This window comes from Pseudomonas sp. NCCP-436 (genome assembly GCF_019656335.1).
Taxonomy (GTDB): Bacteria; Pseudomonadota; Gammaproteobacteria; order Pseudomonadales; family Pseudomonadaceae; genus Aquipseudomonas.
Genome location: NZ_BPLZ01000011.1, coordinates 57,672 through 115,342, shown reverse-complemented (window position 1 = coordinate 115,342; position 57,671 = coordinate 57,672). Strand labels below are relative to the sequence as shown.

Annotated in this window: 51 protein-coding genes (2 of these 51 cut by a window edge); 13 read left to right on the top strand and 38 right to left on the bottom strand. The window is 58.8% G+C overall.

From position 1 onward, the window contains the following. Both NCCP436_RS12745 and NCCP436_RS12740 read left to right on the top strand, forming a co-directional pair. On the top strand, nt 1-265 hold the 3' portion of the coding sequence (locus NCCP436_RS12745; protein WP_220804377.1) for a TusE/DsrC/DsvC family sulfur relay protein. It extends 71 nt beyond the left edge of the window; the window shows 265 of its 336 coding nt (coding positions 72-336); its start codon lies beyond the left edge, outside the window; the stop codon is at nt 263-265. Further along, the gene (locus NCCP436_RS12740; protein ID WP_220804376.1) at nt 262-1,248 is read left to right on the top strand and encodes a glycosyl transferase family protein; all 987 of its coding nucleotides are present in this window, start codon (nt 262-264) and stop codon (nt 1,246-1,248) included. The genes NCCP436_RS12745 and NCCP436_RS12740 overlap by 4 nt, the downstream gene beginning before the upstream one ends. Nucleotides 1,249-1,310: 62 nt before the next feature. Here NCCP436_RS12740 and cysG read toward each other — a convergent pair whose 3' ends face one another. From cysG to ftsK, 6 genes are all read right to left on the bottom strand, one after another. Beyond that, on the bottom strand, nt 1,311-2,702 hold the full coding sequence (gene cysG, locus NCCP436_RS12735) for a siroheme synthase CysG (protein WP_220804375.1): 1,392 nt from the start codon (nt 2,700-2,702) through the stop codon (nt 1,311-1,313). A gap of 78 nt (nt 2,703-2,780) precedes the next feature. Further along, on the bottom strand, nt 2,781-4,061 hold the full coding sequence (serS, locus tag NCCP436_RS12730; protein WP_220804374.1) for a serine--tRNA ligase: 1,281 nt from the start codon (nt 4,059-4,061) through the stop codon (nt 2,781-2,783). Nucleotides 4,062-4,139: 78 nt separating this feature from the next. Then, entirely contained in the window at nt 4,140-4,520 is a 381-nt protein-coding gene (gene crcB, locus NCCP436_RS12725) for a fluoride efflux transporter CrcB (protein WP_220804373.1), read from the bottom strand. Then, on the bottom strand, nt 4,517-5,842 hold the full coding sequence (locus tag NCCP436_RS12720; RefSeq protein ID WP_220804372.1) for a replication-associated recombination protein A: 1,326 nt from the start codon (nt 5,840-5,842) through the stop codon (nt 4,517-4,519). The genes crcB and NCCP436_RS12720 overlap by 4 nt, the downstream gene beginning before the upstream one ends. A gap of 3 nt (nt 5,843-5,845) precedes the next feature. Continuing rightward, a complete protein-coding gene (gene lolA / locus NCCP436_RS12715; RefSeq protein ID WP_220804371.1) occupies nt 5,846-6,472 on the bottom strand; it encodes an outer membrane lipoprotein chaperone LolA in 627 nt (208 codons plus the stop codon). Between the two features lie 116 nt (nt 6,473-6,588). Continuing rightward, nucleotides 6,589-8,988, bottom strand: coding sequence for a DNA translocase FtsK (gene ftsK, locus NCCP436_RS12710; protein WP_220804370.1), 2,400 nt, complete (start codon nt 8,986-8,988; stop codon nt 6,589-6,591). A 214-nt stretch (nt 8,989-9,202) separates the two neighbouring features. On the opposite strand from ftsK, the gene trxB reads away from it, so the two are divergent. From trxB to infA, 4 genes are all read left to right on the top strand, one after another. Continuing rightward, nucleotides 9,203-10,153, top strand: coding sequence for a thioredoxin-disulfide reductase (gene trxB / locus NCCP436_RS12705; protein ID WP_220804369.1), 951 nt, complete (start codon nt 9,203-9,205; stop codon nt 10,151-10,153). Nucleotides 10,154-10,206: 53 nt separating this feature from the next. Next, nucleotides 10,207-10,887 (top strand): leucyl/phenylalanyl-tRNA--protein transferase, encoded by a 681-nt coding sequence (aat, locus tag NCCP436_RS12700; protein WP_220804368.1) that lies wholly within the window; start codon nt 10,207-10,209, stop codon nt 10,885-10,887. Between the two features lie 53 nt (nt 10,888-10,940). Continuing rightward, on the top strand, nt 10,941-11,648 hold the full coding sequence (locus NCCP436_RS12695; protein ID WP_220804367.1) for an arginyltransferase: 708 nt from the start codon (nt 10,941-10,943) through the stop codon (nt 11,646-11,648). A 124-nt stretch (nt 11,649-11,772) separates the two neighbouring features. Further along, nucleotides 11,773-11,991, top strand: a complete 219-nt coding sequence (gene infA, locus NCCP436_RS12690; RefSeq protein WP_002553999.1) for a translation initiation factor IF-1 — start codon at nt 11,773-11,775, stop codon at nt 11,989-11,991. 93 nt (nt 11,992-12,084) lie between these two features. Here the strand turns inward: infA and clpA are convergent, their stop codons facing one another. Both clpA and clpS read right to left on the bottom strand, forming a co-directional pair. After that, the gene (gene clpA, locus NCCP436_RS12685; protein WP_220804366.1) at nt 12,085-14,355 is read right to left on the bottom strand and encodes an ATP-dependent Clp protease ATP-binding subunit ClpA; all 2,271 of its coding nucleotides are present in this window, start codon (nt 14,353-14,355) and stop codon (nt 12,085-12,087) included. A gap of 29 nt (nt 14,356-14,384) precedes the next feature. Next, nucleotides 14,385-14,747 (bottom strand): ATP-dependent Clp protease adapter ClpS, encoded by a 363-nt coding sequence (gene clpS / locus NCCP436_RS12680; RefSeq protein WP_220804365.1) that lies wholly within the window; start codon nt 14,745-14,747, stop codon nt 14,385-14,387. Between the two features lie 228 nt (nt 14,748-14,975). On the opposite strand from clpS, the gene cspD reads away from it, so the two are divergent. Beyond that, nucleotides 14,976-15,251, top strand: coding sequence for a cold shock domain-containing protein CspD (gene cspD / locus NCCP436_RS12675; protein ID WP_220804364.1), 276 nt, complete (start codon nt 14,976-14,978; stop codon nt 15,249-15,251). A gap of 189 nt (nt 15,252-15,440) precedes the next feature. On the opposite strand, the gene efp is transcribed toward cspD, so the two are convergent. The 10 genes from efp to ppsA form a co-directional block, all read right to left on the bottom strand. Then, complete coding sequence (gene efp / locus NCCP436_RS12670; protein ID WP_220804363.1) at nt 15,441-16,016, bottom strand: elongation factor P; 576 nt, start codon at nt 16,014-16,016, stop codon at nt 15,441-15,443. A gap of 42 nt (nt 16,017-16,058) precedes the next feature. Further along, nucleotides 16,059-17,192: an elongation factor P maturation arginine rhamnosyltransferase EarP gene (gene earP / locus NCCP436_RS12665; protein WP_259651490.1), complete on the bottom strand. Its 1,134-nt coding sequence runs from the start codon at nt 17,190-17,192 to the stop codon at nt 16,059-16,061. A 280-nt stretch (nt 17,193-17,472) separates the two neighbouring features. Further along, nucleotides 17,473-18,453, bottom strand: coding sequence for an OmpA family protein (locus NCCP436_RS12660; RefSeq protein ID WP_220804361.1), 981 nt, complete (start codon nt 18,451-18,453; stop codon nt 17,473-17,475). Nucleotides 18,454-18,561: 108 nt separating this feature from the next. Next, nucleotides 18,562-19,152, bottom strand: a complete 591-nt coding sequence (gene sigX / locus NCCP436_RS12655) for an RNA polymerase sigma factor SigX (protein ID WP_220804360.1) — start codon at nt 19,150-19,152, stop codon at nt 18,562-18,564. A gap of 82 nt (nt 19,153-19,234) precedes the next feature. Further along, complete coding sequence (locus tag NCCP436_RS12650) at nt 19,235-20,059, bottom strand: mechanosensitive ion channel domain-containing protein (protein ID WP_220804359.1); 825 nt, start codon at nt 20,057-20,059, stop codon at nt 19,235-19,237. Between the two features lies 1 nt (nt 20,060). Further along, nucleotides 20,061-20,303: a CrfX protein gene (locus tag NCCP436_RS12645; RefSeq protein ID WP_220804358.1), complete on the bottom strand. Its 243-nt coding sequence runs from the start codon at nt 20,301-20,303 to the stop codon at nt 20,061-20,063. 48 nt (nt 20,304-20,351) lie between these two features. Further along, nucleotides 20,352-21,344: a zinc transporter ZntB gene (locus tag NCCP436_RS12640; RefSeq protein ID WP_220804357.1), complete on the bottom strand. Its 993-nt coding sequence runs from the start codon at nt 21,342-21,344 to the stop codon at nt 20,352-20,354. 4 nt (nt 21,345-21,348) lie between these two features. Beyond that, on the bottom strand, nt 21,349-21,837 hold the full coding sequence (rraA, locus tag NCCP436_RS12635) for a ribonuclease E activity regulator RraA (RefSeq protein ID WP_220804356.1): 489 nt from the start codon (nt 21,835-21,837) through the stop codon (nt 21,349-21,351). 175 nt (nt 21,838-22,012) lie between these two features. Continuing rightward, entirely contained in the window at nt 22,013-23,002 is a 990-nt protein-coding gene (locus tag NCCP436_RS12630; RefSeq protein ID WP_220804355.1) for an alpha/beta fold hydrolase, read from the bottom strand. A gap of 198 nt (nt 23,003-23,200) precedes the next feature. After that, nucleotides 23,201-25,570, bottom strand: coding sequence for a phosphoenolpyruvate synthase (gene ppsA / locus NCCP436_RS12625; protein WP_220804354.1), 2,370 nt, complete (start codon nt 25,568-25,570; stop codon nt 23,201-23,203). Nucleotides 25,571-25,746: 176 nt separating this feature from the next. Between ppsA and NCCP436_RS12620 the strand changes: the two genes are divergently transcribed. Then, nucleotides 25,747-26,565 carry a pyruvate, water dikinase regulatory protein gene (locus tag NCCP436_RS12620; RefSeq protein ID WP_220804353.1) on the top strand — a complete coding sequence of 273 codons (819 nt, stop codon included), beginning with the start codon at nt 25,747-25,749 and terminating at the stop codon, nt 26,563-26,565. Nucleotides 26,566-26,630: 65 nt separating this feature from the next. Here NCCP436_RS12620 and prpF read toward each other — a convergent pair whose 3' ends face one another. The 5 genes from prpF to NCCP436_RS12595 all read right to left on the bottom strand — a co-directional run bounded on the left by prpF (nt 26,631) and on the right by NCCP436_RS12595 (nt 33,348). Beyond that, nucleotides 26,631-27,818, bottom strand: coding sequence for a 2-methylaconitate cis-trans isomerase PrpF (gene prpF, locus NCCP436_RS12615; protein WP_220804352.1), 1,188 nt, complete (start codon nt 27,816-27,818; stop codon nt 26,631-26,633). A 107-nt stretch (nt 27,819-27,925) separates the two neighbouring features. Further along, nucleotides 27,926-30,538: a Fe/S-dependent 2-methylisocitrate dehydratase AcnD gene (gene acnD, locus NCCP436_RS12610; protein ID WP_220804386.1), complete on the bottom strand. Its 2,613-nt coding sequence runs from the start codon at nt 30,536-30,538 to the stop codon at nt 27,926-27,928. A gap of 13 nt (nt 30,539-30,551) precedes the next feature. After that, a complete protein-coding gene (gene prpC, locus NCCP436_RS12605) occupies nt 30,552-31,709 on the bottom strand; it encodes a 2-methylcitrate synthase (protein WP_220804351.1) in 1,158 nt (385 codons plus the stop codon). A 32-nt stretch (nt 31,710-31,741) separates the two neighbouring features. Beyond that, nucleotides 31,742-32,629, bottom strand: coding sequence for a methylisocitrate lyase (gene prpB, locus NCCP436_RS12600; RefSeq protein ID WP_220804350.1), 888 nt, complete (start codon nt 32,627-32,629; stop codon nt 31,742-31,744). Next, entirely contained in the window at nt 32,626-33,348 is a 723-nt protein-coding gene (locus NCCP436_RS12595; RefSeq protein ID WP_220804349.1) for a GntR family transcriptional regulator, read from the bottom strand. The genes prpB and NCCP436_RS12595 overlap by 4 nt, the downstream gene beginning before the upstream one ends. Before the next feature lie 302 nt (nt 33,349-33,650). Between NCCP436_RS12595 and NCCP436_RS12590 the strand changes: the two genes are divergently transcribed. Genes NCCP436_RS12590 through NCCP436_RS12580 form a run of 3 tightly spaced genes read left to right on the top strand, consistent with a single transcriptional unit; the run spans nt 33,651 to nt 36,710 of the window. Next, the gene (locus NCCP436_RS12590; protein ID WP_220804348.1) at nt 33,651-34,187 is read left to right on the top strand and encodes an ATP-dependent zinc protease; all 537 of its coding nucleotides are present in this window, start codon (nt 33,651-33,653) and stop codon (nt 34,185-34,187) included. Between the two features lie 5 nt (nt 34,188-34,192). Next, the gene (locus NCCP436_RS12585) at nt 34,193-35,719 is read left to right on the top strand and encodes an inactive transglutaminase family protein (RefSeq protein ID WP_220804347.1); all 1,527 of its coding nucleotides are present in this window, start codon (nt 34,193-34,195) and stop codon (nt 35,717-35,719) included. A gap of 4 nt (nt 35,720-35,723) precedes the next feature. Further along, nucleotides 35,724-36,710, top strand: coding sequence for an alpha-L-glutamate ligase-like protein (locus tag NCCP436_RS12580; RefSeq protein ID WP_220804346.1), 987 nt, complete (start codon nt 35,724-35,726; stop codon nt 36,708-36,710). Between the two features lie 443 nt (nt 36,711-37,153). Here NCCP436_RS12580 and NCCP436_RS12575 read toward each other — a convergent pair whose 3' ends face one another. From NCCP436_RS12575 to NCCP436_RS12560, 4 genes are all read right to left on the bottom strand, one after another. Next, the gene (locus NCCP436_RS12575; RefSeq protein ID WP_220804345.1) at nt 37,154-37,984 is read right to left on the bottom strand and encodes an EcsC family protein; all 831 of its coding nucleotides are present in this window, start codon (nt 37,982-37,984) and stop codon (nt 37,154-37,156) included. Nucleotides 37,985-38,461: 477 nt separating this feature from the next. Then, complete coding sequence (locus tag NCCP436_RS12570; protein ID WP_220804344.1) at nt 38,462-39,184, bottom strand: hypothetical protein; 723 nt, start codon at nt 39,182-39,184, stop codon at nt 38,462-38,464. A gap of 176 nt (nt 39,185-39,360) precedes the next feature. After that, nucleotides 39,361-40,227, bottom strand: coding sequence for a DinB family protein (locus NCCP436_RS12565; RefSeq protein ID WP_220804343.1), 867 nt, complete (start codon nt 40,225-40,227; stop codon nt 39,361-39,363). Between the two features lie 359 nt (nt 40,228-40,586). Then, on the bottom strand, nt 40,587-40,925 hold the full coding sequence (locus NCCP436_RS12560; protein WP_220804342.1) for a hypothetical protein: 339 nt from the start codon (nt 40,923-40,925) through the stop codon (nt 40,587-40,589). A gap of 557 nt (nt 40,926-41,482) precedes the next feature. On the opposite strand from NCCP436_RS12560, the gene pabB reads away from it, so the two are divergent. Next, a complete protein-coding gene (gene pabB, locus NCCP436_RS12555) occupies nt 41,483-42,826 on the top strand; it encodes an aminodeoxychorismate synthase component I (RefSeq protein WP_220804341.1) in 1,344 nt (447 codons plus the stop codon). 71 nt (nt 42,827-42,897) lie between these two features. Here pabB and thrH read toward each other — a convergent pair whose 3' ends face one another. Further along, nucleotides 42,898-43,515, bottom strand: a complete 618-nt coding sequence (gene thrH, locus NCCP436_RS12550; protein ID WP_220804340.1) for a bifunctional phosphoserine phosphatase/homoserine phosphotransferase ThrH — start codon at nt 43,513-43,515, stop codon at nt 42,898-42,900. 173 nt (nt 43,516-43,688) lie between these two features. Between thrH and NCCP436_RS12545 the strand changes: the two genes are divergently transcribed. Further along, nucleotides 43,689-44,309, top strand: coding sequence for a phosphoadenosine phosphosulfate reductase family protein (locus NCCP436_RS12545; protein ID WP_220804339.1), 621 nt, complete (start codon nt 43,689-43,691; stop codon nt 44,307-44,309). Between the two features lie 40 nt (nt 44,310-44,349). On the opposite strand, the gene NCCP436_RS12540 is transcribed toward NCCP436_RS12545, so the two are convergent. The 10 genes from NCCP436_RS12540 to sdhA all read right to left on the bottom strand — a co-directional run. Next, the gene (locus tag NCCP436_RS12540; protein WP_220804338.1) at nt 44,350-44,742 is read right to left on the bottom strand and encodes an MAPEG family protein; all 393 of its coding nucleotides are present in this window, start codon (nt 44,740-44,742) and stop codon (nt 44,350-44,352) included. Further along, nucleotides 44,739-45,473, bottom strand: a complete 735-nt coding sequence (locus NCCP436_RS12535; RefSeq protein WP_220804337.1) for a DUF599 domain-containing protein — start codon at nt 45,471-45,473, stop codon at nt 44,739-44,741. The genes NCCP436_RS12540 and NCCP436_RS12535 overlap by 4 nt, the downstream gene beginning before the upstream one ends. A 191-nt stretch (nt 45,474-45,664) precedes the next feature. Then, nucleotides 45,665-46,987: a branched-chain amino acid transport system II carrier protein gene (gene brnQ, locus NCCP436_RS12530; RefSeq protein WP_220804336.1), complete on the bottom strand. Its 1,323-nt coding sequence runs from the start codon at nt 46,985-46,987 to the stop codon at nt 45,665-45,667. A gap of 352 nt (nt 46,988-47,339) precedes the next feature. Beyond that, nucleotides 47,340-48,227, bottom strand: a complete 888-nt coding sequence (sucD, locus tag NCCP436_RS12525; RefSeq protein ID WP_220804335.1) for a succinate--CoA ligase subunit alpha — start codon at nt 48,225-48,227, stop codon at nt 47,340-47,342. After that, nucleotides 48,227-49,393, bottom strand: a complete 1,167-nt coding sequence (gene sucC, locus NCCP436_RS12520; RefSeq protein WP_220804334.1) for an ADP-forming succinate--CoA ligase subunit beta — start codon at nt 49,391-49,393, stop codon at nt 48,227-48,229. The genes sucD and sucC overlap by 1 nt, the downstream gene beginning before the upstream one ends. A 308-nt stretch (nt 49,394-49,701) precedes the next feature. Beyond that, nucleotides 49,702-51,138: a dihydrolipoyl dehydrogenase gene (lpdA, locus tag NCCP436_RS12515; protein ID WP_220804333.1), complete on the bottom strand. Its 1,437-nt coding sequence runs from the start codon at nt 51,136-51,138 to the stop codon at nt 49,702-49,704. Between the two features lie 66 nt (nt 51,139-51,204). Further along, complete coding sequence (gene odhB / locus NCCP436_RS12510; protein ID WP_220804332.1) at nt 51,205-52,425, bottom strand: 2-oxoglutarate dehydrogenase complex dihydrolipoyllysine-residue succinyltransferase; 1,221 nt, start codon at nt 52,423-52,425, stop codon at nt 51,205-51,207. Between the two features lie 63 nt (nt 52,426-52,488). Then, nucleotides 52,489-55,320 (bottom strand): 2-oxoglutarate dehydrogenase E1 component, encoded by a 2,832-nt coding sequence (locus NCCP436_RS12505; RefSeq protein WP_220804331.1) that lies wholly within the window; start codon nt 55,318-55,320, stop codon nt 52,489-52,491. 249 nt (nt 55,321-55,569) lie between these two features. Next, complete coding sequence (locus tag NCCP436_RS12500; protein ID WP_220804330.1) at nt 55,570-56,277, bottom strand: succinate dehydrogenase iron-sulfur subunit; 708 nt, start codon at nt 56,275-56,277, stop codon at nt 55,570-55,572. Nucleotides 56,278-56,288: 11 nt separating this feature from the next. Further along, nucleotides 56,289-57,671, bottom strand: partial view of a succinate dehydrogenase flavoprotein subunit gene (gene sdhA / locus NCCP436_RS12495; RefSeq protein WP_220804329.1) — the 3' portion only. It continues 390 nt past the right edge of the window; only the last 1,383 of its 1,773 coding nucleotides appear in the window; its start codon lies off the right edge, out of view — the gene reads right to left on this strand; the stop codon is at nt 56,289-56,291.

The window sequence follows — 57,671 nt, the reverse complement described above, 5'->3', positions numbered from 1 at the left end:
CTGGTCACAGACAGTCGCCGAGGCGCTGGCCAGTGCCGAGGATCTGCATCTGAGCGATGAACACTGGGAAATCCTCGAACTGCTGCGCGCCTTCTACGCGGAGTTCCAGCTTTCGCCAGCCAATCGCCCGCTAATCAAGTACGTGGCGCAAAAACTGGGGCCGGACAAGGGTAACAGCCTGTATCTCAACCGCCTGTTCAAGGGCACGCCAGCCAAGCTCGCGGCCAAGCTCGCCGGCCTGCCGAAGCCGACCAACTGCCTATGAATCTCACCACTCCCGCCGAACATCCCTTTGCCCAATACGTACGCATACTCGGCAAGGGCAAGCACGGTGCGCGCGGACTGAGCCGCGAAGAAGCCCGCAACGCCATGGGCATGTTGCTGGATGGGAAGGTAGAGGACACCCAACTTGGCGCTCTTCTGATGTTGTTGCGACACAAAGAGGAAAGCGCCGAAGAGCTGGCCGGCTTTACCGAGGCAATTCGCCCGCGTCTGACAGCACCGGCCATCCCTGTAGATCTGGACTGGCCCAGCTATGCCGGGAAGAAACGCCATCTGCCTTGGTATCTGCTGGCCGCCAAAGCTCTGGCAGTCAGCGGCATACGCGTGTTCATGCATGGTGCCGGAGCCCATACCGCAGGCCGGCTCTATAGCGAACAATTGCTGACAGCACTGGAGATTCCCCGCTGCCGCAATTGGCTGGCTGTGAGAAAGGCTCTCGACCGGCACAACTTGGCCTACGCCTATCTGGGCGACTGGATGCCGGCGCTGCAACGGATGATCGACCTACGCAATACGCTAGGCCTGCGTTCGCCCATTCACTCTCTGGCCCGAGTGATCAATCCGCTGGGCGCACGCTGCAGCCTGCAGAGCATCTTCCACCCGGGCTATCAGACTGTACACCGTGAAGCCAGTCGTCTGCTGGGTGACACCGCCTTGGTAATCAAGGGCGAAGGTGGTGAGATCGAAGTCAACCCGGACGTACCCTGCCACCTTTATGGCTGCGCCGATGGCCAGGCCTGGGAAGAAGAGTGGCCTGCCCTTTCAGCCAGGCGCCAGGTCAAGCCAGAGCGCCTCGACCCGCAGTTGCTGGAAGCGTTCTGGCGTGGTGAACATGATGACAACTACGGCCAGCAGGCCGTGATCGCCACCATGGCCGTAGCGCTTCGCGGCCTGGGAATGCCCCGCAATGAGGCCTTTAGCGAGGCGCAACGACGCTGGGCCACTCGCCTCGGATCAAGGAGTTAGCTTCTCTCTTCAGCAACTCTTCGAGCCCTGGAAGCGAGCTCGGCAAATCTGCCACAGATTGGCTAAGCCTCAGAACCCCGGCAATCCTCGAACCAGGCCAGCTTATCCCGCAGGCTGACTACCTCACCGACAATCACCAGGGTAGGTGCATGCACCTCGTGCTCGGCTACCAATTGCGGCAGCGACTCCAGAGTACCGGTGAACACCCGCTGGTTCTGCGTGGTTCCCTGCTGTACCAATGCAGCCGGAGTTACACCCGGACGGCCATGAGCCACCAGTTGCCGACAGATTTCCGGCAAACCGACCAGCCCCATGTAGAACACCAGCGTCTGCCCGGGCGACACCAGGTCATGCCATGGCAGGTTGATACTGCCGTCTTTCAAATGTCCGGTGACGAAGCGTACGGACTGGGCGTAATCGCGATGAGTCAGCGGAATCCCCGCGTAAGCGGCACAACCCGAAGCAGCCGTGATACCCGGCACCACTTGAAAAGGAATGCCCTCGGCGGCCAGTTGTTCGATCTCCTCTCCGCCACGACCAAAAATGAATGGATCTCCGCCCTTAAGGCGCAGTACGCGCTTGCCCTGCCGCGCCAGGCTAATCAGCTGCTGATTGATTTGCTCCTGCGGCAGCACATGCTCGGCACGGCGCTTGCCGACGTAAATACGCTCGGCATCACGTCGACACAGCTCGATAATGGCCGGCGCCACCAGCCGGTCGTAGAGCACCACATCGGCTTGCTGCATCAGGCGCAGCGCACGGAAAGTCAGTAGATCCGGATCACCCGGACCGGCACCGACCAGATAGACTTCGCCCAGTTCCCGTGGCCCAGCACCTGCCAGATGCTCTTCCAGCAGCCGCTCGGCCTCCTCTGGTTTGCCGGCGAAAACGCTTTCGGCGACCTGTCCCTGGAATATCTCCTCCCAAAACACTCGGCGCTGCTGCACATCCGGAAGCGACTGTTTGACCCGCTGACGAAATTTCTTCGCCAGGCTAGCCAACTGACCATAGGTAGCCGGAATCCAGGTTTCTATCCTGGCTCGAATCAACCGGGCCAGCACCGGCGCATCGCCGCCACTGCTAACCGCCACCATCAGCGGCGAACGGTCGACAATTGCCGGGAAGATCACGCTGCATAGCGCCGGAGCGTCGACCACGTTGACCGGAATACCCAACGCCTGGGCCTCGGCGGAGACCCGCGCATTGAGCGATTCGTCATCAGTGGCGGCGATGACCAGCAGCACACCCTGCAGATCACTGCCGGTATAGCCACGCAGGAAGCAGCCATCAGGGCCGGCCAGTTCCTGCAACTCCTCACGGATCTGCGGGGCGACAACGCGCAGGCAGGCGCCGGCCTGGTGCAACAGACGCGCCTTGCGCAGCGCCACCTCGCCGCCGCCGATCACCAGCACCGGGCGATCCTGCAATTTGTGGAACAGCGGAAGGAATTGCATGGGTCATTCTCGCAGGAAATAAAAATACGGGGCGGCCGCAGCCACCCCGTATTATGCGCATTGTGCGTTCTAATCAGCTCAGCCGATCACTTCGATACCGCCCATGTAGGGCTTGAGCACCTCGGGCACACGAATGCTGCCATCTGCCTGCTGATAGTTCTCCAGCACCGCCACCAGGGTACGGCCTACGGCCAGGCCGGAGCCGTTGAGAGTGTGTACCAGCTCCGGCTTGCCAGTTTCTGGATTGCGATAGCGTGCCTGCATGCGCCGGGCTTGGAAATCGCCGCAGTTGGAGCAGGAAGAAATTTCGCGGTACTTGTCCTGGCTCGGAATCCAGACCTCCAGGTCGTAGGTCTTGGTCGCAGAGAAGCCCATGTCGCCCGTGCACAACGCCAGCTTGCGATATGGCAGCTCCAGAAGCTGCAACACACGCTCGGCGTTGGTAGTCATGCTTTCCAGCGCCTCGAAGGACTTCGACGGCTCGACAATCTGCACCATTTCCACCTTGTCGAACTGGTGCTGGCGGATCATGCCGCGAGTATCACGGCCGGAGGCCCCCGCCTCGCTGCGGAAGCACGGGGTATGGGCGACGAACTTCAGCGGCAACTGTTTGGCATCGAGAATTTCGCCAGCGACGATGTTGGTCAGCGAGACTTCGGCAGTGGGAATCAGGTACAAGTCGGCCTGATCTTCGCGGCCGATCCGGAACAGATCCTCCTCGAACTTCGGCAGTTGACCGGTGCCCTGCAGGGCTGGCGCCTGCACCAGGTACGGGGTGTATGCCTCCTCGTAGCCGTGCTCGCCAGTATGCAGGTTGATCATGAACTGGGCCAGGGCACGATGCAGGCGCGCGATCGGCCCACGCAGCAGCGCAAAACGGGCGCCAGACAGCTTGGCTGCAGTTTCAAAGTCCAGCCAGCCATGCTGTTCGCCGAGCGCCACATGATCCTTGATCTCAAAATCGAAGCTGCGCGGCGTGCCCCAGCGTGATACTTCGACGTTCTGCTCCTCATCTGCTCCAACCGGCACAGAATCGTGCGGCAGGTTGGGAATATTCAGCAGCAGGTTGTCAAGTTCGCTCTGGATGCTATCCAGCTCGCGCTTGCCGGCCTCGAGGTCACTGCCCAGTTGATCCACCTCAGCCAGCAGCGGGGCAATATCCTCACCACGGGCCTTGGCCTGACCGATAGCCTTGGAACGGCTGTTACGCTCGGCCTGCAGTTGCTCGGTGCGCACCTGCACCGACTTGCGCTGACTCTCCAGAGCCTCGATACGGGCCACATCGAGGACAAAGCCGCGGCTGGCCAGACGCTCGGCGATTTCGGTGAGTTGCGTGCGGACGAGTTTGGAGTCGAGCATGTTCGGGTCTCAATACATCGGCAAAAAAGGTGGCGTCCACCAGCGTGACGCGGGGGATGAGTGTAAAGCCTTAGCGGGTCATGATGCCAATCTGGCCAACAATAATCCGCACCAGGCGGCCAGCAGACCGCCCAGCACACTGCATAGCAGATAGCCCAGGCCTTCGGCCAGGCGCCCACCCTCAAGCAGCCGGAGAATCTCCAGACTGAACGAGGAGAAAGTGGTGAAGCCGCCCAGCACCCCGCTGATCAGCCCCAGACGCAGTTCTGCCGGCAGGTCGCTGCGGGCAAGGAACAAACCGGACAAAAGACCGATCAGCAGACAACCAAGCAGATTGACGACCAGGGTTCCGAGATAGATATGCCGGGACCACTGCGCTGCAGCCCAGCTGGAGACCAGAAAGCGCACCAGCGAACCGATGGCCCCCCCCATGGCAACAGCAAGAGCCACCCTGATCATGGCTGTCTCCGCCGGCGGGGACTACTGGCGTCGAGCTGGCGCAGGTGCCGAAGCTTCTCGCGAATCTTCAGCTCCAGTCCGCGCGGCACAGGATCGTAGTACTGACGTGGCTCGACGGCTTCAGGGAAATAGTCCTCGCCTGCCGCATAGGCATCTGGCTCATCATGGGCATAGCGATATTCCTCGCCGTAGCCGAGTTGCTGCATAAGCTTGGTCGGCGCATTGCGCAGGTGCAGTGGCACTTCCTGCGAGCCCAGCTCGGCGGCATCACGTTTCGCAGCCTTGAAAGCGGTGTAGACGGCATTGCTCTTCGGCGCACAGGCCAGGTAGACAATGGCCTGTGCTACGGCCAGCTCACCCTCAGGGCTGCCCAGACGTTCCTGCACGTCCCATGCGTTGAGGCACAGAGTCAGCGCCCGCGGATCCGCATTACCGATATCCTCGCTAGCCATACGCACCACTCGGCGGGCGATGTACAGTGGATCACAGCCGCCATCGAGCATGCGCGCATACCAGTACAGCGCGCCGTCCGGACTGGAGCCGCGTACCGACTTGTGCAGCGCGGAAATCTGGTCGTAGAATGCCTCGCCACCCTTGTCGAAACGCCGGCGACTATCGCCCAGCAGGTTCTGCAACAACTCCACGCCGATCTCACCGCCGTCTTCGGCCAGGTCGGCGGCATTCTCCAAGAAATTGAGCAGGCGTCGGCCGTCCCCATCGGCTGCGGCAAGCAGAATCCGGAAGCTCTCTTCAGGCAGGCTCAGCTTGCGTGCGCCCAGCCCCTTATCCTCGTTGAGTGCGCGAGCCACGAGCTTGCGCATCGCTGCCTCGTCAAGACTCTTGAGCACATATACCCGGGCTCGCGACAGCAGCGCGTTGTTCAGCTCGAAGGATGGATTCTCGGTGGTGGCACCGATAAAGATCAGCGTGCCGTCTTCCACGTATGGCAGGAAGGCATCCTGCTGACTCTTGTTGAAGCGATGCACCTCGTCAACAAAGAGGATGGTGCGACGTCCGTACTGCGTCGCATGCTGCTGGGCCACCTCCACAGCCTGGCGGATTTCCTTCACCCCCGAAAGCACGGCGGAAATGGTCTCGAAATGCGCATCGGTCACCTTGGCCAGCAGCTTTGCCAAAGTGGTCTTGCCCACTCCGGGCGGCCCCCAAAAGATCATCGAGTGCAGCGTGCCCTGCTCCAGCGCCTCGCGCAGCGGCTTGCCCGGGCCCAATACGTGCTCCTGCCCGACGTATTCCTCCAGCGTTGTGGCGCGCAAACGCGCTGCCAAAGGTTGGGCGACGGGCTGGCGGCCGAACAGATCCACGGCTTACTCCTGGATAACGTCCACGCCTTCGGGAATGTCAAAGTTGAACACCCCGTCATCGACCGGCTCGTTCATCTTCACATTGAGAAACAGGATATTGGTGCGCTGGCCAATGCTGTCGATCAGTTGCATGTCGTTAAGTACACGGCTGCGAAAGGACAGGCGCAGGCTGTCAAACAGGCTGTCACTGGCCTTGGGCCTGAGGATGAAATCCACCACGCTGCCGCCTTCCTTGTATTCGATGGAAAAGTTCTCGCGAATTTGCGAGACATCACCGGACAGCAGCAGCGCCGGCGTATGGGTCAGACGCTGGTCGAGCGACTGAATGGTGACCTGCTCCAGATCGGGATCGTACAGCCAGACCTTCTCGCCGTTGGACACCAGCAACTGCTCCATCGGCTGATCCGTGTGCCAGCGAAACAGCCCAGGTCGCTTGAGCACCAGTTGACCGGCCGTTTCCTGCAGCTGAGTGCCGCTGGCGTCGAGGCTCAATTGGGAAAAACGCGCGCTAATCGTCTCGGCCTGGCTGAGCAACTCGGTCAGGCGCATGGCCGCGGCCTCTTCTCCAGCCTGAACGGCCGGTAGGGTAAAACTCAGAACAGCCAGCATCAGCAGGCGAATGAAACGCATAGAAAACCCTCGGTTCGGCTAGGAATGGCGAGCTGCCCGGGGCAACCCGACCGACGGCGGCCGTCTGGCCGTCATGAATAGCTTTGACCACAAAAGCCCGACCTTGTCCGGCACGCTCAGTCCCGCGCCGGTCCGGGTGCGAGCACCTCGCGCGAGCCATTGGTGTTCATCGAACTGACCACGCCAGCCATTTCCATCGCTTCGATCATGCGCGCGGCACGGTTGTAGCCGATCTTCAGCTTGCGCTGCACGGCGGAAATGGACGCCCGGCGACTTTCCAGAACGAAGGCCACCGCCTCGTCGTAGAGCGGATCTTCCTCACTGCCCTCACCGCCTTCGCCACCCGAGCCCTCGAAGCTACCGCCACCGCCTTCTTCGACACCCGCGAGGATGTCCTCGATGTAGTCCGGCGCACCACGCTGCTTCCAGGCCTCCACTACACGATGCACTTCGTCATCGGAAACGAAAGCGCCATGGACGCGGATTGGCAGCCCTGTTCCTGGAGGAAGGTAGAGCATGTCACCGTGCCCCAGCAACTGCTCGGCACCTCCCTGGTCGAGAATGGTGCGAGAGTCGATCTTGCTCGATACCTGGAACGCCATACGGGTCGGGATGTTGGCCTTGATCAGACCGGTAATCACGTCCACCGAGGGGCGCTGGGTGGCAAGGATCAGATGGATACCGGCAGCCCGGGCCTTCTGCGCGATACGGGCGATCAGCTCTTCGACCTTCTTGCCGACGATCATCATCATGTCGGCAAATTCGTCGACTATCACCACGATGGTCGGCAACGGCTTGAGTAGCGGCGGCTCGTCATCCATGGACTCGCGCTTGTACAGCGGGTCGCTCAATGGAGTGCCGGCCTCGATGGCATCCTTCACCTTGCGGTTGAAACCGGCAAGGTTGCGCACCCCCATGGCTGCCATCAGCTTGTAGCGGCGCTCCATCTCGGCGACGGACCAGCGCAGTGCATTGGCGGCTTCCTTCATGTCGGTAACCACCGGGCAAAGCAGGTGCGGAATGCCCTCATAGATGGACAATTCCAGCATCTTCGGGTCGATCATGATCATCCTCGCCTCTTCCGGCGTGGACTTGAACAGAATCGACAGGATCATGGCGTTGACCCCTACCGACTTACCCGAACCGGTGGTACCGGCCACCAGCAGGTGAGGCATCTTGGCCAGGTCCGCGATCACCGGCCGGCCGCCGATATCGTGCCCAAGGGCCAGGGTGACCGGCGACCTGGCCTCATCGTACTCACTGGACGAAAGTACTTCGGAGAAGCGTACTATCTGCCGGTCCTCGTTGGGCACCTCGATGCCTACCGTGGTCTTACCCGGAATTACCTCCACTACACGCACGCTGACCATGGCCATCGAGCGCGCCAGATCCTTGGCCAGGTTGGAAATACGGCTGACCTTGACACCGGGTGCTGGCTGAATTTCAAAACGTGTGATCACCGGACCGGGATGTACAGACTCCACGACCACTTCGACGCCAAACTCCTTGAGTTTGATCTCCAACAGCCGGGACATGGCCTCAAGAGACTCGGGCGAAAACTGCTTCTGCTTCTTTTCAGCCACATCGAGCAGAGAGATTGGCGGCAGACTGCCTTCAATGGCAGTGTCGACGAACAATGGCGCCTGCTTTTCCTTGAGCACGCGCTTGCTGGGCTCGGCAGCCTTGGGAGGCGGTGGAGGTGCGATGACCGGCGCCGGGCGATTCTCCCGCTCGCTCATGTGTTTACTGAGGGACTCCTCGCGCTCAAGCAGACGCTCCTTGACTTTGGCCTGCTCACGGCGATCCGCGACCACGGGAGCGGCCACTTCGATCACACGCTCATCAAGCTCACGCAACTGGGCAGCCATTTGCCTGCGCTCGACCCGCGCATTCCACCAGTTGGTGATAAGACTCTGAATCAGCTCAACCAGATCAAGGGTGATCTTGCCGGTGAGATCCATCACGCGGAACCACGAAAGATCAGTGAACACCGTCAGGCCGAAAAGAAACAGCGCCAGAAACAGCAACGTGCTGCCCTGCACATTCAGCGCATGAATCGCCAGTTCGCCTAGGCCGGCACCCAGCATGCCGCCACCGGAGTCCTGCATGCCAGCCGCCGGAGCGAAATGAATGTCGCTCAGCGCGGCGCCGGAAAGAATCAGAAAGATCAGGCCGATGCTATGCCAGGAAAACAGCCAGCCGTTCCACTGCCAGGGCTGGTTACGGGTACGGAACACCTGCCAGGTCTTGACGCCCAGCAGCAGCGGGAAGATATAGGCAAAGTAGCCCAGCGCACCGAACAGCGCACTGGACAGCCAGGCGCCGATGCTGCCGCCGGCATTGAGTACCCGGTCGACACGCACACTGTTGTCCCAAGCCGGATCCGCGACGTTGTAAGTCAACAGGGCCATCAGCAGATACAGGCACAGTGCACCCAGGGCGATCAACGCACCTTCTTTAAGTCGGTACTGAAGCTTCTGACGCCAGTCAGGCGTCTGGGCGGTGGAATTTTTCAAAACAGCCGTTTCCTGCGCCTAGGGCGCATCCATCCAAAGGTTAACTGCAGCGTGCGGGCATTGTAGGGGGTGCAGGCGACTTCTTGCCAGTTCGCAACTGCCGCATGGTTCCCGCACGCCCCTTGCTTCGGTGTAGCATAGCTGCCAGCAGCTTCCGTGCGCTTCAATTGGAGCACGCATTCTCTTTTGTGACAAAGGCTTATGAGGTTTTTTTATGAGTGAAGTCAAGCATTCGCGCCTGATCATCCTGGGCTCCGGCCCCGCCGGATACAGCGCCGCCGTCTATGCGGCCCGAGCCAATCTCAAGCCTGTGGTCATTACCGGAATCCAGCCAGGCGGCCAACTCACTACCACCACCGAAGTGGACAACTGGCCCGGCGATGTTGAGGGACTGACCGGCCCGGCGCTGATGGAACGCATGCAGAAGCACGCTGAACGCTTTGACACCGAGATCATCTACGACCACATTCACACTGCAGAGTTGCAGACTCGCCCGTTCGTCCTCAAGGGCGACAGCGGCACCTACAGCTGCGACGCACTGATTATTGCCACCGGCGCCAGTGCCCAGTATCTCGGCCTGCCTTCTGAAGAAGCCTTTTCCGGCAAGGGCGTCTCGGCCTGCGCCACCTGCGACGGTTTCTTCTATCGCAATCAGGTAGTGGCTGTAATCGGTGGAGGTAATACTGCCGTAGAAGAGGCTCTATACCTTTCCAACATTGCCAAGGAAGTGCATCTGGTTCATCGCCGCGACAAACTGCGCGCCGAGAAAATCCTGCAGGACAAGCTCTTCGACAAGGTGGCCAACGGCAATATGCGCCTGCACTGGAACCATACGCTGGACGAAGTGCTGGGCGACCAGAGCGGTGTCACCGGTGTCCGCCTGCGCAGCACCGAAGATGGCTCAACCAAGGAGTTGGCGCTGGCCGGAGTATTTATCGCCATCGGCCACAAACCCAACACCGAGCTGTTCGTCGGGCAGTTGGACATGCATGACGGCTATCTGAAAGTCAAAGGCGGCGGCGACGGCAATGCCACCGCTACCAATATCGAGGGGGTATTCGCTGCCGGCGACGTGGCTGACCACATCTACCGCCAGGCCATCACCTCGGCCGGCGCGGGCTGCATGGCTGCACTGGACGCTGAAAAATACCTCGACGGCCAGTGATCTGAACAGGCGGGCCTTGAGCCCGCCCCTCCCCTTCTACGCAGGAACCGTCCATGCTGACCTGGCTGTCACGCGACGCTACCGACTTCCCGCCACTACACCAAGCTCTGCGCCAGCCCGAAGGGCTGCTTGCCGCCGGTGGTGACCTCAGTCCCGCAAGACTGATCCAGGCCTATCGCCACGGCTGTTTCCCCTGGTTCGAGGATGGCCAGCCAATTCTCTGGTGGTCGCCAGATCCACGCACCGTACTATTCCCGGATGAACTGCACGTCTCTCGCAGCCTGCGCAAATTCCTTAAACAGCAGCGCTTTCGCGTTACCTTCGACCAGGATTTTCCGGCGGTGATTGCCGCCTGTGCAGCACCGCGCACATACGCACCGGGCACCTGGATCACAGATACGATGCAGAACGCCTATTTGGAGCTACATCGGCGCGGGATTGCCCACTCTGTTGAAGTCTGGGACAACAGCGAACTGGTTGGCGGTCTCTACGGCCTGGCCATGGGGCAACTGTTTTTTGGCGAATCCATGTTCTGTCGTCGCGACAACGCCTCCAAGGTAGGCTTCGTCACCCTGGTGGAGAAACTTCAGGCCTGGAGATTTGTGCTCATTGATTGCCAGATGCCCACTCGCCATCTGCATAGTTTCGGGGCTCGCCCGATTCCCCGCGACACATTCGCCAACTACCTGCGCAATCATCTGGATAGCCCGAGCAGCGCCAACTGGGCCGCCTAGTCGAGCGAGCAAGGCTGGCTTACACTCACATCAGGCTTCCCAGAGAGAGTGACATGACTGAACTGGCCCGCCTGAAGTTCTACGCCACCCAGCCACATCCATGCAGCTATCTGCCGGAGGAACAGGCGACCACCCTGTTTCTGGATCCCAGCCAGCCCATGGACGTTAGAGTGTATGCCGAGCTTTCTGAAATGGGCTTTCGCCGCAGTGGAGAGCATCTTTACCGGCCTCACTGCCAGCAATGTTCGGCCTGTATTCCCGCACGGATCCCGGCTCGCGACTTCCAGCCGAATCGCCAGCAGCGGCGTATCCTCAAACGCAACGAAGATCTGCAGGTTCAAGCCGTTCGACCGGTATTTTCCGAAGAGTACTACGCACTCTATGCACGCTACATCGAGCGCCGCCATGCCGATGGAGACATGTACCCGCCAAGCCGGGAGCAGTTCTCCACCTTTCTCGTGCGCGAACTGCCTTTCTCACTTTTCTACGAATTCCGCCTGGCTGGCCGACTTCTGGCTCTGGCCGTCACCGACGTACTACCCAATGGCCTGTCAGCCATTTATACCTTCTATGATCCGGACGAGGAGCGGCGCAGCCTGGGGCGTTTTGCGATTCTTTGGCAAATTGGCGAAACTACACGGCGGAATCTGGATGCCGTCTATCTCGGCTACTGGATCAAGAGCTGTCGCAAGATGAACTACAAGACCCAATACCGCCCAATCGAGCTGTTCGTCAACCAGCACTGGACACTGCTTACCTAGCCAGCCATTGCCCCAAGTCTCCAAGACTCTTGGCGCAGCCCACTGTTTTCGGGCACAATGCACGCCGCTTTTGCCTGGAGCCAGTTGCACCAGGCCATTTCCTGGACACCGAGGGCTTTACTGCATGTCGAAAGAAGACAGCTTCGAAATGGAAGGTACTGTCGTCGACACCCTGCCCAACACCATGTTCCGCGTGGAGTTGGAAAATGGGCACGTCGTTACCGCGCACATCTCCGGAAAGATGCGCAAGAACTACATCCGCATTCTCACTGGTGACAAGGTTCGCGTCGAGCTGACGCCTTACGACCTGAGCAAAGGCCGTATTACCTACCGCGCCCGCTGATCAACGCACCAGACGAAAACGCCCGGCCATGCCGGGCGTTTTCGTTGCTGGGGTCACTTGTAATGGTGTATCGGCCCTCTTGTGGAGGCCGGCTCAGGCCATCTCGGCGGCAGTCTCGAACTCAAAGCTGGGCTCACCATCCTTGATGTCGACGTGCACTACGCCGCCATGCTCGGCCAACTCGCCAAAGAGAATTTCCTCAGCCAGGGGACGCTTGATCTTATCCTGAATCAGGCGCGCCATCGGTCGCGCGCCCATGGCTACATCGTAACCATGTTCGGCCAGCCAGCCCCGAGCCGCATCACTAACCTCCAGTGTGACACGCTTGTCTTCCAGCTGAGCCTGAAGCTCCGTGAGAAACTTGTCGACGATGCTCTTGATCGTCTCATGGCTGAGCCTGCCGAACTGGATGATGGTGTCGAGACGGTTACGGAACTCGGGCGTGAAGCTCTTCTTGATCACCTCCATAGCATCACTTGAGTGATCCTGCGGGGTGAAGCCGATGGAAGCTCGCGCCGCGGTCTCTGCCCCGGCGTTGGTGGTCATGATCAGGATAACGTTGCGGAAATCTGCCTTGCGCCCGTTGTTGTCGGTCAGGGTGCCGTGATCCATCACCTGCAGCAGCAGGTTGAAGACTTCCGGATGAGCCTTCTCGATCTCGTCGAGCAGCAGAACGCAATGCGGCTGCTTGGTAATCGCCTCTGTGAGCAGCCCCCCCTGGTCAAAACCGACATAACCGGGTGGCGCGCCAATCAGGCGCGACACGGTATGGCGCTCCATGTACTCGGACATATCGAAACGCACCAGCTCCACTCCCAGAGCCTTGGCCAACTGCCTTGCCGCCTCGGTCTTGCCCACCCCGGTAGGCCCGGCAAAAAGGAACGAACCAACCGGCTTGTCTGGCGCCTTCAACCCCGCACGCGACAACTTGATCGCCGTAGACAGCGAGTCGATCGCTGCATCCTGACCGAACACAGTGAGCTTGAGATCACGCTCCAGGTTGCGCAGCAGCTCCTTGTCTGAGCTGGACACATGCTTGGGCGGGATCCGTGCGATCTTGGCCACGATGTCCTCGACCTGAGCGACATCAATGAGTGTCACGCGCTTGTCCTCTGGCTGCAAACGCTGGTAGGCGCCTGCTTCGTCAATCACGTCGATGGCCTTGTCAGGCATGTGACGATCATTGATGTAACGAGCAGCCAGCTCCGCCGCCGCACGCAGCGCCTCGTCGCTGTAGGTGATCTGATGGTGCTGCTCGAAGCGTGTTTTGAGCCCTTTGAGGATGCCATAGGTATCATCCACCGATGGCTCGACCACATCGACCTTCTGGAAACGTCTCGCTAGTGCACGATCCTTCTCGAAGATGCCGCGGAACTCCTGAAAAGTGGTGGAACCAATGCAGCGGATCTCGCCCGAGGAAAGCAGCGGCTTGAGCAGGTTGGAGGCATCCATCACCCCGCCTGATGCGGCACCGGCACCAATGATGGTATGGATCTCGTCGATAAACAGAATGGCCTGCGGGCGCTTACGCAACTCATTGAGCAATGCTTTGAAACGCTTCTCGAAATCGCCCCGGTACTTGGTTCCGGCCAGCAGAGCACCAAGATCCAAAGAATAAACCACACTGTCAGCCAGCAGATCCGGCACCTGCTCGTCGACGATGCGCTTTGCCAGTCCCTCGGCGATGGCGGTCTTGCCTACTCCGGCCTCACCGACCAGCAGAGGATTATTTTTGCGCCGCCGGGCAAGGATCTGCGCTACTCGTTCGACCTCATGCTCACGTCCCACCAACGGGTCAATGCGGCCAAGCCTAGCCATTTCGTTAAGGTTACTGGCATAGGCATCAAGCGGATTGCTTGAGGTGGCGGACTCACCGCCCTCCTCGTCCTGCAACTCCCGCTCATGCTCACTCTGCTCGTTATGGCCCGGCACTTTAGAAATACCGTGAGCGATGAAGTTGACCACATCGATACGAGCCACACTCTGTTGCTTAAGGAGGAATACGGCCTGGCTTTCCTGCTCACTGAAGATTGCCACCAGTACATTGGCGCCCGTGACTTCACGCTTGCCGGAGCTCTGGACGTGGAACACGGCGCGCTGCAACACACGCTGGAAGCCCAAGGTCGGCTGGGTCTCACGATCCTCGTCATGCTGGGGAATCAACGGAGTGGTGGAATCGATGAACTCCTGCAGGTCATGACGCAGCTTGTCGAGACTGGCCCCACAGGCACGCAGAACGCTGGCAGCTGCCTCGTTGTCCAGCAGGGCCAGCAACAGATGTTCAACCGTCATGAACTCATGACGCTTGGCACGAGCCTCCTTGAAAGCCAGATTGAGGGTGACTTCGAGCTCTCGATTCAACATAGCTTCACCTCATACCCAAGTGGCCGGCGTTAACCGTCCTTCTCTATTTCACAGAGTAGCGGATGCTGGCATTCACGTGCGTATTGGTTGACCTGCATAGCTTTGGTCTCAGCAATATCGCGCGGGTAGAGGCCGCAAACCGCACGCCCTTCCGTATGGACGGTCAGCATGATCCTGGTCGCCAACTCCCGGTTCATGCCGAAGAACATCTCAAGCACTTCGACCACGAAGTCCATCGGCGTGTAGTCATCATTGAGTAAGACCACCTTGTATAGCGGTGGTGCCTGTAATGCCGGCTTGGATTCCTGAACGGCTACGCCGGTAGCGCCATCCTCATGCCCTGCAGGATGATTCTGATTGAATGTTAGTTGAGTCTGGTCAATTGCATGCATGCTGAAATCAGAGGCTCAGAGCCGGACGAACCGGAATGCTAGGGAGTTTGACTGAATTCTCAGCCATCCGCCGTATAGCCTTGACTATCGGCAAAAGGGTGTTACAAACAGTGAATACCCGCCAGCGGGTATCGAGGTTTCGTGCGGCAGCCCTGGCTCGCCAGTCTCCGCGCGGAGTCGAAGTGGATGATACTCCAGAGATGGGGTTCTTTGCAGAGGGATATCAGCATGCTCAGCGGTAAGGTCAAGTGGTTCAACAACGCCAAGGGCTATGGATTCATCCTGGCCGACGGCCGAGATGAGGACCTATTCGCCCACTATTCGGCCATCCAGATGGACGGCTACAAGACCCTTAAAGCAGGCCAGCAGGTTTGCTTCGAGATCGTGCAAGGCCCCAAGGGACTGCATGCCGTCAATATCACCACTGCGCTGGCCGGACAAGATCTAGCAGCTGGAGCCTCCCAGGCTCGACAGCAGGACACTGCCATTCCCGTTCAGGCCTGACCGGCCTTTTGCTTCACTCAAGACACTCCGAGCTCCGGAGTGTCTTTGTCATGTCCGTAATACACGAGAAGCAGGCCCGGCAGCTTGGATAGCAGCTGAAAACAAAAGCCCGGCGTCAGAATCTGATGCCGGGCTTTCTGCTGGATCCTATAGCTCCCTGCCGACTTGCAGCAGGAATACGGTTAAGGATCAGGCCTGTGGGGCCTGGGTACGACCTTTGTAGGAGCCGTCACGGGTGTCGATTTCGATCCAGTCGTCGATTTCAACGAACTCGGCGACCTTGATCTCGGTACCGTTACGCAGCTTGGCCGGCTTCATGACCTTGCCAGAGGTGTCACCGCGAACGGCAGTCTCGGTATAGACGACTTGACGCACGATAGTGGTCGGCAGGTCGACGGAGATCACCTTCCCTTCGAAGAACACCGCCTCGCACACATCTGTCATGCCTTCTTCGATAAACGGCAGAACGCTTTCCAGATCTTCGGCACGCAGTTCGTAGGAGTTGTATTCGGTATCCATGAACACATAGTCCTCACCATTGATATAGGAGAGGGTCACTTCCTTGCGCTCGAGAATCACCGGTTCCATCTTGTCGTCTGCCTTGTAGACGGTCTCGGTTTTAGAGCCGTTGAGCAGATTCTTCAGCTTCATCTTGACGATGGCGCTGTTACGGCCGGACTTGGTGAACTCGGCCTTCTGGATCAGCCACGGCTGGCCGTCAATCAGGGCCACGCTGTTGACTCTCATTTCTTGTGCAGTTTTCATGCGAATATCCGAAATATGCGGGAGGTACGAAATATAGGTCGGCTATGATAGCCAATTTCGGTAAAACTGTTCCAGCGCTGCTGCCAGATCCTGTCGCGCAGCCTGCCCTGCACACCAGCTCTCGGCATGCTGCGCCAACACCGGCCACACCTCCAGTAACGCCGGCCAAGCCTGCTCCATGCCGTGACCAGCATTCCAAGCGCGCCACGTCCGAGCAAGTCTGAGAGCTGATTCGAGCTCCAAACCTCGGCTGTAAAGCCCTATAAACGCCTCCAGCTTCTCCCAATGCGCATTCTCGTCCTGCGGATAGATATGCCACAGCAACGGACGACCAGCCCATTGGGCGCGAATAAAGGAGTCCTCACCGCGCACCGCATTAAAGTCACAACACCATAGCAGCCGATCGTAGTCCTGCTGCGACACGAACGGCAGCACATGAATCAGCAGCGAGCCACGGCGATGCTGCTCGCCAATCTTCAGCTCATCACAACCAAGCCAGCCCTGCAGATCGCCGCTTACCCTACCCTGCGGCACCAGTAGCTGGATCGGCCGGGGACCTTCAGCCAGAGCGTCCAGCCAGCCAGACAGGCCCGGATTTTCGTAAGCAAACAGCGAAATCAGCATGCCCCCCCTTTCGCGCACAACCCCCAGATTTCGAAGAAATTCCTTCTGTGCCGATTCGTCCAACTGAAAGGCCTGACGCTCAGTCAGCAGCCCGCGCTCACGCAACAACCCACCGGTTCCTTCGGTAAAGCCGGGAAAGAAGAAAAACTTCTGCAGCCCACCCGCTTGAAGCGAGGGAAGGCCGTGGCAACCAGCGACCCAGTCCTCAGCACTAAGATATTCGAGATTCAGCCACAGACGTGCAGTACCATCATGCGCCATGGCCGCCGTATAGATCTCGGGCAGTTGGCAAGCAAATGCCTCGATGACCACCTCAGCAGCCTCTACCGCAGGAAAGGGTTCGCACCAGCGTCGCAACTCGACACCGTCCAGATACTGACTCTCGACGACAGGATCTGCCTGCGGGCACAACCGGAAAAAGGCCTGTGGCTCATCCACCCAAAGACGCACGGTATGTCCATGCTCGGCAGCCAACTGGCGAGCCAAGCGCCAGGTCACACCGATATCACCGTAGTTATCTATAACGCTGCAAAAAATGTCCCATCTGGCCAACGCTTGCCCCCCCTCTCGAACCGCGCAGCATTCTACCTGCCGAGTCCTCCAGCAGAGCTGGCGAGACAAGTTCATTTGCAGTATCGCTCGACTGAACCGACATACCCAGGCGCAAGACAACGACCTGCCCGTGGCGCCTCACAACCGGAGAGGGTCACCATACAGGGGCTGACACGGTACCGACACAACACCACCGGCGCACACCGGCACGAATGCCAGCCTGAACGACAAAAAAAGAACCCGGCCTAGGCCGGGTTCTTTTCTTGCAACACCAGAAGCATTACTGCTTGATCTGGGCTTCTACTTCAGCCTCAACACGGCGGTTGATGGCACGGCCAGCGTCGGTGGCGTTGTCAGCTACCGGACGGGTTTCGCCATAACCAACAGCATTCACGCGGCTGGCGTCCACACCGTACTGGTTGACCAGCACGTTGCGTACGGCGTTGGCACGACGCTCGGACAGACCTTGGTTGTAAGCGTCAGAGCCGACGGAGTCGGTGTGACCTTCAACGGTGGTGGTGGTCTGCGGGTACTGGTTCATGAAGTCAGCCAGGTTCTTGATGTCGCCGTAGCTTTCTTCTTTTACACGGTCTTTGTCGAAATCGAACTTGACGTCCAGCTCGACGCGAACGGTTTCCAGAGCTGGCTCCGGAGCAGGCTCAGGGATCGGTTCCGGAGCAGCGGCAACGACCGGAGCCGGAGCCGGCTTGCTGCCACCACCGAAGTTCAGACCCACACCAACGCCAGCCTGCCACTCGGTGTCGCGCTGATCGATGTTGTACAGAGCTTCAACACCGGCACGAGCATAGAACATTTCGGTGAAGTAGTACTTGGCACCGGCACCGGCAATAGCCAGGGTGGAGTGGTCACGGCCGCCGCTGTTGGCGTCACCAATGCTCTGATGACCGAAGCCGGCAGAAACGTACGGACGCAGGCCCACACCCGGCTGACCGAAGTGGTAGATGGCCTTCAGGTCGGTCAGGTTACCCTTGATGTTTTTGCTGCCTTGCGAACCTTCGCCGCGCAGGTCGTGGTATTCGCCATAGGACAGAGCCAACTCGACGTCGTCGGTCAGGTAGTAACCGATGCTGCCGCCGAACAGGTTGCCTTCGTTGTGCGCATAGTCACGCTGAACGTCGGTGAAGTAGCGGTTGACGAAACCCTCCACCTCGACAGCGCCTTGGCCTTGTGCCAGTGCGCCGAAGGAAGTTGCGGCAACAAGGGAGCCAATAACAACGCCCAAGGTGTTTTTTACTTTCATCCTTTAAATCCCCATCTTGATGGTTAATAAGTCGCCGGTTCTTCGGCTCGGCAACTTGTCGGCGATTTTATCAGGGTTCGCCACTCCCTTAGTGGTCAGAAAGCTGAACTAAGTTTCGGAAGAATCCGAAAATTTATCCCGCAATCTATCCAATGCTCGCTTGTAGCGCATTTTGGTGGCGCTCAAGCCCATGTGCATGATGTCGGCAATTTCCTGGAATTCGAGCTCTGCGACAAAACGCAGCACCAGGATCTCACGATCAATAGGGTTGACATGCACAAGCCACCGATCCAGACCACCTCGCTCCTCGACCTTTGGGGTCTTTTCGTCGGAAGCTTCTTCCAGCGGATCCAAACTCAGGGCATCGATCAGGCGACGCTTGCGTCGTTCCTTTCGGTACTGGGTAATGCATTCGTTGTAGGTGATGCTATATAGCCAGGTCTTGAACTTTGACTTGCCCTCAAAGTTCTTCAAACCATAGAGAACCTTGAGCATTACTTCCTGACAGACATCGTCAGCATCCCTTTCGTTCCCCAGATAACGCGCACAGACATTAAATAGCGTTCGCTGGTAGCGCCTCATCAGCTCTTCGTAAGCACGCGTAATATGAAACAGCTCATCATGGGCGCGCAGCACCAGCTCCTCATCGGTGAGCTCGCGGGGGTCATAACGCGTAGGCAGAGGCTGAGCTTTGTTCAAAACGGGTTGGGCCGACAGTCAGGACGAAAAGCGCCCGACAGATCATGCCTGTCGGGCAGCGGCATAAAATAACAGATTGGCGTCAGCGACTGTTCACCCGTTGCTCAAGCATGACCCGATTGGCCACCGAGACCAGCTCGCCGTCCTCGCTCAGCAGAACGGTTTTGACCGTGCCGATCTCTTCGATTTGCCCTTCGACATCACCGACGCGGACATGTTGCCCGACCTGATAAAGCTCCCGCACATAGATACCCGCCAGGATTTGACTGGCGATCTCGCGACTACCCAATCCAAGTGCCAGGGCAACTGCCAAGCCAACAGAAATCAGCACGATGGCAATGACGTTGTTGAGCAGATCCGTCTTGACTTCAAGCTGGCCGATAGCCACGGAAATACTGATGATGATGACCAAGCCCTGGGCAACACGGCCCAAGCCAGTGGCATAGTCCAGTCCCACTCCCTCGGCAGCGCCGCGCACCAGGCTGCTGACCAGTTGCGCCAGCAGCACGCCAGCCAGCAGCACCAAGGCTGCTCCGAATACCTTAGGCAGATACAGCGCCAACACATCGAGCGTCGCCGATACACGCTGCAAGCCAAGCGATTCGGCAGCCGAGACCAGAAAGATCAGCAGCACGAACCAGTAGACGATCTTGCCAATTAGAGTCGAGACCGAGGCGTGGATGCCGACACGAGCCAACAGCTTGGTCAGGCCGGTTCCCGTCATTAGCCGATCAAGTCCGACCTTGCTCAGCAGTTTTGACAATAGGGTGTCGAGCAGCTTGGCTACGACAAAACCAAGCAGAACCAGAATCAGGGCTACGAATAAATTTGGGATAAAGCCGGCCACCTTGGTCCACAAGGCGGTCATGGCGGAAATCAGGCTTTGAGTCCAGGGATCGAGTTCCATTTCATTCAGCCTTATCAGAAACGGGGGTGTGGGTACGACGTGAAACCGGAGCAACATGAGCCGAGCCGTTGTTCAGGGCGATCATCAGCGCACTGCCCCAGCGGCCGACGAGACTGAACAGATCACCAGCCCCCACCTGCCGGTTGGCTGTCTTGAGCACCCGATGCAGGCTGGCGTCATCGTCATAATGGCCAGGCGACGACCTCAACAGGTCGCGTAGGGACTCTTCGAATGGATCGTGCATGCGTACCTCACGGGATGTCATGGCTAGACGTAGCAAACGATGCCGAAGTCACACTTCAAACCAACGCCAACGCCAGAAAAAAAGCAGTTGCCCCAGCGCCAGCAGCCCCATCAGCCCACAGGCAATGTAAAAGCCCAGCGGACTTTCAGCCCCGGGAATGCCTCCAAGGTTGACCCCCAGCAGGCCAGTAATGAACGTCAGTGGCAAGAACAGACCGGAAATCACAGTGAAGCGGTACATGATGCGGTTCATCCGTTCCGCCAATCGCTGTCGCTCAGCCTCTAGCACCAGACTGATCCTCTCGCGGATCATTTCCAGTTCTTCCAGATAACGGGTCAGGCGATTGTCCAGCTCATTCCAGTACCCCACGTCTTCCGCAGCAAACCAGGGCTGGCCACTTCGAGCCAGTTGAGCATAGAGATCACGCTGCGGCGCCAGAAAACGGCGCAGGCTGGCGGCCCGCCGACGAACCTGAAGCATCAGCCCGTGATCAGCCTTGCCACGCTCGTCAGCCTCAAGGCGATCCTCTTCCTGATCCAGCTGTTCGCCCAGCTCAGCAATCAGATCACCAACCCGCTCGGTCAGGCGATTGGCCAGATCCAGCAGCAGTTCAGCGGCGTTTTTCGGCCCCCTCCCGGCCTGCAGATCGGCAATCAGGGCCTCGGTCGCCAGCAGCGGTCGCAGACGCAGGGAAATCACTCGCTGCGCATCAGCAAAGATGCGCAGCGAGACCATGTCCTCCGGATCCGCACCCGGATTGAGGTTGATACCGCGCAAAAACAGCAGCAGACGGTTGCCAGGCAATGGCAGCAGACGCGGCCGGGTATTGTCCTCCAGCAGCAGATCGCAACTGAACTCATCCAACCCGCTGCGCTCGCGCAGCCAATGCCGGGCTGAGGCTCCGCTGCGATCCCAGTGCAACCACAGACTTTCGCGCTCGGCAAGCCGGAGCTGCTCCAGCTCGCCACTAGCGATGCTGCGCGCCCCGCCCTGTCCATCCAGAACGAATGCATGCAACAGAGCGGCATCCTGCTCGAACACGACGTTATTCCGGCATCTGCAGCGCTTGCGGCGAGACAATAATGCCGTTGTTATCGGCATACAGGTACTCACCCGGGCGGAAGGTCACGCCGCCGAAGGTTACCGGCACGTTGAGATCACCGATGCCGCGCTTGTCGGTCTTCATCGGGTGGCTGCCCAGCGCCTGAACACCCAGATCGGTCTGGGCAATCACATCCACGTCACGGATGCAGCCGTACACCACAATGCCTTCCCAACCGTTCTTCGCCGCCTTCTCGGCCAGCATATCGCCCAGCAGCGCACGGCGCAGAGAGCCACCGCCGTCTACCACCAGCACCCTGCCCTGACCAGGCTGATCAACCTGCTCCTTCACCAGCGAGTTGTCCTCGTGACACTTGACGGTGACAATTTGGCCGCCAAAGGAATCGCGGCCGCCATAGTTGGCAAACATGGGCTCAACAACCTGAACCAGGTCTGGATAGGCATCACACAGATCCGGGGTGATGTAATGCATGACGAAACTCCTTTCGGCTTTAGGGTTGAAAGTAGCTATCAGAGCAGAAGAACCTGGTTGCCCGGTATTGCACCAAGGCACAGATTGTGGACAGTGTTCCGCCCCAGGGAATCAGAAGTGACCAGGCATGGGAGAAGCGTCACATACTACCGCCATGTCATACCCGAATAAACGTCTATGAGGCAGTCTGCCGCACGGGGTCTGCAAAGCCCTCGGGTATCCGCAGATGTCGAAGCCAGTATTCGACCAACGGCCATACCTCACGCTGGGCTTCCTTGCTGACCAGCATCTCGATATGGCCAAAGTCGCAGCTAAAGCCATTAGCCTTGCCCAGCAGCAGGAAATGCGCAGGCGCTTCCACGCACTGCTGCATCAACTTTCGGCAGGCCCAGGCCGGATCATCCGGATCATTCTCGGCGGCAACCACCAACAGCGGCGTGCGGATACGTCTGAGTCCCGCCCACCAGTTCTCATCGCGACTCCCGAAGCGACCAAACAAACCCAGCCAGCGCAGCGTTTCCAGAGCGACGCCAATCGGTTCGTCTTCCGGCCCCCGTCGTAACCGACGCCCCGACAAGTAGGGGAAGGCGTGCAGCAGCGCCCGCAAAAGCCACTCCACAGGCGGCAGTTTCAACGGCCAGCGCGCATGACTGACCTGGGCACCAAACAGCACTGCCGAACGCCCCCGTGTTTCGTCCAGATAGCCACCGCCCAGCGCTGCCGCCAATACCACGCCCCCCAGAGAATGCCCCAGCCAATGGGCCGCCTGACCACTCTGCTCGAGGATGAAATCGGCTATCGCGGGAAGATCGTAGCGCACGTACTGCGCCACAGTGTTTTGCCGATACTGTTCGTTGCGCGGAGACAAACCATGACCGCGCATTTCTGCAATCCAGACGTCAAAGCCGGCACGCGCCAGGTAAGCCCCCAGACCGATACCTCGAGGCGAATACCAGAAACGACGGTTGGAGAAGCTGCCATGCAACAGCACCAGAGGCACTCCTCGCTGCCGATCCTGTACCGCCAGGCCAAGCCGGGTCAGTGCCAGTTCAACGCTTGGATCCGGACTGTTGTTCGGCTTCAGACGATAGACATCTTCGCTGAGATCGCCGCGCAACTCGGCACTTATCAGCGATACGGGAAACAGCTTGCTACTGCTTTGCATGAATCGGGCGACCGCAATGACACTGACAAGAGGAAAGCGATGTTCACCAGCAGGCTGCGGCGAAACCGGTGGCTACGCACCAAGGCGACGCCGTCAGATCCGGCATTTCCACACAAAGAAGAGCCGGCGTGCAGGTGAACACCCCTCCTGCGGACGAGGCAGTGGGTAGCGCCGCCTCAAGGCGGCGCCGGGATAGACTCAGTTCTGCCCTTCAGCCAGGAAGAACCAGGTATCCAGAACCGAGTCCGGGTTCAGGGACACACTGTCGATGCCCTGCTCCATCAGCCACTTGGCCAGATCCGGATGATCCGAAGGGCCCTGACCGCAGATACCAATGTACTTGCCGGCCTTATTGCAGGCCGCGATGGCATTGGCCAGCAGCTTCTTGACGGCCGGGTTACGTTCATCGAACAGATGGGCAACGATGCCGGAGTCACGATCCAGGCCAAGAGTCAACTGGGTCAGGTCGTTAGAGCCGATGGAGAAACCATCGAAGAACTCAAGGAACTCCTCGGCCAGCAGCGCGTTGGACGGCAGCTCGCACATCATGATGACCTTCAGGCCATTTTGACCGCGAACCAGGCCATTGCTGGCCAGCAGCTCGACCACCTGCGACGCCTCGCCCAGGGTACGCACGAAAGGCACCATGATCTCGACGTTGGTCAGCCCCATCTCGCCCCGCACTTTCTTCAGTGCACGGCACTCCAGCTCGAAGCAGTCGCGGAACGATTCACTGATGTAGCGCGAAGCACCACGGAAGCCCAGCATCGGGTTCTCTTCTTCCGGCTCGTAGAGCTTGCCGCCGATCAGGTTGGCGTATTCGTTGGACTTGAAGTCCGACAGGCGCACGATGACCTTCTTCGGCCAGAACGCAGCGGCCAGAGTACTGATACCCTCGACCAGCTTCTCGACGTAGAAGTCAACTGGGTCGCCATAGCCGGCAATGCGTTTCTCGACACTGTCCTTGATCTCTGGCGGCAGGCTGGCGAAGTTCAGCAGCGCCTTCGGGTGCACGCCGATCATGCGGTTGATGATGAACTCCAGACGAGCCAGCCCCACACCTTCATTGGGCAACTGGGCGAAATCGAAGGCGCGATCCGGGTTGCCGACGTTCATCATGATTTTGAACGGCAATTCGGGCATGGCATCGACCGAGTTCTTGCGAACGTCGAAGCCCAGCTCACCTTCGAAGATGAAACCGGTGTCGCCTTCGGCGCAAGAAACGGTGACTCCCTGGCCGTCCTTCAGCACACTGGTGGCGTTACCGCAGCCAACCACCGCAGGAATGCCCAGCTCACGGGCGATGATCGCAGCGTGGCAGGTGCGGCCACCGCGGTTGGTGACGATGGCGCTGGCGCGCTTCATCACCGGCTCCCAGTCCGGGTCGGTCATATCGGAGACCAGCACGTCGCCCGGCTGCACCTTGTCCATCTCGGATACGTCATGAATTACGCGCACCTTGCCGGCACCGATGCGCTGACCGATGGCACGCCCCTCGACCAGGACGGTACCCTTCTCTTTCAGCAGATAGCGCTCCATGACGGTGGCACTGGAACGGCTCTTCACTGTTTCCGGACGGGCCTGAACGATATACAGCTTGCCGTCGTCACCATCTTTGGCCCACTCGATATCCATCGGACGACCGTAGTGTTTCTCGATGATCAGCGCCTGCCTGGCCAGTTCGCTGACTTCTTCATCGGTAATGCAGAAACGTGCGCGCTCGGCGCGGTCGACCTCCACGGTCTTGACCGAACGACCAGCCTTGGCCTCCTCGCCGTAGACCATCTTGATCGCCTTGCTGCCCAGATTGCGGCGCAGGATCGCCGGGCGACCGGCTTCCAGGGTCGGTTTGTGCACGTAGAACTCGTCCGGGTTCACTGCGCCCTGTACCACGGTCTCGCCAAGACCGTAGGCGCCAGTGATAAACACTACATCACGGAAGCCGGATTCGGTGTCCAGGGTGAACATCACGCCGGCAGTGCCGGATTCCGAACGAACCATGCGCTGCACGCCGGCGGACAGGGCGACCAGTTTGTGATCGAAGCCCTGATGCACGCGATAGGCAATGGCACGGTCATTGAACAGGGAAGCGAACACTTCCTTGGTGGCACGGATTACGTTGTCCACACCGCGAATATTGAGGAAGGTTTCCTGCTGACCTGCGAAGGAGGCGTCGGGCAGGTCTTCAGCAGTAGCGGAGGAGCGCACGGCAACAGCCATGGTATCGTTACCGGCACTCATTACGGCGAAGGCATCGCGAATCTGCCTGTCCAGTTCGGCCGGGAAATCGGCCTCCATTACCCACTGACGGATCTGCGCGCCGGTCTTGGCCAGGGCATTGACGTCATCGACGTCGAGTGCGTCTAGCGCCTCGTGAATTCGTGCATTCAGGCCACTCTGCTCAAGGAAATCGCGATAGGCCTGGGCGGTAGTGGCAAAACCGCCTGGAACCGATACACCAGCACCCGCCAGGTTGCTGATCATCTCGCCGAGGGATGCGTTTTTGCCCCCCACATGCTCTACATCGTGGACGCCGAGCTTATCGAGGGAAACTACGTACTCTACCAAGGTGATCTCTCCACTAGCGGTGTTGGAAAAGCTCAGGGGGTCGGATTTTCTAGCGAAGAATTTCGCAAGATTGTCGCCGTGCCCTTGAATAAGTAACAATGCCGAACCCCATCGGCCCGACAAAACGCGGCCTATGATAGCCAAGAATCGATCTCAGCTTAAGGCCTCTGGCGCAAATGAAACGAACTGCCTTTTTCATCTCCGACGGCACCGGCATTACCGCCGAAACCCTGGGCCAGAGCCTGCTCGCGCAATTCGAGAACATTCAGTTCACCAAACTTACTCGGCCCTATATCGACAGCGTCGAAAAAGCGCGCGCAATGGTACAACAAATCGATGCCGCCGCTGAACGCGACGGTATTCGTCCGATCATCTTCGACACCATTGTGAATCGCGACATCCGTGCGATTCTCGATACAGCCAATGGCTTCATGATCGATATTTTCTCTACCTTCCTGTCGCCTCTGGAACAGGAGCTGAGTTCGCACTCCTCCTACTCCGTCGGCAAATCGCACTCCATCGGTCAGCACACCAACTACATGGAGCGTATCGAGGCGGTCAACTTCGCCCTCGATAATGACGACGGCGCACGCACGCACCATTACGACAAGGCAGACCTGATCCTGGTAGGAGTCTCGCGCTGCGGCAAGACACCCACCTGCCTGTATATGGCCATGCAATACGGTATTCGCGCCGCCAACTACCCACTGACTGAGGACGACATGGAAAGTCTGCAACTGCCATCCTCGCTGAAAAAGTATCGCGACAAGTTATTCGGCCTGACCATTGATCCGGATCGTCTGACCGCCATCCGTCATGAGCGCAAGCCCAACAGCCGCTACGCCAGTTTCGCCCAGTGCGAGTTCGAAGTACGCGAGGTGGAAAACCTGTTCCGCCGCGAGAACATCACTTTCATCAACTCCACGCACTATTCGGTTGAGGAGATCTCCGCCAAGATTCTGGTGGAAAAAGGCGTAGAGCGACGTCTCAAATAATTCTCGCAAGCCGCTGAAATAAAAGAGAAAAGACCTTAACCTTCAAGCCTTTTCTCAACATGCCTTCAGAAGCTTTCGCCTGGCACCCGAACCCAGCCTTCCATCAGGATCCGCGCACTGCGACTCATGATGGCCTTGGTAACGGTCCAGCTCCCATCGGTCAGCACCGCCTGAGCCCCAACTCGCAAGGTGCCGGACGGATGACCGAAACGTACCGACTCACGCTCACCGCCGCCGGCGGCCAGGTTGACCAGGGTGCCGGGAATCGCTGCGGCAGTACCAATGGCCACCGCACAGGTGCCCATCATGGCGTGATGCAGCTTCCCCATGGACAAGGCGCGAACCAGCAGGTCAACTTCGCCAGCTTCAATGAGCTTGCCACTGGACGCCTTGTAGCTCTTGGGCGGGGAAACAAAGGCAATCTTCGGCGTATGCTGACGGGTCAGCGCCTCCTCCGGGGTCTTGATCAGGCCCATGCGCAGGGCCCCGGCGACGCGGATCTGCTCGAAACGGGCCAACTGCGCCGGATCGCCATTGATGTCCTCGCGCAGTTCGGTGCCCTGATAGCCAATGTCCTCGGCGTTGACGAAGATGGTCGGGATACCGGCAGTGATCATGGTTGCCTTGAAAGTGCCAACGCCCGGCACCTCCAGGTCATCGATCAGGTTGCCGGTGGGAAACATGGCCCCACCCTCCTCGCCATCATCGGACGGTTCGAGAAATTCCAGCACAATCTCCGCCGCCGGGAAGGTCACCCCGTCCAGCTCGAAGTCGCCGGTTTCCTGCACCTGGCCATTACTGACCGGCACATGGGCAATGATGGTTTTCTGGATGTTGGCTTGCCAGATACGCACTACGCACACGCCGTTTTCCGGAATCCGTGACGAATCCACCAGGCCGGCATGAATGGCAAAAGCACCAGCCGCCGTCGACAGATTGCCGCAGTTGCCACTCCAGTCGACAAAGGCCTTGTCGATGGAAATCTGGCCATAGAGGTAGTCAACATCGTGATCCGGCTGGCTGCTTTTCGACAGGATCACGCACTTGGAGGTCGAGGAGGTAGCGCCGCCCATGCCGTCGATATGTGCCGAATAGGGGTCGGGACTGCCGATCACTCGCATGAACAGTCGGTCGCGGGCCTCGCCCGGCACCTGGCAGCGCTCGGGCAGGTCCTGCAGGCGGAAGAACACGCCCTTGCTGGTACCACCGCGCATGTAGGTGGCGGGAATCTTGATTTGGGGTTGCTGAGCCATGATGAGGTCCTGGCTGGAGTATGAGTGAACTGTAGGGTGGATCACGCCTCACCGATCCACCATGGGATCGCTACGGCGGATGGAGAAACGCCATCCACCCTACAGAATCAGGCCACCGATCCTTCGAGAAAGTCCTTGGCGAAGCGCTGCAGCACGCCGCCGGCCTTGTACACGCTGACGTCGGCAGCGGTGTCCAGACGGCAGGTAACCGGTACGCGCAGCACCTCACCGTCGCGGCGGTTGACCACCAGGGTCAGGTCGCAGCGCGGCGAAATGTCACCTTCCACGTCGTAGGTCTCGGTGCCGTCCAGGCCGAGGGTCAGGCGCGTGGTGCCCGGCTTGAACTCCACCGGCAGCACGCCCATGCCCACCAGGTTGGTGCGGTGGATGCGCTCGAAGCCTTCCGCCACGATCACCTCGACACCCGCCAGGCGCACGCCCTTGGCCGCCCAGTCGCGGCTCGAGCCCTGGCCGTAGTCGGCGCCGGCAATGATGATCAGGTTCTGCTTGCGGTTCATGTAGGTCTCGATGGCTTCCCACATGCGCATCACCCGGCCTTCAGGCTCGACGCGGGCCAGCGAACCCTGGCGCACGCTGCCGTCCTCGTTGCGCACCATCTCGTTGAACAGCTTCGGGTTGGCGAAGGTGGCACGCTGGGCGGTCAGGTGGTCACCGCGGTGGGTGGCGTAGGAGTTGAAGTCCTCCTCCGGCAGGCCCATTTTCGCCAGGTACTCACCGGCCGCCGAGTCCGGAAGGATGGCGTTGGACGGCGACAGGTGGTCGGTTGTGATGTTGTCCGGCAGGATCGCCAGCGGACGCATGCCGCGCAGCGTGCGCTCACCGGCCAGCGCCCCTTCCCAGTACGGCGGACGGCGGATGTAGGTGGACATCGGGCGCCAGTCGTACAGCGGGCTCTCGGCTTCCTTCACGGCCCCCAGATCAAACATCGGAATGTAAATCTGCTTGAACTGCTCCGGCTTGACGCTCGCCGCCACGATAGCGTCGATCTCCTCGTCGCTCGGCCACAGGTCCTTCAGGGTGATCGGCTTGCCATTGGCATCATGGCCCAGCGCATCCTGCTCGATGTCGAAGCGCACGGTACCGGCGATGGCATAGGCTACCACCAGCGGCGGCGAGGCCAGGAAGGCCTGCTTGGCGTACGGATGGATGCGGCCGTCAAAGTTGCGGTTACCACTCAGTACGGCAGTGGCGTACAGATCTCGGTCGATGATTTCCTGCTGGATCTTCGGTTCCAGCGCGCCGGACATGCCGTTACAGGTAGTACAGGCATAGGCCACGATGCCAAATCCCAGCTTCTCCAGCTCCGGCAGCAGGCCTGCCTCTTCCAGATACAGTTTGGCGACCTTTGAACCTGGCGCAAACGACGTCTTCACCCAGGGCTTGCGCACCAGCCCCAGCTCATTGGCTTTCTTCGCCAGCAGGCCGGCGGCCACCACGTTGCGCGGGTTGGAGGTGTTGGTACAACTGGTAATGGCGGCGATGATCACCGCGCCGTCCGGTAGCAGACCCTGCTCCTCCTCGGCGCGAGCCGCGGCCAGCTTGGCCTCGTCGGCAATGCCGCGCTCGGCCAGCGCGGAGGTCGGCAGGCGCTTGTGCGGGTTGGACGGACCGGCCATGTTGCGCACTACGCTGGATAGGTCGAACTCCAGCACTCGCTCGTACTCGGCGGTTTCCAGCGCGCTGGCCCACAGGCCGAGGGTCCTGGCGTAGTTCTCCACCAGCGCCACCTGCTCCGGCTCGCGGCCGGTGAGCTTGAGGTAATCGATGGTCTGCTGGTCGATGTAGAACATCGCCGCGGTGGCGCCGTACTCCGGGCACATGTTGGAGATGGTGGCGCGGTCGCCGATCGACAGGCTGTCCGCGCCCTCGCCGAAGAACTCGACATAGGCACCGACCACCCGCTCCTTGCGCAGGAACTCGGTCAGGGCCAGCACGATGTCGGTGGCGGTAATGCCGGGCTGGCGCTTGCCGGTCAGCTTGACCCCGACGATGTCGGGCAGGCGCATCATCGACGGATGGCCGAGCATCACGGTCTCGGCCTCCAGGCCGCCGACACCGATGGCGATCACGCCCAGGGCATCCACGTGCGGAGTGTGCGAGTCGGTACCGACGCAGGTGTCCGGGAAGGCGATGCCGCCGCGAGCCTGGATCACCGGACTCATCTTCTCCAGGTTGATCTGGTGCATGATGCCGTTGCCGGCCGGAATCACATCGACGTTCTTGAAGGCCGTTTTCGTCCACTCGATGAAGTGGAAGCGATCCTCGTTGCGGCGATCCTCAATGGCGCGGTTCTTGGCAAAGGCATCCGGGTCGAAGCCCGGCGCCTCGACAGCCAGGGAGTGGTCGACGATCAGCTGGGTCGGTACCACCGGGTTGACCTTGGACGGATCACCGCCCTGCTCGGCGATGGCGTCGCGCAGGCCGGCCAGGTCTACCAGCGCGGTCTGCCCGAGAATGTCGTGGCAGACCACGCGCGCGGGGTACCAGGGGAAGTCCAGGTCACGCTTGCGGTAGACCAGTTGCTCCAGCGCGGCGGTCAGGTCCTTCGGCTCGCAGCGGCGCACCAGTTGCTCGGCCAGCACCCGCGAGGTGTACGGCAGGCTGGCCCAGGCGCCGGGCCGGATGGCATCCACCGCCTCACGGGCGTCGAAGTAGTCTAGCTGGGTGCCGGCCAGCGGCTTGCGGTATTGGCTATTCACGGTGTCGTTCATTTTATTTGCGATCCTTGAGCGGCACGAACTGCAGGTCCTCGGGACCGGTGTAGTTGGCGCTCGGGCGGATGATCTTGCCGTCGATGCGCTGCTCGATGACGTGGGCGGACCAGCCGGCAGTACGGGCGATCACGAACAGCGGGGTGAACATGGCGGTGGGCACGCCCATCATGTGGTAGCTGACGGCGCTGAACCAGTCGAGGTTGGGGAACATCTTCTTGATTTCCCACATCACGCTTTCCAGACGCTCGGCGATATCGAACATCTTGGTGTTGTGCTGCTCCTCGGCAAGCTGCCGGGCGACTTCCTTGATCACCTTGTTGCGCGGGTCGGACACGGTATAGACCGGGTGGCCGAAGCCGATCACCACTTCCTTGCGCCCTACCCGCTCGCGAATGTCGGCCTCAGCCTCATCCGGGTTGTCATAGCGCTTCTGGATCTCGAAGGCCACCTCGTTGGCGCCACCGTGCTTCGGCCCGCGCAGCGCGCCGATGGCACCGGCGATGCAGGAGTACATATCCGAACCGGTGCCGGCGATCACCCGCGAGGTAAAGGTAGAAGCGTTGAACTCGTGTTCGGCATACAGGTTGAGCGAGGTGTGCATGGCGCGCACCCAGGATTCGCGAGGCTTCTCACCGTGCAGCAGGTGCAGGAAGTGGCCGCCGATGGAGTCGTCGTCGGTCTCCACGTCGATGCGCTTGCCGTTGTGACTGTAGTGATACCAGTACAGCAGCGCCGAGCCGAGGGAGGCCATCAGCTTGTCGGCGATGTCGCGGGCACCCGGGTGATTGTGGTCGTCCTTCTCCGGCGACAGGCAGCCGAGCACGGACACCGCAGTACGCATTACATCCATTGGATGGGCCGAGGGCGGCAACTGCTCCAGCGCTGCCTTGACACCGGCCGGCAGGCCGCGCAGAGCCTTGAGCTTGGCCTTATAGCCAGCCAACTCGGCAACGTTCGGCAACTTGCCATGCACCAGCAGGTAGGCAATTTCCTCGAATTCGCAGCGGTTGGCAAAATCGAGCACATCATAGCCGCGGTAATGCAGATCGTTGCCGGTACGACCGACAGTACACAGCGCGGTGTTGCCGGCGGCAGTGCCACTCAGGGCAACGGATTTCTTCGGCTTGAAGCCCGGGTTGGTTTCAGTCGTGCTCATGCTCTTCTCCTCGAGTCCCTGTTCTTGTCTGTTTACTGCTTGCCAGCGGCAAATAGCGCATCGAGCTTCTGCTCAAAGGCGTGATAGCCGATGCGGTCGTAGAGCTCGGCACGGGTCTGCATCAGCTCGATCACGTCCTTCTGGTGACCATTCTCACGGATCGAGGTGTAGACACTTTCCGCCGCCTTGTTCGCAGCGCGGAAGGCCGACAGCGGGTAGAGCTGAATGGCCACACCGACCGAAGCCAGCTCCTCACGGGTGAACAGCGGGGTTGCGCCGAACTCGGTGATGTTGGCCAGCACCGGAACCTTCAGCGCATCGACGAAACGCTTGTAGGTCGGCAGGTCATAGGCGGCTTCGGCAAAGATGCCGTCGGCGCCTGCCTCGACGTAGCGCTGGCAACGCTCGATGGCGGCGTCCACGCCCTCGGCCTGGATGGCATCGGTGCGGGCAATGAGGAAGAAGTCCGGATCGGTTTTGGCATCGGCAGCCGCTTTGACCCGGTCGACCATTTCCGCACAGGAAACGATCTCCTTGCCCGGACGGTGGCCGCAACGCTTGGCGCCAACCTGATCTTCGATATGCGCAGCGGCAGCACCGGCCTTGATCAGACTCTTGACGGTACGCTCAATGTTGAAGGCGCTCGGGCCGAAGCCGGTGTCGATGTCCACCAGCAGCGGCAGGTCGCAGACATCGGTGATGCGGCGCACATCGGTGAGCACGTCGTCCAGGGTGTTGATGCCCAGATCCGGCAACCCCAGCGAGCCGGCCGCAACGCCGCCACCTGACAGGTAGATGGCACGAAAGCCTGCGCGCTTGGCCAGCAGCGCATGGTTGGCGTTGATCGCGCCGATGACCTGCAACGGGCTCTCGATGGCAAGGGCCTGGCGGAAACGCTGGCCGGCAGTGTTCTGACTCATGACTCACCTCGTGTCGTGGAGGGGGTGGCAAGCGCCTCCTGGTAGTGGCGCTCGATATTGCGCTTGGATGCGCCGATGTGACGACGCATCAGCAGTTCGGCCAGTTCGCCGTCACGCTCGGCGATGGCATCGAGAATACGGTGGTGTTCGGCAAAGGCCTGATGCGGCCGATTGGGCGTGGCGGAAAACTGCAGGCGGTACATCCGCACCAACTGATAAAGCTCGTCGCACAACAGCTTGGCCAGCGTACGATTGCCACTGCCCTGAATAATCCGGTAGTGGAAGTCGAAGTCACCTTCCTGCTGGTAGTAGCCAACACCGGCCTTGAATGCGGCATCCTGCTCATGCAGCTCCAGCACTCGGCGCAACTCATCGATCTCGTCCTGACTCATGCGCTCGGCAGCCAGACGGCAAGCCATGCCTTCGAGCGACTCACGAATATCGTACAGCTCGATCAGCTCGGCATGACTGAGGGAAACCACTCGCGCCCCCACATGCGGCACCCGCACCAGCAGCTTCTGCCCTTCCAGGCGGTGGATCGCCTCACGCAGCGGCCCGCGACTGATGCCATAGGTGCGCGCCAGCTCCGGCTCGGAAATCTTGCTGCCGGGTGCGATTTCACCTTTAACGATGGCAGCCTGAATCAGGCGAAAGACATGCTCGGAAAGCGTTTCCGAATCCACCTGGGGCGTTGCAAGCACTTCAGAGGCATCCAGCATGATTGTCGACACCTAACAGCAATTCACCGAAATAAACTACGATAATGCCGATGAAACGTCAAAGAAATAAATAAGATTGTCGACAATTATTCGACCAACGCCCAAGATGCCACTTACTGGCGACTGACTCACAAAGGTGTAGGCACTGCTGTCTGCCGCGTCTTGCTACGTGCTAGAATGCGCGGCACTCACGCCCTGCTGCACAAACGGCCATGCCTGCTAGACTCCTGGCAGGCAAGCGTGACGACCAGCCGCCCTCCAATTGCCCTGTAATGCCGTTGGCAATGCCTTCTCAAGGTCTCATGACACTCAAGTCCTTCGCTCTGCTGCTTGGCCTGTCAACAATTCCCAGCTCCGGTTTCGCTGCGGGAAAGACTATTTACGGCCTCAATGAATACATCGAACTGCGCGATTTCGATCTGGTGCTCGCCGCCAAGCTTGACACCGGAGCCATGACCGCTTCACTCAGCGCGCGTGACATCAAACGCTTTACCCGCGACGGAGAAACCTGGGTGCGCTTCGTGCTGGCTGTCGACGGCCGGGATAACGAAGTCATCGAGCGCCCGCTGGCACGCATCAGCAAGATCAAACGGCGTGCCGGCGACTACGATCCGGATGAAGGCAAGACCTACACCCCACGCCCGGTGATCGAGCTGCAGCTCTGCATGGGCCAAGCCCTGCGCACCATCGAAGTGAACTTGACCGACCGAAGTGCATTCCAATATCCGCTGTTGATTGGCTCCGAAGCACTCAAAGACTTCCAGGCCATGATTGATCCAAGCCTTAAATATGCCGCCGGTAAGCCCGGCTGCAATCCTGACGCAACCCCTGGCGAGTAACTCCCATGCGCTCTCTGAACCTGCATCTGAAGCTCCTGATCACCGTACTGGTGGCCTTGGGCATTCTGATTACGGCCTATCAAATCTTTATCCTCGGCATACCGGTAACCGAGAATGAAACCGACGACCTATGGAATATCGACGCCAAGGTCGAATTCCAGGCCAGCCCGCGCGAGCCGGTGAAGTTGCAGATGTTCGTGCCGCCGCTGAATCAGGACTACGTCAGCCTCAACGAGAGCTTCATCTCCAACAACTACGGTGTCAGCGTCAACCGTGTTGAAGGCAATCGCCGCGTTACCTGGTCGGCCCGACGAGCCAACGGCAAGCAGACCCTCTACTACCGCCTGGTGCTGACCAAGCGCTACGGCGGCGAGCTGCCTGCGGCCAAGGGACCGATCTTCCGTGACAGCCTGCCGGTCGAAGGTGCCGAGAAGATCGCCGCCGAAGCCCTGCTTGCCCCCATCCGCCAGCACTCTGCGGACGTGGAAACCTTCATCAGCGAGACCATCAAGCGCGTCAACAACTCTGCCGACGACAACGTCAAATTGCTGCTCGGCGGGGATGCTTCCACCGTCAACAAGGCCAAGGTCATCGATCTTTTGCTGTCCATTGCTCATGTGCCGATGGAGCGTGTCCACACCATTCGCCTGCAAGCCGAGGTAGCTCAGTCGCCCGAACTCTGGCTGCGCAGCTTCAATGGCCAGAAGTGGCTCTACTTCAACCCGGAGACGGGTGAGCAGGGCCTGCCTGAGGATCGCCTGGTATGGTGGATTGGCGATGACGAGCTGGTCAGCCTCGAAGGTGGTCGCCAGCCTCAAGTCAGCTTCAGCCTGAACAACAGCGAGATGAACGCCATCCGCCTGGCCAAGCTGACCGACGAGAATACCGACGCCAGCTTCCTCGAATACTCACTTTATGGCCTGCCGCTGCAGACCCAGCAGTCGTTCATGATCATGGTGATGATCCCGATTGGCGTACTGGTGATCCTGATCCTGCGCAACCTTGGCGGCCTGCAAACCCTGGGCACCTTTACTCCGGTGCTGATCGCCCTCGCCTTCCGTGAAACCCAGCTGGGCTTCGGCATCTTCCTGTTCAGCATCATTACTGCACTGGGGCTGTCGCTACGCTCCTACCTTGAGCACCTGAAGCTGCAGATGCTGCCGCGCCTGTCGGTAGTGCTGACCTTCGTCGTGGTGTTGATCGCAGCCATCAGCCTGTTCAGCCACAAGCTCGGCCTGGAGCGCGGCCTGTCGGTTTCGCTGTTCCCGATGGTAATCCTGACCATGACCATCGAACGCCTGTCGATCACCTGGGAAGAGCGCGGCGGCGGTCATGCCTTTAAAGTCGCCCTGGGCACCCTGTTCGCCGCCACCATCGCTCATTTGCTGATGAGCGTGCCGGAACTGGTCTACTTCGTCTTCACCTTCCCGGCGGTGCTGCTGATTCTGGTGGGCTTCATGCTGGCGATGGGTCGCTACCGCGGCTACCGCCTGACTGAACTGTTCCGTTTTAAAGCCTTCCTCAAGGACTAACGCCATGTTCGGTCTGATCAAGACGTGGAAGGCCCTTGAAGCCAAGGGCATCATGGGCATCAACCGACGCAATGCGGACTATGTGCTGAAGTACAACAAACGGCACCTGTACCCCATTGTCGACGACAAGATCATCACCAAGGAACGGGCCATCGCTGCGGGTATCGACGTGCCGGAGCTTTACGGCATCATCGAGACCGAAAAGCAGATCGAGAAGCTCGACCAGATCATCGCCGGTCACAACGACTTCGTTATCAAACCGGCACAGGGTGCCGGTGGCGATGGCATCATGGTCATCGCCGACCGCTTCGAGGATCGCTTCAAGACAGTCTCCGGCAAGATCGTCAGCCATGAAGAGCTGGAACAGCAGATCTCCAGCATCCTTTCCGGCCTCTACTCACTGGGTGGCCACCGCGACCGTGCACTGATCGAGTACCGCGTGACCCCGGACAGCATCTTCAAGAGCATCAGCTACGAAGGCGTGCCGGACATCCGCATCATCGTGCTGATGGGCTACCCGGTAATGGCCATGCTGCGCCTACCGACCCGGCAGTCCAACGGCAAGGCCAACCTGCACCAGGGCGCCATCGGTGTCGGCGTCGACCTGGCCACCGGCGTCACCCTGCGCGGTACCTGGCTGAACAACAAGATCAGCAAGCACCCGGATACCACCAACGCGGTAGACGGCGTGCAACTGCCGAACTGGGACGGCTTCATGAAACTGGCCGCCGGTTGCTACGAACTTTGCGGTCTGGGCTATATCGGCGTAGACATGGTGCTGGATCAGGACAAGGGCCCGCTGATTCTTGAGCTTAACGCCCGCCCCGGACTGAACATCCAGATTGCCAACGACTGCGGCCTGACTCATCGCGCCCAAGCCGTAGAAGCCCACCTGAAAGAGCTGAAGACCAGGGACATTCAGGAAAGCCCCGAAGAGCGCGTGCGCTTCTCTCAGCAACTGTTCGGCCACGTCCACCGCCCAGGCAGCTGAATCTCCGGCCCCACTTGCGGAATAAAGCACAAACCCCTGAGTTTCCTGAAGGAAATCAGGGGTTTTGCATTTCAGGACGGATTATCGATACACCTAACCGCTCGCTCTGCAATCGCACTTCCCTCCCCCGAGGGAGGCAGCCTGGTTTAAGAAAGACTCGACTGCTGATCGTGCGATTGGATAAGCGCCGCGGACAGGAGTTACTCGTTGTTTTGGGGCTCGACTGACTGCCCAACTCCATTGCCAGTAATCATCCGGTAAGCTACAAATCAGGGCTTCACCATCGTATGCGGTAGAGCCTTGGAATACGACGAAGAGCGCATGGCGCAAGAACCCTTGCTGAAGTGTTGCCAGCCCCGCAAAACATCCAACAGTGGCAAGTTTTCCCCCAAGCCTGAGTCAAGCCCGAGGCAGTGTCGGCCTGGCTGAATCGTCAGGCATCTTCAACAGCCATTCAGTATTTTTTCATATTCGTTTTTAACTTGCTCGTAGCCATACTTGCTTTCTAGTCTTTTGATAGTGAAGTGTCCACGGGCGATATCTTGATAGAAATCAGTAAAAAGCGTGTTTATAGTGGCCCCCGTGACAGCACCGATAACAGGAACTGCCTGCGCTGCAAATTTGTTTGTTATAACAATACCGAATCGAGCAGCGACCTTTTCTATGAGCTCCGCAAGCCACTTTCCGGCCTGCGCAGGAGTAAATCTACTTGCTGCTTGCGCCCCCTGTTTTGCCGCTATCTCAGCCAATTCTTTTGATAGTTGACGCATAGACTCCGTCATAAATCCGCGAGATATGTAATAACCTGTTTCTGTTGCGTCATCCTTCTTTGTATTCCCACCCATGGCAAATACCTCAATGCAGGCATGCTTGGTGGAAAAATCATTTAGGTCGAATCCTTCGCTACGCGCTACGTCAGCGACCGAGCGCATCATGATAGTTGTTGATATTGGAAGCTCAATAAATAGCGCGGTGAATCCGAAAGCTCCGCCTAGAGCGCCTGAAGTGGCTGCACAAAATTTGTGAAACTTGGTTGATGCTGACTTATTGGGCTCATTATCAAGGCTCCACAGGGCTGCACTGGCGGCCTTATGAAGAGCCGCCTCGACGGCTCCATTAATTTTCTTGGAGACTGATGCGGGTAGGCTTTTTACAGCGCCTTCTATTGGCGAGCCTATGATGTTGGATAGCTTTGCGATAATGGATGGGGACTCCAATAACTCCACAGCCTTTTTGAGGTCATTGTAGTCTCTCGAATTTTCTTGGATGGACACTGCAATCTCCTGATTGTGAATGCCTAACAATTAAGCTAACGAGCGAGAAAAATCGCAGCTTTTCGAGCCCAGCGAACGGCGAGCAGCAGTTGAGCTAATTTTTAGGCGAAACTACCGCAGCGTGCGGTATGCAAAGGCGAACAATGAAAGACCGATTACGGACAAGATAGAACCAACGACATAAGCACCTACTTTTTGATCGAAAAACAGAGAAAAAAATCCCTAAGCCGCAGATACTTCTACAGCTTGAGTCAGAATCTACGGGCAGTGCTTGTGCGCCAAAAATGAAGCTAGCACCCAGGAGCAAGAATAATTCTCCGATTAGAGTTATGAGCAGGAACAAACTCGATTTCATCTTCTGCCTAACGCTCGCGGTAAGCCGCGCCGCAGTGCGAAGCACGGAGGGCACACACAAGCGGAGCTTGTGGGTGTCGGCTTGACCAACCTGTTAGACTGGCGGCAGATACCTTGGCCAATTTATACGCCACCCTTGATGTTGAGATAGCGAATAGGAAACCGTTTACCGCTTGAGAATAGATTAGGAAGAGATTTTCCTTTATATTTTTCGGAAAGCTCGTGTGCAACGTTTCCCACAAATTCATATCTACCACTGGGCTCAAACCGTCGCTCGCTAAAAACGCTCCCAGCCGAAAACCATCCTATGATTGCATATACCTCAAGGATGACGCCTTGATACACTGCAAGCGCATAGTCCGCGTGATTTTTATCGGAACCAAGAGGCCATACGCCACGGGTGCACTCATAAATTTCACGGTCTGTCATCCCTGGCCTGTAGGTCTGGCTGATGTTAATTGCAATACATCGTTCGGTGACATCTGCAGGTGGAGCGTCGTATCTTCGAATCAGCTCATCGACACTTGCGCGACCAAAATATTTTGAATACTTACCCTTCACGCCGTTAGTCAAGTTTTCGAGTTCGGCGAAATCAATGCAAACGGATTCGACAAGTTTGGCCTCATCCTGGCTTAGCCCATGACGAAGAATAGAAATGATAGGTTTGGTGCCGGCAGCGTGAAGCTCTTGAATGATTCTTACCTTTTCGCAGTCCGTTTTGTCGACCAAATGATCAAATGCACGATTACCCTTGCCTTGACCAATGTAGAACGCTTTTCCTGTCCGCGGATCAATGTACGCATAAACGTACCACTGTAGCTTGTCTCTGACTTTGGCGCTGAACATGAACTCTCCGTATAAGGCCTAACGCCCGGCTCACCAGCGCCCAAGCCGGAGAGGCTTTTGTGGTAAAGTGTAGCGCAGCGAAACACACAAAAGCAGCGTAGGTTTGGGCGTCTGCGTGTAGCCGATTGTTATGCATTGGCGATGTTAAAGATTTACTTTGTTCCGCTGCGGCCTTTTTAACCCTTCGGCTTCGCGCCAAGTTTTAACATTAGTTCAGAAAAGGATGGATTCTCAGAGAGAAGTTTTTCTAAATCGGCATTACGAGCATAACGTCGAGCCATCTTTCCATTGCGGTCACTGAGTATAAATGTCGCGTTGTGATATTCTGCTGAAACGTAGTTGTCAAGCCAGCCCTCAAGATCTTGTTTCAAAACGATGATTTCTGCGCCAATCTCATTAAGCTTCTTAACCTGTTCTTGCTGAATTTCTGGATCAGGTATCGGTGTAATTATAGCTGCCACGTTTTTTGCGTTATTACTTATCAAATGCTCTGCAAGTTGCGCAATAGCTAGCTGCCCTCCCGCTGGTACCACATTGAACTGAGCATCGATATCGAAGCGTTCGAGCAACACTTGAATGGTACGGACATCGTCTTCGCCTTCAACCAATATACTCCACGGCTGGCTCCGAACTCGATCTGTAATACCTAGGCTAGGTGATTTCACCTCAGAAAGGTAAGTCTCTAAAGGATAGAAGGGTTGCCCGTAGCTAGCGGCATAACGTCGCTTCACGCGCATCGCCTCACGCAAAGTTATTTTCCCATCTTCAATAAGCAGAAGATCGTTATGGCCAAACAGGATGAGATTCAGTTCCTTTCCATTTAGCAACGCGTCTACAGCGTCTGTACTGTAGTCAGACATGGAAAAGAATACGCCGATTGTACCTATTAGCTTCCCATCCACCTTTCCTTTGAAAGAATACAGGGAAGACGCAGGAATTGGCGATGCGTGCCATTTGGCTTCAAGTAGGTAGAAGTCTTCACCAATAGCAAAGGAACCATCAACCTCTTCACCGGAAGGGCGCATACTAGTACGCGGTTCCATCTCCTCTTTCGAGAGCATGGCGTTAAGAATTCGCTCAAAGGCTCTACCTCTCTTCTGAAACCAGTGAGAACCGCATGATTCCGGTGGCTCTAACCAGTCTCTCAATTTAGCATTTTCCAACTCAAGCTCTCCGTACATATATCTTAATCGCCGCAATACATATTTTTTATTGTTTGGCGAATAACGCTCGAAAGGTCAATTCTGCATAACGTTTGGTTAATGGGCGGGCTTTAGCCCGTCCCAGTGAGCGAAGCGAACGATTTGAACCTGTTGTTAGAGGCACTATCCAAAGAATAGATGTTCAATTTTTAACGATGATTTGTTGACCTTCAAAAGGTAGGCTCTTGCTGTGGTTAAGTTTAAAGTAAATTGCTGTCGTCGCCATTTTGGAGTACTTCAATATCTGTAAGGTTGTTCCAGACGCGTTCTGGTTTACTACTTGATGAACAGGGCTGGTAAAATGCTGAGTTATTTGACCAATATTTAGCATGGATTGCTTTTTTTCTTTCGATAAATGGCGTTAATTCATCATCCTTGTAATTTCCACTTGCCATTATGGTCGCTTCGCTCAGTTCTACTTCTAGTATTTCAGAGTAGTAGTTCTTCATAACAGCACATACGGCTCTTTCCATCTGATCATATATTTCAGGAAGGTTCTCAAGTCGCTGTATTAGCTTGAGCGCGTCATTGATTTCCATATGTGCCTCTAACAGTGATTAGATAGCCGTCCACACTAATCCAACAGCATGGACAGCGGTATAACTCCGGAAAAACGGAGCATAAAATCCAGATAAATTTAAAAAAAATCAACAGATTAGAACACACAGCATGTGCTAGCGCGTATTCGCTTGACTTCCATGTTTTACGCTTTCATTACTACTGAACAGGTATACACAAAGATACTGGCACGGTGCAAGCACATGGGGGAGCGAATCGGAAAGTGCCGAAGCCAATGGGCGGAAGGCATAGGGCAAAGGCCCGTTTTCTGGCTTTGCGCATTTACTGGCAGCAGCGGGCACAGGCTGAATTCGGACAAGCCCCAGAAGTTTCACAGAAACGCCAAGACATAGCCGGCCAATACGCCAGTGCGCATCTGAATTTGCTTGAGAAAACAGGCAAGATGGAGTAGTGCGAAGCCCCAATTTTGTACTTGCGCGGCACAACCTCCCACAATCCGCCGAGTTTTCCTGCCGCCCCTAGGATGAATCCAGGCGGCAGACTACAATCGGCTGTTTTGAGCTCCCGACGACCACGCATGCCGACCTGCTCATTGCACTTTCTGCCCTACTGCGCCGATCCGGCGGAATTCTTTCAGCGTATCCGTCAGGCTCCGGGGGCCGTGCTACTGGACTCCGGGCGCCCAGGCGCCGAACGCGGCCGCTACGACCTGATGAGCGCCTGGCCACTGTGCGAACTGGCACCAGCCGCTAATGAAACGGGCAACGCCTTTCTGCAACGACTGCGTAGCGCCCTGCAAATACTCGGGCCAGCCCACCCGCCCGAGGACTTCGAGGCCCCCTTCGCCGGCGGCCTGATCGGCTATCTGGGCTATGACTTCGGCCGGCGCCTGGAGCGCTTGCCCGGCCAGAGCTATGACGATCTGAATCTGGAGGACGCTCGCTTCGGCCTCTACGCTTGGGCTCTTATCAGCGATCATCAATTGGAGCGCAGCTACCTGCTGTTTCATCCGGGCCTGCCGCCAGCCGAGCGCGAGCGTCTGCAGCAGCTGTTCAAGGCTCCCGCACCGCAGGCAGCGAAACAGTTCCGCCTGACTAGCCACTTTCAGGCCGATCTGGACGCTGCCGCCTACCGCCGGGCCATAGAACGCATTCAGGCTTATATCCTCGCTGGAGACTGTTACCAGGTTAACTTCGCCCAACGCTTTCAGGCACCTTGCGAGGGCGATCCCTGGGCTGCTTATCAGGCGTTGCGTCAAGCCTGTCCAACGCCCTTCTCCAGCTTTTACGGCCTCCCTGGCGATGGTGCAATTCTCAGCCTGTCACCGGAGCGCTTCCTCCGAGTCAGCGTCGGCCAGGTGGAAACCCGTCCGATCAAGGGCACGCGGCCGCGAGGTGGCGATCAGGCAACAGATCAGGCGCTAGCCCGCGAACTGCTCGACAGCACCAAGGATCGAGCAGAAAACCTGATGATCGTGGATCTGCTGCGCAACGACTTGGGCCGCAGTTGCCGCACCGGTTCGGTTAGGGTTCCGCAGTTGTTCGCCCTGGAAAGCTATCCCAATGTCCACCATCTGGTGAGCTGCGTCACTGCTGAGCTGGCCTCCGGAAAGGATCCGCTTGACCTGATTGCCGGCAGCTTTCCTGGCGGCTCGATCACCGGAGCGCCGAAGATCCGCGCCATGCAGATTATCGATGAACTGGAGCCCACCCGACGCGGGCTGTACTGCGGCTCACTGCTGTATCTGGATGTACGCGGCGAATTGGATAGCTCAATTGCCATTCGCAGCCTTGTGGTCAAGGATGGCAGAGTCAGTTGCTGGGGTGGTGGCGGCATAGTCGCCGATTCGGACTGGCAGGCCGAGTATCAGGAATCCATCACCAAGGTGAAGGTGTTGCTGAAAACGCTCGAAGAGCTTTGAGTAACTCGCCGCAATAGCGGCACGCCAATAAAGAAGGCCCGCTGAGCGGGCCTTCTTTATTGCGGGAAAACCTACAGGCTCAGTTGACGATTGGAAGCCTTGATGAACTCGCGCTTGAGGTCTTCATAGTTGTGTACCGCCGGGAACTGCGGAAACTCGCGAATGACATTTTCCGGTGCATGGAACAGGATGCCGGCATCAGCCTCACCGAGCATGGTGGTGTCGTTGTACGAATCACCGGCAGCAATTACACGGTAGTAGAGGCTCTTGAAAGCAATGACCGACTGCCGCTTGGGATCCTTCTGGCGCAACTGATAGCTCACTACACGGTCGGTCTCGTCGGTAATCAGGCGATGGCACAGCAGCGTTGGGAAGCCGAGCTGGCGCATCAGCGGCTGAGAGAACTCATAGAAGGTGTCGGACAAGATCATCACCTGAAAGCGCTCGCGCAGCCAGTCTACGAACTCCACCGCTCCCTCCAGCGGGCGCAATGTAGCAATCACCTCCTGAATGTCCTTCAGTTTCAGCCCGTGCTCGTCGAGGATGCGCAGACGCTGCTGCATCAGCACGTCGTAGTCTGGAATGTCGCGGGTGGTCGCCCTGAGCGACTCGATACCGGTTTTTTCCGCAAAGGCAATCCAGATTTCCGGAACCAGAACGCCTTCCAGGTCGAGACACGCGATTTCCACAGGCTACTCCTCATTTAGGTCAACAGAGCCGGCACTCTAGCGGCTGGCACATGTCGACGCAATGCAGCTACTTATAACCTGAGCGATGCTCACCCAATCAGTTGGTTATTTAGCGTTATAACAACCCTTTGCTACCATCGCCGCCTCAATGCACAGCATCTGGAGTCCTCACCATGGAACTCGACCTGAACGCGCTCAATGCCGAACTGGGCAAACAGCCTGAAAAGCTGATCCAGTGGGCTATCGGGCTGGGCAAGCCTGCCATCTGCACCACTAATTTCCGACCGTTCGAGGCGGTAATCCTGCATATGGTCAGCCAGGTGAAGCCGGACATCCCGGTGGTCTGGATGGACAGTGGCTACAACACCGAAGCCACCTACCGCTTCGCCGACGAGGTGGCTCGCAAACTCAACCTCAACCTGATCACCTACCTGCCCAAACGCTCGCGGGCCCATCGCGAAGCTATCGACGGCCCGTTACCGGCCCTGGATGATCCGCGTCACGCCGCATTTACCGAGGAAGTGAAGCTAGAACCCTTCGCCCGTGCCCTGCGCGAGACCGCGCCCAGCGTCTGGTTCACCGCTCTGCGCGCCACCGATACCGCCGTGCGCGCGCAGATGGATCCGGTCAGCATCAACCCGGACGGGCTGATCAAGGTCGCTCCTCTGCTGCACTGGACGTCCAAGGATCTGTACCAGTACCTAGTAGCTCACGACCTGCCAAACAACTTCGACTATTACGATCCGACCAAGGGCGAAGACAACCGCGAATGCGGACTGCACCTGAGCCACTGATTCCGTCATCATGCGCCGTACCCTATCGGGCACGGCGCTGTCAGAGTGCAGGGCTGAGCATCAGCCCGAGACTGCAGAGCAGTCCCACGCCCCAGACCAGGCTGCGCTGCCAGTGCAAATCGAACCAGTAGCACAGCAGGTAGAGCACCCGACAGATTACAAACAGCAGTGCCAGGGCGTCGACCAGAACGCCTGTAGTCTGCGTCACATGAGCCATCAGCACCCCGGCGGCAAACAGCGGGAACGCCTCGATAGTATTGAGGTGGGCTGCCAAAGCTCGGGCACCAAAGCCAGTCAGGCGAGCCTGTTGCGCACGGGGATGACGGTTGTCGTAACGCCCCTCACCCTCCTCGGCCATCGCCTTGGCTAGCGGAGCCTTGGCCAGATAGATCAGTAAAGCACTAATGAAAACACACCAGAACGGCAGACTCATTCGCTTTTCTCCTTATTGACCTCAGCGGCAGGTGTCGGCGTATAGACCATCACCTCCAGCACGTCCGAGTGGAATTCCCGGCGATACAGCACCAGTACCACACCACTGGTCACCAGCATGAAGCACCAAGGGTTGATAAACCAGGCCAGCATCGCCATACCGAAATAATAGGCGCGCAGGCCGAAGTTGAACTGATTGGCCGCCATCGAAATCACCCGTGCCGTCCTTTCAGCGAAAGCCTTGCGCTCCAACTCGGTAACGTGCCGCTCGCTGATCATCGGCGCCGACCCCACCAGCACTGCGGCGAAGTTGTACTGACGCATGCACCAGCTGAAGGTGAAGAAGGCATAGACGAACACCACGCACAGCCCCAGCAGCTTCACCTCGGATAGTCCCCGGCTGGCGCTCTGCACGAACGGCAGATCGGCCAGTACCGACAACGCCCGATCGGAGGCCCCCAGCACCGTGAGAATACCGGCGAGGATGATCAGCGTACTGGAAGCGAAGAACGAGGCGTTACGCTCAAGATTGCCTATCACATTGGCGTCGGCAATGCGGTTCTCACGTAGCAGCATGCGCCGCATCCAGTCCTCGCGGTAAAGGTGAAGAACGCTGGCCAGGCAGGGAGTAGTACGGGCCTTCCAAGAGGCATAGCGGGTATAGCCTACCCAGCACAGGACAAACCAGAACGCCGCAATGAAATGTGGCAGGTACTGTTCGATGATGCGCATGCCGTCTCCCAGGATAAGTGCGCCTGATTATAGCCAGCCCGGCCCGACAGCGACTTGCCTGCTGCGGCCGACACACAGGGAGACGCCGAGCCGGATCGTCCCGACACACATAAAGCAGAAAAGCCGGTATCGCGCATGACGATACCGGCTTTTCATCGGAGCCCCCGGATTGCGAGTGCAACGGATCTGTCTCAGGCTCCGGCGCCAGCAGAACGCCCCGAGCGCCCAAGAACACGGTCAAGCAAGGCTGACAGCACCAGCGCCAGCAGCACCGGCACCAGCCAGCCAAGGCTGTGCTCAGCAAGCGGCAACTCTTTGAAAAACGCCGGAACCCAGTCGCCACGTCCGGCGGCCGCCAGACCGTCCACCACGCCAAATACCAGCGCTACGGCCATTACCGGCACAAAAACCAGCGCTTGCGAGTGCCACAGACGGTTGGCCAGGCTCAGCGCCACCAGCACGATGGCCAGCGGGTAAAGCCCCACCAGAACCGGAATCGAGACACTGATCAGTTGGCTCAGGCCCTGGTTGGAGACCACCAGACTAAACAGTGCCAGTACCACCACTACCAGGCGATAAGGCAGTCTGAGCAGACCGCCGAAGAACTCGCCGCAGGCAGTCAGCAAGCCGACTCCGGTAGTCAGGCAGGCGAGAGTGATGACCACCGCCAGCAGCAGCGAGCCACTGCTGCCAAAGGTATGTGAAACATAAGCGGTGAGAATCTGCCCGCCGTTTTCCGCTCCGGCCGCCAGCTCGTGACTGGTGGCACCAAGGTAGAACAACGAGAGGTAGACCAGCGACAGAGCAACAGCGGCAATCCCCCCTGCGATCATCGAGTAACGCGTAACCAGGCGGGCGTCGGTAACACCACGATCACGGATGGCGGTAGCGATAACGATGCCGAACACCAGCGCTCCCAATGCATCCATGGTCAGGTAACCCTGCAAAAATCCCTGAACCAGCGGTGTACTGACATAAGCACCACTGGGCTGGCCCACCTCGCCTGCCGGCGCGAACAACGCAGCACCTCCCAGAACGATCAGTGCGCAAAGCAGCACCGGCGTGATGACCTTGCCGACCCGATCCACCAAACGCCCCGGGTTGAGCGAAAGAAACAGCACCGCACCGAAATAGGCCAGAGTGTAGAGCAGCAGTGCCATCGGCTCGTTACCGACCAGTGGCTGCAGACCGATTTCGAAGGACACCACCGCCGTACGCGGCGTAGCGAAGAGTGGGCCAATGGCCAGGTAAACGGCCACGGCCATTGCCACGCCGGCAACACGTCCGAGCGGTGCGGTAAGCTCCGGCAGACCACCGCCGACGCGGGCCAGGGCGACTACGGTCAGCAGCGGCAGACCGACACCGGTCAGGAGAAAGCCGATTGCTGCGGGGAGCAGATTGTCTCCTGCGGCCAGACCGGCACTGGGAGGGAAGATGATGTTGCCGGCGCCAAGAAACAGCGCAAAAGTCATGAAGCCGAGAGCCAGGAGGTCCGGACCTTTCAAACGAGTCATAAGGGGAAATACCACAGCAGGAAATCGAAGAATTGCGGGGGGTTTCCTTGAGGGATTCGGGAAACGTCGCCCGAGCGTTTGGCTCGAACCACTGCATGCATCGCCAGGCGCTTGTGACGCCACGGACACGGTAAGCCGCGAATACTAACGAAAAGCACCCGGCAGCAGCACAGTTGCCGGGCCAGCTGTCGAACTGGCGTAACGGACTGTCGCATCGATAACAGTTGGTACGGTGGCCAGTCGCACAATTCTGATCTCGGGCCCGCCCTGCCCCCACGAAGCCGGCTCGCCCATAAGCGTCAGAAACAAAAAGGCCACCCGAAGGTGGCCTTTTTGCGAGGGTCAGGAACGCTTAGGCGTTCTTGACTTCCCAACCGGTCAGCTCGGCCAGGGCCTTGCCGATGTCGGCCAGTGAGCGCACGGTCTTCACACCGGCGTCCTGCAGAGCGGCGAACTTTTCGTCCGCAGTGCCCTTGCCGCCGGAGATGATGGCACCGGCGTGGCCCATGCGCTTGCCGGGCGGTGCAGTAACACCGGCAATGTAGGACACAACCGGCTTGGTGACGTTGGACTTGATGAAGGCCGCAGCCTCTTCTTCAGCGCTACCACCGATCTCACCGATCATCACGATGGCTTCGGTCGCCGGGTCTTCCTGGAACAGCTTCAGGATGTCGATGAAGTTGGAGCCCGGGATCGGGTCACCACCGATGCCCACACAGGTGGACTGGCCGAAACCGGCGTCAGTGGTCTGCTTAACGGCTTCGTAGGTCAAAGTGCCCGAACGGGAAACAATGCCGACTTTGCCTGGCAGGTGGATATGGCCTGGCATAATGCCGATCTTGCACTCACCGGGAGTGATCACACCCGGGCAGTTCGGACCAATCAGACGCACGCCCAGCTCATCGCACTTGACCTTGGCTTCCAGCATGTCGATGGTCGGAATGCCTTCGGTGATGCAGACGATCAGCTTGATGCCGCCGTTGGCCGCTTCCAGGATCGAATCCTTGCAGAACGGAGCCGGTACGTAGATGACGGACGCTTCGGCGCCGGTTGCCTCAACGGCTTCCTTGACGGTGTTGAACACCGGCAGGCCCAGGTGGGTGGTGCCGCCCTTGCCGGGGGTTACGCCGCCAACCATCTTGGTACCGTAGGCGATGGCTTGTTCGCTGTGGAAGGTACCCTGGGAGCCGGTGAAGCCCTGGCAGATAACCTTGGTGTCTTTGTTAATCAGGATGCTCATTACTTACCCTCCGCGGCCTTGACGACCTGCTGGGCAGCGTCGGTCAGGCTGGTTGCCGCGATGATGTTCAGACCGCTCTCGGCCAGGACCTTGGCGCCCAGCTCGGCGTTGTTACCTTCCAGACGCACGACGACCGGAACCTTGACGCCGACTTCCTTCACGGCACCGATGATGCCTTCGGCAATCATGTCGCAACGCACGATACCGCCGAAGATGTTCACCAGAACGGCTTTCACGTTGCTGTCGGAGAGGATGATCTTGAACGCTTCGGTTACGCGCTCCTTGGTAGCGCCACCGCCCACGTCCAGGAAGTTGGCCGGCTTGCCGCCGTGCAGGTTGACGATGTCCATGGTACCCATGGCCAGACCGGCACCGTTGACCATGCAGCCGATATTGCCTTCCAGGGCTACGTAGTTCAGTTCCCACTTCTGCGCATGAGCTTCACGGGCGTCGTCCTGGGACGGGTCGTGCATGGCGCGTAGCTTGGGTTGACGGTACAAGGCGTTGGAATCGATGTTGATCTTGGCGTCCAGGCAGTGCAGGTTGCCGTCAGCCTTGATAACCAGCGGGTTCACTTCCAGCAGCGCCAGGTCGTAGTCTTGGAACAACTTGGCCAGGCCAACGAAGATGTGGGTGAACTGCTTGATCTGGTCACCCTGCAGGCCCAGCTGGAATGCCAGCTCACGGCCCTGGTACGGCTGCGCGCCGACCAGCGGATCGATGGTAGCCTTGAGGATCTTCTCAGGGGTCTCATGCGCCACTTTCTCGATGTCCACGCCACCTTCGGTGGAGGCCATGAACACGATGCGACGGCTGGAACGGTCGACTACAGCGCCCAGGTACAGTTCCTTGGCGATGTCGGTGCAGGATTCGACCAGGATTTTGCTGACCGGCTGACCGTTGGCGTCAGTCTGATAGGTCACCAGACGCTTGCCCAGCCAGTTGGCGGCGAAGGCCTTGGCGTCTTCCTTGCTCTTGACCAGCTTTACACCGCCAGCCTTGCCGCGGCCACCAGCGTGGACCTGAGCCTTGACGACCCACTCACTGCCGCCGATCTTTTCGCAGGCCTCTGCGGCTTCTTCCGGGGTGTCTACCGCGAAGCCCTTGGATACAGGCAGGCCGTACTCAGCGAACAGCTGCTTACCCTGATACTCGTGAAGATTCATGCTTGTCTACCGTCTTCGTTTAGGTATTGCGCATTCGGCGCTGCACTTATGATGCCGCGCCACCTGTGACTGCCGGAGCAGTCCGCCGGAGGTTCCGCGCTGCGAAGACAACACGGGCGCCCCGACGTGGTTCTGCTTGCAAACACCACGGTGGCGACGAGGCGATTACACGACGCCCCCCCTACCCCGGCTGCTTACAACAACTCAAGTGGCCGAACATGTCGGCCACTGCTCAACATTCATAGCCTGTCTGCGATCCTGCCTGCTGGAGCTGAAGGTGCTCCTGAAACAGGATTGCCTGCAGGTTCTCAGCGCTTCTTGCGGTTGGCGATGTGGATCGCGCCACCGTTCACAGCCAGGGCAGCTTCATGCAGCGCCTCGGACAGCGTCGGGTGCGAGAACACCATCATGCCCAGATCTTCGGCGCTGGTGCCAAACTCCATACCGATTGCACCCTGCTGTACCAGTTCGGCAGCGCTCGGGCCAATCACGTGTACGCCCAGTACGCGGTCGGTCTTGGCATCGGCGATGACCTTGACGAAGCCACTGGTATCGTTGGCCGCCATGGCACGACCGCTGGCCGCGAACGGGAAAGTGCCGACGTTGATGGCAACGCCTTCGGCCTTCAACTGCTGCTCGGTCTTGCCAACCCAGGCGATTTCCGGGTGGGTATAGATAACCGAGGGGATCAGATCGTAGTTCATCTGCGCCTTGTGGCCAGCGATACGCTCAGCCACCATCACGCCCTCTTCCGAAGCCTTGTGTGCCAGCATCGCGCCACGCACCACGTCACCGATGGCATAGACGCCCGGAACGCTGGTTTCGCACTGGTCGTTGACGAAGATGTAGCCGCGCTCATCGAGGGTCACGCCACTGTCTGCAGCCAGCAGATCGGTAGTCACCGGACGACGGCCGACGGCAACGATCAGCTTGTCGAAGGTCATCTTCTGCTCGCCATTGGCGTCGGTGAAGGTAACGGTTACCTGCTTTTTCTTCACTTCGGTGGCGGTCACACGGGCACCCAGGCGGATGTCCAGGCCCTGCTTGGTCAGGGTCTTCTGTGCTTCCTTGGCGATCTGCTCGTCGGCAGCGGCGAGGAACTTGTCCATCGCTTCCAGCACGGTCACTTCGGAGCCCAGGCGAGCCCATACCGAGCCCAGCTCCAGACCGATGACGCCGGCACCAATCACGCCCAGTTTCTTCGGCACGTTCTGGAATTCCAGAGCACCGGTGGAGTCGACGATTACATCCTGATCAACTGGAGCCGGCGGGATCTCAACCGGCTTGGAGCCGGAAGCAATGATCACGTGCGCGGCTTCGACGACCTGCGTCTTGCCGTCGCTACCGGTAACTTCTACCTGCTTGCCAGCCAGCAGCTTGCCGTGGCCTTCCAGCAGGGTCACACCATTGGCCTTGAACAGCGAGGCGATACCACCAGTGAGGTTCTTAACGATGGTGGCCTTGCGCGCAATCATTGCCGGCACATCGATGGATACGCCTTTGGCTTCGATGCCGTGTACGGCGAAACCTTCCTTCGCCTCGTGATACTTCCAGGAGCTGTCCAGCAGCGCCTTGGACGGAATGCAACCAACGTTGAGGCAGGTGCCGCCGAGGGCGATCTTGCCATCCTTGCCCTGATATTTTTCGATACAGGCGGTCTTCAGACCGAGTTGAGCTGCCTTGATGGCCGCAACATAACCGCCTGGGCCGGCACCGATGACTACCACGTCGAATTTCTGGGTCATAACGTATTCCTTCTCGAGTAAACCGGACGGCCCTGCGAACAGGGCCGTCATGAAAGACACTGGCTCTTAGATGTCCAGCAGCAGGCGCGCCGGGTCTTCAAGCAGGTTTTTGATGGTCACCAGGAAGGTCACGGCTTCCTTACCATCGATCAGGCGGTGGTCGTAGGACAGCGCCAGATACATCATCGGGCGAATCACCACCTGACCGTTCACGGCCACCGGACGCTGGATGATGTTGTGCATACCCAGAATGGCGGCTTGCGGCGGGTTGACAATCGGAGTCGACATCATCGAACCGAAGGTGCCACCGTTGGTGATGGTGAAGGTGCCGCCGGTCATCTCTTCGATGGACAGCTTGCCTTCACGCGCCTTCTTGCCGAAGGTCGCGATACCGCTTTCGATCTCGGCCAGGCTCATCAATTCGGCATTGCGCAGTACCGGAACAACCAGGCCCCGGTCGCTGGAGACGGCCACACCGATGTCGGCATAACCATGGTAGACGATGTCGTTGCCATCGATCGACGCGTTGACCGCCGGGAAGCGCTTCAGCGCCTCGGTGGCAGCCTTGACGAAAAACGACATGAAGCCCAGGCGTACACCGTTGTGGGACTTCTCGAACAGTTCCTTGTACTTCGAGCGCAGTGCCATGACTTCGCTCATATCCACCTCGTTGAAGGTGGTCAGCATGGCCATGGAGGACTGGGCCTCGACCAGACGCTCGGCAATCTTGGCACGCAGGCGGGTCATCGGAACGCGCTTCTCGGTACGGTCACCGGCAGCCACAACCGGAGCCTCGGCGGCAGCAGCAGGTTTGGCAGCCGGAGCGGCCGGGGCATTCTTCTTGGCCTCGACGGCGGCCAACACGTCTTCCTTGGTCACACGGCCACCCTTGCCGGTGCCGGCGATGCTGTTCGGATCAATGCCGTTTTCCTCAGCCAGCTTGCGGGCGGCCGGCGAGAGGATGGCATCGTCAGCAGCGGCAGCCGGGGCGGCGGCAGCGGCCGGAGCAGCGGCAGCAGGAGCAGCAGCCGGAGCAGCGCTAGCGGCAGCGCCTGCAGTCAGCTTGCCCAGTACTTCGTTGGAAAGAACGGTATCACCTTCGTTCTTGATAATTTCAGCCAGAACGCCGTCGGCCTCGGCCAGTACTTCCAGCACGACCTTGTCGGTCTCGATGTCTACGATCAGCTCATCACGCTTGACGGCCTCGCCCGGTTTCTTGTGCCAGGTGGCTACGGTGCCGTCGGCAACCGATTCCGGGAAGGTGGGGGCTTTGATCTCGATAGCCATGTGTGCGTTTCCTTAAATTCGATTTACCGGCAGGTAGTTCGGGCTACCTGCCGGATGAAGGCATTAAACAGTAAAGGCGTCCTGCAGCAGCTTTTCCTGCTGTTCTGCGTGCATCGACGCATAACCGCAGGCAGGAGCGGCCGAAGCCTCGCGACCGGCATATTCCAGATTCAGGGTTTTCTTGTGCGCAGCAGCAACACGACGCATGTGATGCTGGCTGCAGTACCAGGCCCCCTGGTTCATCGGCTCTTCCTGACACCAGACGAGGTGCTTGAGGTTCTTGAACGGCGCTATTACTTCGGCCAGATCGTCCTCCGGGAACGGATAGAGCTGCTCGATACGTACGATGGCGATGTCTTCGCGACCCTCGGCACGACGCTTCTCCAGCAGATCGTAGTAGACCTTGCCACTGCACAGGATCAGACGCTCGACCTTCTTCGGATCCAGCGAATCGATCTCGCCAATCACTGTCTGGAAGGAGCCTTCCGCCAGCTCCTCGAGAGAGGAAATGGCCAGTTTGTGACGCAGCAGGGACTTGGGAGTCAGAACTACCAGCGGCTTGCGCAGCGGACGAATCACCTGACGACGAAGCATGTGGTAGACCTGCGCCGGGGTAGTCGGCACACAAACCTGCATGTTGTGTTCGGCACAGAGTTGCAGATAACGCTCCAGACGTGCCGAGCTATGCTCGGGGCCCTGCCCCTCGTAGCCGTGTGGCAGCAGTACGGTCAGACCACACAGACGCCCCCACTTGGTTTCGCCACTGGAGATGAACTGGTCGAACACCACCTGGGCACCGTTGGCGAAGTCACCGAACTGGGCTTCCCAGATCACCAGTGCGTTGGGCGTGGTGGTGGCGTAGCCATATTCGAAGGCCAGCACTGCTTCCTCGGACAGGAAGGAGTCATAAAGCTCGAACTTCGGCTGTCCGTCGTACAGGTTCTTCAGCGGAACATAGGTACTGGCATCCTTCTGGTTGTGCAGCACCGCATGACGGTGCGAGAAGGTACCGCGACCGATATCCTGGCCGGTCATGCGAATCGGATGGCCTTCGACCAGCAGAGTCGCGTAAGCCATGGTCTCAGCAAAGCCCCAGTTGATCGGCAGGCCACCGGCGCCCATCTTCTGACGGTCTTCGAGGATCTTCGCCACCTGGCGCTGAACCACGAAACCTTCCGGAATCTGCAGCAGCTTGGCCGACAGTTCCTGCAGGGTCTTGAGGTCGAAACGGGTGTCATGGCGTGCGGTCCAGGTATGCCCCAAGTATGGACGCCAGTCGACGAACAGTTCCTTGTTGGGCTCCTTGACCAGGCTCTTGACTACATGCTGGCCGTTGTCCAGTGCGGTGCGATACTCGTCAATGCGCTCCTGCACCTGTTCAGCACTGAGCACGCCAGCATTGATCAGCGCCTCGGCATACAGCTCACGAGTGGTGCGCTGCTTGGCGATCTGCTGGTACATCAACGGCTGGGTGCCACTCGGCTCATCAGCCTCGTTGTGACCACGGCGACGGTAGCAGACCAGGTCGATAACCACATCGCGCTTATACTGCATGCGGTAGTCGACGGCCAGCTGGGTAACGAATACCACAGCTTCCGGATCGTCACCATTCACGTGGAAAATCGGCGCCTGGATCATCTTCGCCACGTCGGTGGCGTATTCGGTCGAGCGCGCGTCTTCCGGACGGCTGGTGGTAAAGCCAACCTGGTTGTTGATGACGATGTGGATGGTGCCCCCCGTCTTGTAACCACGGGTCTGCGACATCTGGAAGGTTTCCATCACTACACCCTGACCGGCGAAGGCCGCGTCACCGTGGATGGAAATCGGCAGTACCTTGTCACCGGCCGGATCGTTGCGGCGATCCTGACGAGCACGTACCGACCCCTCGACCACCGGCGATACGATTTCCAGGTGCGAGGGGTTGAACGCCAGTGCCAGGTGTACTTCGCCACCTTGGGTCATGACGTTTGAAGAGAAACCCTGGTGATATTTCACGTCACCGGAGGACAGGCCTTCGGCCTTCTTGCCTTCGAACTCGTCGAACAGATCGCGTGGGTTCTTGCCGAAGGTATTGACCAGCACGTTGAGACGCCCACGATGGGCCATGCCGATAACCACTTCCTTGGTGCCGTAGGAGCCGGAGCGCTGGATGATCTCGTCCAGCATCGGGATCAGGCTTTCGCCACCCTCAAGACCGAAACGCTTGGTGCCCGGATACTTGGTGCCCAGGTACTTTTCCAAACCCTCGGCAGCGGTCACGCGCTCAAGTACGTGAGCCTGTACTTCGGGCGAGAACTGCGGACGACCACGCACGCTTTCCAGGCGCTGGGCGAACCAGTGGCGCTGACCGGAATCGACAATGTGCATGAACTCTGCGCCGATGGTGCGACAATATGTCTGCTGCAACGCCTCGAGAATTTCGCGTAGGGTCGCCTCCTCCCTGCCGATGTACAGCTCACCGGTACGGAAAGTGGTGTCCAGATCCGCTTCGGTCAGACCGTAGTGATTGATCGACAGGTCGGACGGCACAGTGCGCACCCAGAGTCCCAGCGGGTCGAGCTGGGCAGCCTGATGACCACGCACGCGGTAGGCCTGGATCAGACGCAGCACTTCGACCTGCTTCTTCTCGTGCTCGCTGCTGACGGCACCGGCCGAGACCGGCTGGGCGCGACGGGAATTCTTGGCAAGCAGAATGAAGTGATCGCGAATGGTCGAGTGCGACACATCCGCGGCAGGGCTGCCATCGGTCGGCAGCTTCTGGAAGTACGTGCGCCACTCTTCTGGCACAGCGTTGGGATCGTGCAGGTAGAGCTCGTAGAGCTCTTCCACGTAGGCAGCGTTGCCACCGGATAGGTGGGCACTGTCCCACATGCGCTGCATCACGCTTTCTTGCATGCTTGGTCACCCTCGGTAAGGGGACACCACCGGCGTGGAGACCCTGTGCGCAGTTCGAATTTCTGTCAATGCGACTCGAACATACCCACTCAGGTTCCCGCAGATAGCCCGGGCACCAGCCCGGATGCCCCTGCTGGTCGTCATATTTTTCGAATACGAACCACGGCTTTGTGAGCTGTGGTTCCGGTTCTTACTGCAAGCCCGGCCGAAGCCGGACTTGCAGGTGTTACAGGTACAGCAAAATCTGAATCAGGTACCGCTCTGCAGCAGCATGTTGCGGACGTGACCGATGGCCTTGGTCGGATTCAGGCCTTTCGGGCAGACGTTCACGCAATTCATGATGCCACGGCAGCGGAACACGCTGAACGGATCGTCCAGCGAAGCCAGACGTTCCGCGGTCTTGGTATCGCGGCTGTCGGCCAGGAAACGATAGGCCTGCAGCAGCGCAGCGGGACCGAGGAATTTGTCCGGGTTCCACCAGAACGAGGGGCAACTGGTCGAGCAGCATGCACACAGGATGCACTCGTACAGACCGTCAAGCTTCTCGCGGTCAGCGGGCGACTGCAGTCGCTCGATGGCCGGCGCCGGCGTATCGTTCTGCAGGAACGGCCGCACCTTCTCGTACTGTTTGTAGAAGATGCTCATATCGACGACCAAGTCACGAATGACCGGCAGCCCCGGCAGCGGACGGATTACCAGCTTGCCACCCTTCAGTCCCGCTGCAGACAGCGGGGTGATGCAGGCCAGGCCGTTCTTGCCGTTGATGTTCATACCGTCGGAGCCACAAACACCTTCACGGCAGGAGCGACGATAGGAGAAGCCTTCATCCTGCTCCTTGATCAGGGCCAGCACGTCCAGCACCATGACATCCTTGCCACCGGTGTCGACCTGGAAATCCTGCATGTACGGAGCAGCGTCCTTTTCCGGGTTGTAGCGATAAACACTGACTTGCAACATCTCAGTCACCCTTAATAAGTCCGAACCTTGGGTTCAAACGCCGGAACGGTCTTCGGCGCGAAGTTGACGGCACGCTTGGCTACGCGCTTCTCGCCCGGGAAATAGAGCGAGTGGCACAGCCAGTTCTGGTCGTCGCGCTCTTCGAAGTCCTCACGGGCATGTGCGCCACGGGACTCTTTCCGAGCCTCGGCAGCGATGGCAGTCGCTTCGGCCACTTCGAGCAGGTTTTGCAGTTCCAGCGCTTCGATGCGCGCAGTGTTGAATGCCTGGCTCTTGTCGGAGATCTTGACTTTGGCAATGCGTTCACGCAGCTCGGCCAGCTGCTTGATGCCCTTCTGCATGTACTCGCCGGTGCGGAACACGCCGAAGTAGTTCTGCATGCACTGCTGCAGTTCGCGCTTGAGCGGAGCAACATCTTCGCCAGTGCTGCGCTCATTGACGCCAGCCAGTCGGGCCAGGGACTGTTCGATGTCGCTCTCACCGGCGCCACGAACCTCGACACCCTCCTTGAGGGCTTTTTCCAGGTGCAGACCGGCCGCACGACCGAACACCACCAAGTCGAGCAGCGAGTTGCCGCCAAGACGGTTGGCGCCGTGCACCGATACACAGGCGACCTCGCCCACGGCAAAAAGACCTTCGATGATCTTGTCGTTGCCGTTGGCGTCCTGAGTAATGGCCTGACCATGAATGTTGGTAGCCACACCGCCCATCATGTAGTGGCAGGTCGGAATAACCGGGATCGGCGCAACTACCGGATCGACGTGAGCAAAGGTCTTGGACAGCTCACAGATACCAGGCAGACGGCTGTGCAGTACTTCTTCACCCAGATGATCGAGCTTCAGCAGCACGTGATCCTTGTTCGGGCCACAGCCGTTGCCGGCGATGACTTCCTTGACCATCGAACGGGCGACCACGTCACGACCGGCGAGGTCCTTGGCGTTGGGAGCATAACGCTCCATGAAACGCTCGCCATGGGAGTTGATCAGGTAACCACCCTCACCGCGGCAACCCTCGGTTACCAGCACGCCGGCACCGGCGATACCGGTCGGGTGGAACTGCCACATTTCAATATCCTGCACCGGTACGCCAGCCCGCAGAGCCATGCCTACACCGTCACCGGTATTGATCAGGGCATTGGTGGTGGAGGCGTAGATACGGCCTGCGCCACCGGTAGCCAGAACCACGGCCTTGGAGCGGATGTAGACGGTCTCGCCGGTCTCGATACAGATGGCGATGATGCCGACAATGGCACCATCCTGGTTCTTCACCAGATCAACGGCGTACCACTCGTTGAGGAACGAGGTACCAGCCTTCAGGTTGGCTTGATACAGGGTATGCAGCAGTGCGTGACCGGTACGGTCGGCTGCAGCACAGGTACGAGCCGCCTGAGTCGG

What these genes read in the sequence shown, in the direction of transcription:
- NCCP436_RS12740 (WP_220804376.1), top strand. Translation starts at nt 262, where the DNA reads ATGAATCTCACCACTCCCGCCGAACATCCCTTTGCCCAATACGTACGC.
- cysG (WP_220804375.1), bottom strand. Translation starts at nt 2,702, where the DNA reads ATGCAATTCCTTCCGCTGTTCCACAAATTGCAGGATCGCCCGGTGCTG.
- serS (WP_220804374.1), bottom strand. Translation starts at nt 4,061, where the DNA reads ATGCTCGACTCCAAACTCGTCCGCACGCAACTCACCGAAATCGCCGAG.
- crcB (WP_220804373.1), bottom strand. Translation starts at nt 4,520, where the DNA reads ATGATCAGGGTGGCTCTTGCTGTTGCCATGGGGGGGGCCATCGGTTCG.
- lolA (WP_220804371.1), bottom strand. Translation starts at nt 6,472, where the DNA reads ATGCGTTTCATTCGCCTGCTGATGCTGGCTGTTCTGAGTTTTACCCTA.
- trxB (WP_220804369.1), top strand. Translation starts at nt 9,203, where the DNA reads ATGAGTGAAGTCAAGCATTCGCGCCTGATCATCCTGGGCTCCGGCCCC.
- aat (WP_220804368.1), top strand. Translation starts at nt 10,207, where the DNA reads ATGCTGACCTGGCTGTCACGCGACGCTACCGACTTCCCGCCACTACAC.
- NCCP436_RS12695 (WP_220804367.1), top strand. Translation starts at nt 10,941, where the DNA reads ATGACTGAACTGGCCCGCCTGAAGTTCTACGCCACCCAGCCACATCCA.
- infA (WP_002553999.1), top strand. Translation starts at nt 11,773, where the DNA reads ATGTCGAAAGAAGACAGCTTCGAAATGGAAGGTACTGTCGTCGACACC.
- clpA (WP_220804366.1), bottom strand. Translation starts at nt 14,355, where the DNA reads ATGTTGAATCGAGAGCTCGAAGTCACCCTCAATCTGGCTTTCAAGGAG.
- clpS (WP_220804365.1), bottom strand. Translation starts at nt 14,747, where the DNA reads ATGCATGCAATTGACCAGACTCAACTAACATTCAATCAGAATCATCCT.
- cspD (WP_220804364.1), top strand. Translation starts at nt 14,976, where the DNA reads ATGCTCAGCGGTAAGGTCAAGTGGTTCAACAACGCCAAGGGCTATGGA.
- efp (WP_220804363.1), bottom strand. Translation starts at nt 16,016, where the DNA reads ATGAAAACTGCACAAGAAATGAGAGTCAACAGCGTGGCCCTGATTGAC.
- NCCP436_RS12660 (WP_220804361.1), bottom strand. Translation starts at nt 18,453, where the DNA reads ATGAAAGTAAAAAACACCTTGGGCGTTGTTATTGGCTCCCTTGTTGCC.
- NCCP436_RS12650 (WP_220804359.1), bottom strand. Translation starts at nt 20,059, where the DNA reads ATGGAACTCGATCCCTGGACTCAAAGCCTGATTTCCGCCATGACCGCC.
- NCCP436_RS12645 (WP_220804358.1), bottom strand. Translation starts at nt 20,303, where the DNA reads ATGCACGATCCATTCGAAGAGTCCCTACGCGACCTGTTGAGGTCGTCG.
- rraA (WP_220804356.1), bottom strand. Translation starts at nt 21,837, where the DNA reads ATGCATTACATCACCCCGGATCTGTGTGATGCCTATCCAGACCTGGTT.
- NCCP436_RS12630 (WP_220804355.1), bottom strand. Translation starts at nt 23,002, where the DNA reads ATGCAAAGCAGTAGCAAGCTGTTTCCCGTATCGCTGATAAGTGCCGAG.
- NCCP436_RS12620 (WP_220804353.1), top strand. Translation starts at nt 25,747, where the DNA reads ATGAAACGAACTGCCTTTTTCATCTCCGACGGCACCGGCATTACCGCC.
- prpF (WP_220804352.1), bottom strand. Translation starts at nt 27,818, where the DNA reads ATGGCTCAGCAACCCCAAATCAAGATTCCCGCCACCTACATGCGCGGT.
- prpC (WP_220804351.1), bottom strand. Translation starts at nt 31,709, where the DNA reads ATGAGCACGACTGAAACCAACCCGGGCTTCAAGCCGAAGAAATCCGTT.
- prpB (WP_220804350.1), bottom strand. Translation starts at nt 32,629, where the DNA reads ATGAGTCAGAACACTGCCGGCCAGCGTTTCCGCCAGGCCCTTGCCATC.
- NCCP436_RS12595 (WP_220804349.1), bottom strand. Translation starts at nt 33,348, where the DNA reads ATGCTGGATGCCTCTGAAGTGCTTGCAACGCCCCAGGTGGATTCGGAA.
- NCCP436_RS12590 (WP_220804348.1), top strand. Translation starts at nt 33,651, where the DNA reads ATGACACTCAAGTCCTTCGCTCTGCTGCTTGGCCTGTCAACAATTCCC.
- NCCP436_RS12585 (WP_220804347.1), top strand. Translation starts at nt 34,193, where the DNA reads ATGCGCTCTCTGAACCTGCATCTGAAGCTCCTGATCACCGTACTGGTG.
- NCCP436_RS12580 (WP_220804346.1), top strand. Translation starts at nt 35,724, where the DNA reads ATGTTCGGTCTGATCAAGACGTGGAAGGCCCTTGAAGCCAAGGGCATC.
- NCCP436_RS12570 (WP_220804344.1), bottom strand. Translation starts at nt 39,184, where the DNA reads ATGTTCAGCGCCAAAGTCAGAGACAAGCTACAGTGGTACGTTTATGCG.
- NCCP436_RS12565 (WP_220804343.1), bottom strand. Translation starts at nt 40,227, where the DNA reads ATGGAACCGCGTACTAGTATGCGCCCTTCCGGTGAAGAGGTTGATGGT.
- NCCP436_RS12560 (WP_220804342.1), bottom strand. Translation starts at nt 40,925, where the DNA reads ATGGAAATCAATGACGCGCTCAAGCTAATACAGCGACTTGAGAACCTT.
- pabB (WP_220804341.1), top strand. Translation starts at nt 41,483, where the DNA reads ATGCCGACCTGCTCATTGCACTTTCTGCCCTACTGCGCCGATCCGGCG.
- NCCP436_RS12545 (WP_220804339.1), top strand. Translation starts at nt 43,689, where the DNA reads ATGGAACTCGACCTGAACGCGCTCAATGCCGAACTGGGCAAACAGCCT.
- NCCP436_RS12540 (WP_220804338.1), bottom strand. Translation starts at nt 44,742, where the DNA reads ATGAGTCTGCCGTTCTGGTGTGTTTTCATTAGTGCTTTACTGATCTAT.
- NCCP436_RS12535 (WP_220804337.1), bottom strand. Translation starts at nt 45,473, where the DNA reads ATGCGCATCATCGAACAGTACCTGCCACATTTCATTGCGGCGTTCTGG.
- brnQ (WP_220804336.1), bottom strand. Translation starts at nt 46,987, where the DNA reads ATGACTCGTTTGAAAGGTCCGGACCTCCTGGCTCTCGGCTTCATGACT.
- sucD (WP_220804335.1), bottom strand. Translation starts at nt 48,227, where the DNA reads ATGAGCATCCTGATTAACAAAGACACCAAGGTTATCTGCCAGGGCTTC.
- sucC (WP_220804334.1), bottom strand. Translation starts at nt 49,393, where the DNA reads ATGAATCTTCACGAGTATCAGGGTAAGCAGCTGTTCGCTGAGTACGGC.
- lpdA (WP_220804333.1), bottom strand. Translation starts at nt 51,138, where the DNA reads ATGACCCAGAAATTCGACGTGGTAGTCATCGGTGCCGGCCCAGGCGGT.
- odhB (WP_220804332.1), bottom strand. Translation starts at nt 52,425, where the DNA reads ATGGCTATCGAGATCAAAGCCCCCACCTTCCCGGAATCGGTTGCCGAC.
- NCCP436_RS12505 (WP_220804331.1), bottom strand. Translation starts at nt 55,320, where the DNA reads ATGCAAGAAAGCGTGATGCAGCGCATGTGGGACAGTGCCCACCTATCC.
- NCCP436_RS12500 (WP_220804330.1), bottom strand. Translation starts at nt 56,277, where the DNA reads ATGTTGCAAGTCAGTGTTTATCGCTACAACCCGGAAAAGGACGCTGCT.